The sequence below is a fragment of the Pseudomonas sp. R43(2017) genome, from assembly GCF_002112345.1.
Taxonomy (GTDB): domain Bacteria; phylum Pseudomonadota; class Gammaproteobacteria; order Pseudomonadales; family Pseudomonadaceae; genus Aquipseudomonas; species Aquipseudomonas kribbensis.
The window spans coordinates 57,672-114,003 of sequence record NZ_NEHJ01000008.1; the positions used below are offsets into that span (position 1 = coordinate 57,672).

Consider the following 56,332-nt stretch of genomic DNA (forward strand, 5'->3'; position numbering starts at 1 on the left):
TTCCTGCTTCAGGCGTTCGCTGGCAGTGACCATGCCGTTGGCATCGATCTGGTTGACCCAGAAGTCTGCGTTCACGTCGGTAAAGCGCCCGAGTTTCATTTCAATCGTGCCCTCGACGGGGAACTGACCGAATTGCTCCTGACCATCGCTGACCGCGACCTTCGCCGGGGTCTCGCCGAGTGTCTGCTGCCAGGCCTTGTGCATCAGCACGCTGTATTCGCCGCTGGCGGTGAGTTTGTTGGCGACGTCGTTCAGCGCTGTGGTGCGCTTGCTGTCATCGCCCAGGCGCTGGGCACCGGCGGCCCAGTCTTCCGGCGCGGCGCGGCTGACGATGGCCGGCACGGCGTTCTGGCGTACCAGAATCATTTCGACCTGATACAGGTCATCGGCAAATGCCGAAGGGGCGACCAGCGTCAACAACAAGGTCAGTGAGCGAAACAGGCGCATGCGGCGTCCTTCAAACAGTTTTCGGGATGAGGCGCTCGAACAGCGCCTCTACAGTATTAAAGCGCTCTTCCGGGCGCTCCATCGGCACCTGGAACTTGAACATCGTGGCGCCTTCGAATTTGTAGCGTTTTGGCTGACTCTGGATCAGTTTGATCAGGGTCATCGGGTCGACCGGCGTCTGCGCCGCGAACTCGATGCGTCCGCCTTGCGGGCCGCCATCGACTTTCTTGATGCCCAGCTGCTCGGCCTGCAATTTCAGCGCCGTGATGCGCACCAGATTCTTGGTCGGTTCCGGCAGCAGGCCGAAGCGGTCGATCATCTCCACTTGCAGATCCTTCAGGCCTTCCTCGTCGGTGGCCGAAGCGATGCGCTTGTACAGGATCAGGCGTGCGTGCACATCCGGCAGATAATCTTCCGGAATCAGCGCCGGTACCCGCAGGTTGACTTCCGGGCCACCGCCGAGCGGTTGATCGAGGTTCGGCTGTTCGCCCTTGCGGATCGACTTCACCGCGCGCTCGAGCATTTCCATGTACAGCGTGAAGCCGACTGCCTGAATCTGCCCGCTCTGGCCATCGCCCAGCAGTTCGCCGGCGCCACGGATTTCCAGGTCGTTGGTGGCCAGCACGAAGCCCGCACCCAGATCCTGAGTATTGGCAATCGCCTCCAGGCGTTTTTCCGCATCGCCGGTGATCTGCTGGCGTGGCGGAGTCAGCAGGTACGCGTAGGCCTGGTGGTGACTGCGGCCAACGCGTCCACGCAACTGGTGCAATTGCGCCAGGCCGAACTTGTCGGCGCGCTCGATGATGATGGTGTTGGCGCTCGGCACGTCAATGCCGGTCTCGATGATGGTCGATGCGATCAGCACGTTGAAGCGCTTGTGGTAGAAGTCGCTCATCACCTGTTCGAGTTCGCGTTCGCGCATCTGCCCGTGGCCGATGCCGATTCGTGCTTCCGGCACCAGTTCGGCCAGTTCGGCGGCGCATTTCTCGATGGTCTTCACGTCGTTGTGCAGGTAATAGACCTGACCGCCACGCAGCAGCTCACGCAACAAGGCCTCTTTGACCGTGCTCTTGTTCTGCTCCATGACGAAGGTGCGCACCGACAGTCGTCGCGCCGGCGGCGTGGCGATGATCGACAAGTCGCGCATGCCCGACACCGCCATGTTCAGCGTGCGCGGAATCGGCGTGGCGGTAAGCGTGAGGATGTCGACTTCGCTGCGCAGAGCCTTGAGCTGCTCCTTCTGACGGACACCGAAGCGGTGCTCTTCGTCGATGATCACCAGTCCGAGGTTTTTGATCTTGACGTCGTCCTGCAGCAGCTTGTGGGTGCCGATGACGATGTCGATGTTGCCTTCGGCCAGTTCGGCCACCGCGGCGTTCACTTCCTTGGCCGACTTGAAGCGGCTCATCACTTCCACGGTCACCGGCCAGTCGGCGAAGCGGTCGCGGAAGCTGTTGTAGTGCTGCTGGGCGAGCAAGGTGGTCGGCACCAGGATCGCCACTTGTTTGCCGCCATGCACCGCGATGAACGCGGCGCGCATGGCCACTTCGGTCTTGCCGAAACCGACGTCGCCACAGACCAGTCGATCCATCGGTTTCGGCGCGAGCATGTCTTCGCGCACTGCTTCGATGGTGGATTGCTGGTCCGGGGTTTCCTCGAACGGGAAGCCGGCGCTGAAGGTTGCGTAATCGGCTTTCGGATCGGCAAACGCATAACCTTCGCGGGCGGCGCGGCGGGCATAGATGTCGAGCAGCTCGGCAGCCACGTCGCGTACCTGTTCGGCAGCCTTGCGCTTGGCTTTCTGCCAGGTCTCGGAGCCGAGGCGGTGCAGCGGGGCCAGTGCGTCGTCGCTGCCGGTGTAGCGGGCGATCAGGTGCAGGTTGGCCACCGGCACGTAGAGCTTGGCGTTCTCGGCGTACTCAAGGGTCAGGAATTCGGCAGCCTGATTGTCGATTTCCAGAATTGTCAGGCCGAGATAGCGGCCGACACCGTGGTCGATGTGCACCACCGGCGCGCCTTCGCGCAGCTCGGTGAGGTTCTTGATCACGGCATCGTTGTTGGCGTCGGCGCGTTTTTCGCGACGACGACGCTGCATCACGCGCTGGCCGAACAACGGGCTTTCCGCAACCAGTGCCAGCGCCGGGTCATCCAGCATCAGGCCTTCGTCGAGCGGGGCGATGGTGATCGCCAGGCGATCCTTGCTCGCGACGAAGTCCGGCCAGCTGTCGACGGTTTTCGGTCGCAGCTTCAGACGGTCCAGCAGTTCCAGCAGCACTTCGCGTCGGCCTGCGGATTCGGCGGTGAACAGCACGCGCCCCGGGAACTCGTCGAGGAATGCCGAGAGCGCGGCCAGCGGTTGCGTGGCCTTGGCTTCGATCGCCAGATTCGGCAAGGCCTGCGCCGGGAAGCGCTCGCGGCCGACGCCGGTTTCCACGTCCTGCTGGCTGGCGACCACGCGCGGCCAGTTCTTCAGGCGGGCGAAGCAGTCTTCCACCGGCAGGAACAGTTCGGCGGGCGGCAATAAAGGACGCGATGGATCGACGCGGCGCTCTTCATAACGATTGCGCACATCGTTCCAGAAATTTTCCGCCGCTTGCTCGATGCCCGGCAGCGAGAACACTTGAGTGTCCTGGGGCAGGTAATCGAACAGGGTCGAGGTTTCTTCGAAGAACAGCGGCAGGTAGTACTCGATGCCGGCCGGCGTAATACCGCTGCTCAGGTCCTGAAAGATCGGGCAGCGGCGGAAGTCGACATCAAAACGCTCGCGAAAGCGTGCCTTGAAGCGGGTGACCGCTTCTTTCTGCAGCGGGAACTCCTTGGCCGGCAGCAGCTTGACCGAATCGACCTTGTCGATGGAGCGCTGGTTTTCCGGGTCGAAGGTGCGCAGGGTTTCGATTTCGTCGTCGAACAGGTCGATGCGATACGGCAGTTTGCTGCCCATCGGGAACAGGTCGATCAGTGCGCCACGTACGGTGAACTCACCGTGTTCGTACACCGTATCGACGTAGCGATAGCCGCTGGCTTCGAGCCGCGAGCGCATTTGCTCGACGTCGAGTTTCTGCCCGACATCCAGCACCAGGCTGCTGCCGAGCAGGAATTTGGTCGGCGCCAGGCGATGCAGGGCGGTGGTGATCGGCACCACCAGCACGCCATGCTCCAGCTCCGGCAGTCTATAAAGGCTGGCGATGCGCTGGGAGATGATGTCCTGGTGCGGCGAGAACAGGTCGTAGGGCAGGGTTTCCCAGTCGGGGAAATGCAGCACCGGCAAATCCGGGGCGAAGAAACTCAGCTCCTGCTCCAGCCGTTCGGCACTCTGGCTGTCGGCGGTCAGCAGTAACGTGAAGCGCTTGGCAGCGCTGGCAGCCTCGGCAATCGCCAGGCTCAGAGCGGCACCGGGGAGGTTGCCCCAGTGCTGTTTACCTGCCGCGGCAGGGAGAAGCGGTAGACGCAGAACAGGCACGGAAGGTTGAGCTCCAGGCGTTGCGACAAAGTCGGTAATTGTAGCGGCGTCCGGTGCCGCCTGTCAGTTGCAGACTGTGTCTATCTGCACGGTTTCGGCGAAATGTAGTGGTAACCATAAAAACCAGCACTTTTTTGACGATTATGTAGTGCCGAAAGTGGGTGGTGTTACGGAGGGTTACAGACATCGTCTAACAGTCGTCGAAAAACCGGCTGCGCTGGAAGCCCCGGTTTTACTGGGCTGGCGCAGAGCGTTATTTTTTTGGAGCGAATTTTGTTACCGATTGCGCGACAAGCGCGCATTGCTACGAGAGGTTCTCGGCGGCATAATGTAGCCCCTTTTTTCTGCCCCTACATGTGGAAGGTTCCCGTGACTCAGAAGCCCGACCAGTGTCTTGGTGAATGGATCGACCGTGAAGCACTCGCAGAAGCGATGATTCCGCTTATCGGTCAGCTCTACCGCAATAACAACGTGGTGAGCTCGATCTATGGCCGCAGCCTGATCAACCAGTCTGTCATCGCGATTCTCAAAGCTCACCGCTTTGCTCGCCATCGTTCTTCCGACGATAGCGAACTCTCCGTCCACGAAACATTCCCTCTGCTGAAAGCCATGAGCGAGCTCAAGCTCGGCGCGGCTTCGGTGGATCTGGGCAAGTTGGCGTTCAAATTCCGCGCTGAAGGCAATGGCCGCACAGCCGAACAATTCGTTCGCGAAGAGTTGGCCGATGTTGTGGGTCAGCAAAACGCCTCTGCGCGCAAAGGCACTGATGTCGTGCTGTACGGCTTCGGTCGTATCGGTCGTCTGCTGGCGCGCATCCTGATCGAAAAAACCGGTGGTGGCGACGGCTTGCGCCTGCGCGCCATCGTCGTGCGCAAAGGCGCCGAGAACGATCTGGTCAAGCGTGCCAGCCTGCTGCGTCGTGACTCGGTACACGGCCCGTTCGATGGCACTATCACCATCGACGAAGAAAACAACACCATCACCGCCAACGGCAACCTGATCCAGGTGATCTACGCCAAAAGCCCGAGCGAAGTCGACTACACCCAGTACGGCATCGAAAACGCGCTGATCGTAGACAATACCGGTGTATGGCGTGATGCCGACGGTCTGGGCCAGCACCTGGCCTGCCCGGGCGCTGCTCGCGTGATTCTCACCGCACCGGGTAAGGGCGCGCTGAAGAACATCGTTCACGGCATCAACCACGGCGACATTACTGCTGATGACAAGATCATCTCGGCGGCGTCCTGCACCACCAACGCCATCGTACCGGTGCTCAAGGCCGTCAACGACCAGTACGGCATCGTCAACGGGCACGTCGAAACCGTTCACTCGTTCACCAACGACCAGAACCTGATCGACAACTTCCACAAGGGCAGCCGTCGTGGCCGCGCCGCGCCGCTGAACATGGTTATCACCGAGACCGGTGCCGCCACTGCCGCTGCCAAGGCGCTGCCAGTGCTCAAGGGCAAGCTGACCGGCAACGCGATTCGCGTACCTACGCCGAACGTGTCGATGGCCATCCTGAACCTGAACCTGGAAAAGGCCACCACTCGCGAAGAAATCAACGAGTACCTGCGCCAGATGGCCATGCACTCGGATCTGCACAAGCAGATCGATTACGTCAGCTCGCAGGAAGTGGTTTCCACTGACTTCGTGGGCTCGCGTCACGCCGGTGTCGTGGATGCCGAGGCAACCATCACCCAGGACAACCGCGTTGTTCTGTACGTCTGGTACGACAACGAGTTCGGTTACAGCTGCCAGGTGGTTCGCGTGATGGAAGACATGGCCGGTGTAAACCCGCCAGCATTCCCGCGCTAAGCCTTAGCTGCAAATGAAAACGCCCCGACATTGTCGGGGCGTTTTTGTTTGTGCGCGATTTGGGTTAGCGAGGGATAGCGGCTTGTGCCGTGCGCAGTTCGTGCTTGTTGCCACGGAACAGCACCAAGGTCGCGACCAGGCCCAATACGGCTGCACCACTGAGCCAGATCCCCGGTGCCGCCTTGTTGTCCAGCACATGGATCAAATAAGTACAGGCGGCTGGCGTAAATCCACCGAAAGTCGCCGTGGCCAGGCTGTAAGCCAGCGAGAAACCGGTCGTACGCACCTCCACCGGCATGATTTCGGTCAGCGCCACCACCATCGCGCCGTTGTACGAACCGTACAGGAACGACAACCACAACTCGACGATCAGCAGATGGCTGAAACTCGGGTTCGCCACCAGCCAGGACAGCGCCGGGTAGGCGGTCAGGATTGCCAGAATCGTCGCTCCCAGTAGCAGGGGTTTGCGGCCGATCTTGTCGGAAAGTGCCCCCATCACCGGCAGCCAGAAGAAGTTCGACAGGCCGATGCACACCGTTACCAGCAACGCATCGAAGTCCGACAGGTGCAGTTCCGCCTTGCCGAAGGTCGGGGTGTAGGCGGTGATCAGGTAGAACGACACGGTGGTCATCACCACCAGCGCCATGCCGGCGAGGACGATGCCGAAATTCTGACCGATCGAGCGGACGATTTCCTGCAGGGTAGGGCGATGTTTGCGCGCCTGGAATTCCGGGGTTTCCTCCAGCGAGCGACGAATGACGAAGATCACCGGAACGATCATGCAGCCGATCAGGAACGGCACGCGCCAGCCCCAGTCGCCCATCTGGTCCGGGCTCAGCCAGTGGTTGAGGCCGACACCGAGCAGGCCGGCGAACACCACGGCCGCTTGCTGGCTGGCGGACTGCCAGCTGACGAAGAATCCCTTGCGCCCCGGCGTGGCGATTTCCGCCAGATACACCGACACACCGCCCAGTTCCACGCCGGCCGAGAAGCCTTGCAGCAACCGGCCGAACAGCACGATCAGCGGCGCAGCGACGCCAAGGGTGGCGTAGCCCGGCACGCAGGCGATCAGCACGGTGCCGGCCGCCATCAGTGCGAGGGTAATGATCAACCCCTGACGACGACCATGGCGGTCAATGTAGGCGCCAAGGAAGATCGCCCCCAGCGGGCGCATCAGGAAACCTGCGCCGAAGGTGGCGAGCGAAAGCATCAGGGAGGCGAAAGCGCTATCGGTAGGAAAGAAGGTCTTGGCGATGGCCGTGGCGTAGAAGCCGTAGACCATGAAGTCGAACATCTCGAGAAAATTGCCGCTGACAACGCGAAAAATCGCTTTGCCTTTGCCCGTGGAGGAGGACATGTTCAGGTACTCACTTTTTTGATTTTGTATGAAAGCGGTGCAGCCGTTTGGGAGCGAGCGGGCTCTGTGGCCATAATGGCCGGCGCGGTTTTGCTCGGAGATGAAGAATTGTTAACTGGACGGTTTGTGGTTTTCGTGGGTCTGCTCGGCGTTTTGTCCGGATGCGGCAATGGCGACTCCATGGAGAGCTTCGGTGGCCCGACCATGGGCAGCACGTATTCGATCAAGTACGTGCGTCGGGCCAATCTGCCGGCGCCGCAGGATGTCCGCGTCGAAGTGGAGAAGATCCTTGCCGACGTGGATCAGCAAATGTCCACCTACCGCGCCGACTCCGATATTTCGCGTTTCAACGCATTACCCGCCGATCGCTGTCAGACCATGCCTGCATCAATCCTTGAACTGGTGCGGATTGGCGAGCAGCTGTCACAACAAAGCGAAGGTTCCTACGACCTGACCGTAGAGCCGCTGCTCAATCTCTGGGGTTTCGGTCCACAAGGGCGTGTAGAGAAAGTACCGAGCGCCGATGCGCTGGCCGAGGTGGAGAAACGGGTGGGTTACCGGCATTTGCGTATCGATGGCGATCAGTTGTGCAAGGACGCGGCGGTCGAGGTCGATTTCAACAGCATCGCTGCCGGTTACACGGTCGATACCATTGCGGCGCGGCTCGATGCCATGGGCATTCATAATTACCTCGCCGAGGCCACGGGCGAGCTCAAGGCGTCCGGCAGGAAGCTCGATGGCTCGCCCTGGCGCATAGCACTGGAGGAGCCGCGTGACGATCAGCAGGTGGCAGAGCGCGTCATTAATGTCGATGGCTATGGACTCTCCACGTCCGGCGACTACCGCAACTATTTTCAACAGGACGGAAGGCGTTATTCCCACACCTTCGATGCCCGCACCGGAGCGCCCGTCGTACACGACCTGGCGTCAGTCACGGTGATTCATCCTTCAGCCTTGATGGCTGATGGACTATCGACGCTGTTGCTGATTCTCGGCCCGGAAAAGGCCTGGGACTATGCCGAAAAACACGACATTGGTGCATTCTTTGTGATTCGTGCCGATACAGGTTTCGTCACCCGCACCAGTCCGGCGTTCGAACGGCTCAGTGGCGCAAAAAATTGACCCGGAACAATGCGAAAGCTGGCGTTGTAGTGCAGGCAAAAGTAGCCTACGACGCGACCAAGGGTTAATGTGCGCGGCGTTGACGCTTCTATAGACTGTGTCCGGGTTTTCAACTGGCCCCCAATTGTTCCTTCGCGCCGTCGTTCGGCGTGATTTAGCCGCCGGTGCTGCTGGCACCGCGGCCTGTTCTGAGGAGTACGCATGGCTGTCTACAACTACGACGTGGTGGTGCTGGGTTCCGGCCCGGCGGGAGAAGGCGCGGCAATGAACGCCGCCAAAGCAGGGCGCAAGGTGGCGATGGTCGACAGCCGTCGCCAGGTCGGCGGTAACTGCACCCACCTGGGCACCATCCCGTCCAAGGCCCTGCGTCACTCGGTGCGGCAGATCATGCAGTTCAACACCAACCCGATGTTCCGTGCGATCGGTGAGCCGCGCTGGTTCTCCTTCCCGGACGTGTTGAAAAGCGCCGAGAAAGTCATCTCCAAGCAAGTCGCCTCGCGTACCGGCTACTACGCCCGTAACCGCGTCGACGTGTTCTTCGGCACCGGCAGCTTCGCCGACGAGCAGACCATCGAAGTGGTCTGCGCCAACGGCGTGGTCGAGAAACTGGTGGCCAAGCACATCATCATCGCCACCGGTTCGCGTCCTTATCGCCCGGCGGACATCGATTTCCACCACCCGCGTATCTACGATAGCGACACCATCCTCAGCCTCGGCCACACCCCGCGCAAACTGATCGTTTACGGCGCCGGCGTGATCGGTTGCGAATATGCATCGATCTTCAGTGGTCTGGGTGTACTGGTCGAGCTGGTGGACAACCGCGGTCAGTTGCTGAGCTTCCTCGACTCGGAAATCTCCCAGGCGTTGAGCTACCACTTCAGCAACAACAACATCACCGTGCGCCACAACGAAGACTACGACCGTGTCGAAGGCGTGGACAATGGCGTGATCCTGCACCTGAAGTCCGGCAAGAAGATCAAGGCAGACGCCTTGCTCTGGTGCAACGGCCGTACCGGCAACACTGACCAGTTGGGCCTGGAAAACATCGGGATCAAGGTCAACAGCCGCGGCCAGATCGAAGTCGACGAGAACTACCGCACCTGCGTGCAGAACATTTATGGCGCCGGCGACGTGATCGGCTGGCCAAGCCTGGCCAGTGCCGCCCACGACCAGGGTCGTTCGGCAGCCGGCAGCATCGTCGACAATGGCAGCTGGCGTTTCGTGAATGACGTGCCGACCGGCATCTACACCATTCCCGAGATCAGCTCGATCGGCAAGAACGAGCAGGAGCTGACTCAGGCCAAGGTGCCGTACGAAGTGGGCAAGGCGTTCTTCAAGAGCATGGCGCGGGCGCAGATCGCCGGCGAGCCGCAAGGCATGCTGAAGATCCTGTTCCACCGCGAAACCCTGCAGGTGCTGGGCGTTCACTGCTTCGGTTATCAGGCGTCGGAGATCGTGCACATCGGTCAGGCGATCATGAACCAGCCGGGTGAGCTCAATACCCTGAAGTATTTCGTCAACACCACGTTCAACTACCCGACCATGGCCGAAGCCTATCGGGTAGCGGCGTACGACGGCCTCAACCGGCTTTTTTGAGCGGCTCCGGCCGGTGGCCTGAGCCGGCCGGGGAGACCGATTTCAGCAATTCCCGAGGGTGGCAGTGGCCAAACCGGGAAAGTCTGTAATCAGGCTGTCAACGCCGAAGTCGGCGAGTCTGCGCATCAGCGCAGGCTCGTTGACGGTCCACACCGACACATGCAGCCCCTGACGCTGCGCTTTTTGCAGGCGTTCCGGCGTACACAGCGTCCAGTTCAAGGCCAGAATTTCACAGCCGTAGCTTGCCGCGACCTTGAGCGGGTCGAGCCAGGCATACTCGGCCACCAGGCCCCGTGACACGTCCGGCACCAGATCCAGTGCAGCCTTCAATACTTCCCGCGAACTCGAGGTGATCGTCACCTTGTCGAGCAGCCCGTGCCTGACCGCCATTTCACGGATGGCCAGAACGGTCGTCGCGGCGCGGGTGCGCGAAGCGCTTTTGACTTCGAGCTGCCAGTGATCGAAATCACATTTCTCGAACAACTCTTCCAGTGTCGGAATCGGGCACGGCTTGATCCAGCCGGGGCCGCCCTTGCGGGCGTCGTAGGTCACCAGATCGGCGGCGGTGTGCTCGACCACCTTGCCGCGGCGCTCGGTGGTGCGTTTGAGGGTCGGGTCGTGGATGACCATCAGCTCACCGTCCTTGGACAGGTGCAGATCCAGTTCACAGCGGCGTACGCCGTGCTTGAGACATTCCTGAAAACTGGTCAGGGTGTTTTCCGGTGCTTCGCCCTTGGCGCCGCGGTGGCCGTAGATAAGGGTCACGGTTCTTCCTTAATTAAATGCCTGATTCGTTCTGTTCGCGGGCCAGGCGTCGTTCCTGGGCCTGCTTTTGCAAGATATAGCGGGCGAGCAGCTGGCGCTGGGCATCGGTCAAGTGTTCGAACTCGGTGCCGATGTCGTAGCCGTCGCCCTTGCGGTCGCAATGGGTGACCCGGGCGCGCAGCAGCAGGCCGTGGGCTTGTGGCATCAACACCATTTTTACCGACAGGCGCGAGCCGGCGGCTATCGGTGTCGGGTTCTGGAAGTCGACACCGCCCTCGGAAATGATCACCGGTTGCGGCTCGCCGATCTGTCCCAGTGCGGTCAGGGCGATGACCTGGCTGAGCAGGTCGATGCGTTTGTTCTGGGATTTCAGGAATGCCGCGATGGCACGGTCGCGTTCGTTGATCTGTCGCAACAGGTGCTGCGATTCGAATTCGCTCAGGTGCAGTTCACTGAGCACGTTGAATAACGGGGAAGCATCCTGCAACACTTCCTGGCCTGCGGCTTCGGCAGCGGACAGGGGCCGAATTTCCAGTGCGATCGAATCCTCGATACGGTAGTATTCGCGGCGATCTTCTTCATCTAATGTCGACATGGCGAACCCATGGTAGCGGCGGTGGTCTGAGTGTAAAGCTGGTTATCGACCCCCGCCACAAGGACGTTCCTTTTCCCTCCGAACAAGCCCCGACATGTTCAGACCTCTCTTCGTATTTATCGGCACGCGTTACACCCGAGCAAAGCGTCGCAATCATTTTGTGTCGTTCATTTCCCTGACTTCGATGATCGGGCTCGCCCTTGGCGTGGTCGTGATGATCGTGGTGCTGTCGGTGATGAACGGCTTCGATCATGAGATGCGCACCCGCGTGCTGGGCATGGTGCCCCACGCGACCATCGAATCCGGTGAAGCCATCAGCGACTGGCCGAGCCTGGCCGCCAAGGTCAAGCAGAACCCGCAGGTGGCGGCCGTCGCGCCGTTCACCCAGATGCAGGGGTTGCTGACCAACAACGGCCAGGTGTCCAAGGTGTTGCTTAATGCCATCGATCCGGCGCTGGAACGCAACGTCTCGATCATCGACAACTTCATGAAGCAGGGCAAACTCGACGATCTGACGCCGGGCAGCTTCGGCATCGTGATCGGCGACAAGGCCGCGACCAAGCTCGGCGTGGGCATCGGTGACAAGATCACCTTCGTCGCGCCGGAGGTCAGCGTGACCCCGGCCGGGATGTTCCCGCGCATGAAACGCTTTACCGTGGTCGGCATCTTCCATGTCGGCGCCGGTGAACTGGACGGTTATCTGGGCGTCACCAACCTGCAGGATCTGGCGAAGATGCACCGCTGGAAGCCTGATCAGGTGCAAGGCCTGCGCCTGAAGTTCGACGATCTGTTCCAGGCACCGCGTGAAGCGTGGAACATCGCCCAGCGCCTCGGCGAAGACCATTATTACGCCCGCGACTGGACCCGCACCCACGGCAACCTGTATCAGGCGATCCGCATGGAAAAAGCCATGATCGGCCTGCTGTTGCTGCTGATCGTCGCCGTTGCCGCGTTCAACATCATTTCCACGCTGGTGATGGTGGTGAACGACAAGAAAGGCGACATCGCCATCCTGCGCACGCTGGGCGCCACGCCGGGCACGATCATGCGCACGTTCATGGTGCAGGGCACGGTGATCGGCGTGGTCGGTACGGCCATCGGCGCCGTGGTCGGCATCCTGGCGGCGCTCAATGTCAGCGCGGCGATTTCGGCACTCGAAGGCTTGATCGGACACAAGTTCCTCAATGCCGACGTGTATTTCATCGATTACCTGCCATCGCAGGTGCAGAGCCAGGATGTGATCATGGTCTGCGCTGCTGCGTTGGTCCTGAGTTTCCTCGCCACCCTGTATCCAGCCTGGCGTGCCGCACGCACCCAGCCGGCGGAGGCGCTACGTTATGAGTGAGTCGGGCATGAGTGAAAAAGCAATCCTGAGCTGCCGCAACCTGGGCAAGTCCTACGAGGAAGGCCCGGAGTCGGTGGAAGTGCTGGCCAACCTGCAACTGGAGTTGCACCCGGGCGAACGCGTGGCGATCGTCGGAAAGTCCGGTTCTGGCAAAAGTACCTTGCTCAACTTGCTGGGCGGCCTCGATACGCCGACCAAGGGCAGCGTCTGGCTCGACGGTGAAGAGCTGTCGGCGCTGAGCGAGAAGAAGCGCGGCCTGCTGCGTAACCGTGCCCTTGGCTTCGTGTACCAGTTCCACCACCTGCTGCCGGAATTCACCGCGCTGGAAAACGTCTGCATGCCGCTGCTGATTGGCAAGACCGCAATCCCCGAGGCGCGTCAGCGGGCCACGGCGTTGCTGGAGCGAGTGGGTCTGGGCCATCGTCTGGAACACAAACCGGCCGAGCTGTCCGGCGGCGAGCGCCAGCGCGTGGCCATCGCCCGTGCACTGGTGAACAACCCGGGCCTGGTGATGCTCGACGAGCCGACCGGCAACCTCGACTCCCACACCGCCGAAGGCATTCAGGACCTGATGCTGGAACTCAGCACCTCGATGCGCACGGCGTTTCTGGTGGTGACTCACGACATGAACCTGGCTCGCCAGATGGACCGCGTCCTGCAACTGCAGGAAGGTTGCCTGACCCCCATCTGACGGCTTGAAACCCGATGCCTGAAAAGGCGTCGGGTCTTTTATTTTTATACGGTGCCCCAGCGAATGTTCAGACCGTTATCGATCTTTATCGGCACGCGCTATACCCGCGCCAAGCGCCGCAATCGCTTTGTTTCGTTCATTTCGATGACCTCGATGATCGGTCTCGCCCTCGGCGTGCTGGCGATGATCGTAGTGCTGTCGGTGATGAACGGCTTCCAGCGTGAAATGAGTTCGCGCATCCTCGGCATGGTGCCTCACGCGACCATCGTCGGCGTCAAGCCGATCGATGACTGGCAGCCAGTGGCCGCCGCTGCATTGAAGAATCCTGAAGTGACCGCCGCCGTGCCGTTCACCGAGATGGAAGGCATGCTGTCCTACAAGGGCATGATGCAGCCGATCCAGATCAGTGGCGTCGATCCGGCTCAGGAAGGCAAGGTGTCGATCGTTGCCCAGCACATTGTTCAGGGCCGTCTCGATGCGTTGAAGCCGGGCGAATTCGGCGTGGTGCTGGGTGAAATCACCGCCCGGCGCTTCCGCTTGAACGTCGGCGACAAGATCACCCTGATCGTGCCGGAGGTCAGCACTGCACCCGGCGGCATCACCCCGCGCATGCAGCGTCTGAATGTGGTCGGCATCTTCAAGGTCGGCGCCGAACTCGATGGTTCCATGGGCCTGATCCATGTGGCCGACGCCGCGACCATGCAGCACTGGGAGCCGAATCAGGTGCAGAGCGTGCGTCTGGCGGTGAAGGACTTGTATGCCGCGCCGAAGGTTTCGTCGGACATCGCCACCGGCCTTGGCACTGACTTCAAGGCTGACGACTGGACCCACACCCAGGGCAGCCTGTTCAGCGCGATGAAAATGGAAAAGACCATGATCGGTCTGTTGCTGCTGATGATCGTCGCGGTGGCGGCGTTCAATATCATCGCAACCCTGATCATGGTGGTGAACGACAAAGGCGCGGACATTGCGATCCTGCGCACCATCGGCGCCACGCCACGGCAGATCATGGCGATCTTCATGGTCCAGGGCACGGTGATCGGCATCGTCGGCACCATCATTGGTGGCGTGCTGGGCGTGATTGCTGCGCTGAACGTCAGTGAGATGGTGGGCTGGGTCGAGCGAGTGACCGGGCAGCACATCTTCAGTTCCGACGTGTATTTCGTCAGCAACCTGCCTTCGGAATTGCAGGGCGGTGACGTGCTGCTGATCTGCTCGGCGGGCTTCATTCTCAGCTTCCTGGCCACGGTTTACCCGGCCTGGCGGGCGGCGAAGATCGAGCCGGCGCACGCGTTGCGTTACTCGTAAGTTCACCCATTGAGGCCGGCATTGCCGGCCTCAATCGTTTTGCGGCAACTCAATCACAAACCGCGTCCAGCCCTGAGCCGATTCGCAATGAATCTGCCCGCCGTGGGCCCTGATGATCGACTGAGTGATCGCCAGCCCCAATCCCGCATGTTCGCTGCTGCCTTCCTGGCGTGCCGGATCAGCCCGGTAAAAACGGTCGAACAAACGCGGCAACAACTCCGAAGAAATCCCCTCGCCACTGTTCTCGACGGTCACTCTCAAGGATTTCGCCTGCTCGGCTATCTGCACGCGCACATCGCCCGTTGCAGGGGTAAAGCGCAGCGCGTTATCCAGCAGATTCGACAGCGCCCGGCGCAGCATCGCGCGGTCACCCTCAAACCGACCCTCACCTTCACGGCTCAGGCTGACCTGAGCGTCTTCGGCCAGCGGTGCGAAAAACTCCAGCAACGCATCGGCTTCTTCCGCCAGTTCCAGGGTTTCGCGCTTGGGCGCCAGCAATCCGTGGTCAGCCTTGGCCAGATAAAGCATGTCGTTCACCAGTTGCGCCATCCATTGCAGCTCTTCGAGGTTGCTGTGCAGAGCCTCGCGATAGTCTTCGAGTGGGCGAGGGCGGGTGAGAGTGACCTGTGTGTGGGTCAGCAGGTTCGACAGCGGGGTGCGCAGTTCATGGGCGATGTCGGCGGAGAACGCCGAAAGTCGCTGAAAGGAGTCATCGAGACGTCCGAGCATGGCGTTGAAACTGTGGGCCAGTTCCGTGAGTTCCGCAGGCATCTGCGCTTCCGGCAGTCGGGCATTCAGCGATTGGGCGGAAATCCCGCGTGCCACGGCGCTCATGCGACGCAACGGACGCAAACCGCTGCGTGCCGCCCAGGCGCCCAACAGTGCGGTCGCCAGCGCCGAAAGACCGACGGTCAGCCAGATCAGATGCTGCATGCGTTGCAGGAAGTGCTGGTGGTGGGTGATGTCCAGCAACAAGGTCAATTGCTGTGAGTCGGGTTGTTCCGGAGAGAGCGGGGCGTTGAGCAGGCGATAGTCCGTGCCGTTGTCGTTAATGGTGGCCAGGCCGGGCTGCTGCGGCAGGTTTGCCGGCATTTGCAGGGAGCGGCCGAACCAGCGCTGACCCTCGGGGCTGCTTATGCGTAATGAGACATCGCCCTGTTGGCTCAACTCATCGGTGATATGTGCGGCATCGCTGCCACTCAGCAACGTCTGACGCACATTGATCAGCTTGCTTTCGAGCAATTGTTGATCGAGTTCAATGAAGTGCGCCTCACTGGCCCGATTGAAAACCACGCCCGCCACCAGCGAAACCGTCGCGGTGCACGCGGCGAACAGCAACGCCAGCCGACTGCCGAGTGACAGGCGGCGCATCAGACGGGACGCTCTTCAAGCACGTAACCCATGCCACGCACGGTGTGGATCAGTTTGTCGGGAAAGTCATCGTCGATTTTCAGGCGCAGGCGGCGGATCGCCACTTCGATCACATTGGTATCGCTGTCGAAGTTCATGTCCCAGACCTGCGAGGCGATCAGGGATTTGGGCAGCACTTCGCCCTGGCGGCGCAGGAGCATTTCCAGCAGGGCAAACTCTTTCGCCGTGAGGTCGATGCGCTGGCCGCTGCGTTCGACGCGGCGGCGAATCAGGTCCAGGCGCAGGTCGGCCAGTTGCAGGCAGGTTTCCTGCGGCGCGGTGCTGCCGCGGCGCAGCAGACTACGCACTCGGGCCAGCAGTTCGGAGAAAGCGAACGGCTTGACCAGATAATCGTCGGCACCGAGTTCGAGGCCGTGAACCCGGTCTTCCACGGTGTCTTTGGCGGTCAGAAAAAGGATCGGCGTTTCCAGCCCGGCACTGCGTACCGCTTGCAGAATCTGCCAGCCATTGCGCCCGGGCAGCATCACGTCGAGGATCAGCAGGGCGTAGTCACCGCTCAATGCCAGTTGTTGCCCGGTGTTGCCGTCCGCCACCAGTTCAGTGTTGAAACCGGCCTCGGTCAGGCCCTGGCGCAGGTAGTGGCCGGTTTTCGGTTGGTCTTCGACGATCAGCAGTTTCATGGGCAACTCGGGGTTGTAGGATCGAAAGCTTTATACCGTGGGACATTGTCACAAGCGCCAACCTGACAAAGTTGTAATCTACCTGTCAGGTAGCTGCCAGCGCGGGCGGGCTAGAGTTTCCCACAGGCTGAACCTTTTCTTGTTGGAGTATGACTATGTTTTTGCGCAACCCTCTGGCCGTCGCCGCCTGTTTGCTGGCGTTGAGTTCATCCGTCTGGGCCGATCCTGCGCACACGTATGACTTCGGCCAGCCGGCCCCGGCCGCCAAGGCCAGCCGCAGCATTGAAGTGGTGATGGGCGACATGTCGTTCGATCCGAAGGCCATCGATATCAAGGCCGGTGAGACCATTCGTTTTGTTTTGGTGAATAAAGGCCAGTTGCTGCACGAATTCAACCTCGGCGATGCAGCGATGCATGCCAAACATCAGCAGGAAATGTTGCAGATGCAGCAAAGCGGCATGCTGACGCCGACCGGCATGAAAGAAATGTCCCACGACATGGCGGGGATGGATCATGCGTCGATGGGGCACGTCATGAAGCACGACGACCCTAACAGCGTACTGGTCGAACCGGGCAAGACCGCCGAGCTGACCTGGACCTTCAGCAAGGCGACCAGCCTGGAGTTTGCCTGCAACATTCCCGGGCATTACCAGGCCGGAATGGTCGGCAAACTGACTGTCAGTCAGTAAGCACTCAAAGGCGGGAGCAAAGGCTGATAGAATCCGCTGATTCTTCAGTCAGGTTTCCGCCATGCATCCCGCAGCCGAACATTCGCCGCTGGGCAAGTCCAGCGAATACATCGCCACTTACACACCGTCCCTGCTGTTCCCGATTCCGCGCACCGCGAAGTGGGCCGAACTGGGTCTGACCGCCGAGACCCTGCCGTATAAAGGTGTGGATTTCTGGAACTGCTTCGAACTGTCGTGGCTGCTGCCGTCGGGCAAACCGGTGGTGGCGATTGGCGAATTCAGCATTCCGGCGGACTCGCCGAACATCATCGAATCCAAGTCGTTCAAGCTGTACCTGAACTCGTTGAACCAGACCCCGTTCGCCGATACGGCGAGCCTGGAAGCGACGCTGGTCAAGGACTTGTCCGCCGCTGCCGGCAAACCGGTGGGCGTACGGGTTCGCAGCCTGAAAGAGGTTGAAGCCGAAGGCGTGGTCGCGTTGCCGGGCGTGTGTATCGACGAACTGGATATCAGCGTCAGCAACTACGAGCATCCGCGTCCTGAACTGCTGCGCTGCGACGATTCGCGCGTGGTGGAGGAGAGCGTGCACAGCCATCTGCTCAAGTCCAATTGCCCGGTGACCAGCCAGCCGGACTGGGGCAGCGTGGTGGTGGAATACCGTGGTGCGGCGCTGGATCACGCCAGTCTGCTGGAATACATCGTCAGCTTCCGCCAGCATTCGGACTTCCATGAGCAATGTGTCGAGCGGATTTTCCTCGACCTGCAGCGTTTGCTGAAACCGGAAAAACTCACGGTGTTTGCACGTTATGTGCGCCGTGGCGGGCTGGATATCAACCCGTACCGCAGCACGGAAAGCGCGCAGTTGCCGAACCATCGTCTGGTTCGTCAGTAACCCGCAACGCGGACATGAAAAAGCCCTGCCATCACTGGCAGGGCTTTTTTGCATTTGCGGGTTTCAGATTCCCATGCTGACCAGGGAATTCACGATGTTGCGCAGGGTGCCGGCGATAGTGGGGTGTTCGAGTTCGAAGCGTTCGACGGCCAGGTTCACGCCGTCGGCGAGATTGGAATCCTGTGTCTTGGTTTCCAGCTCAAGCTCCAGTTCGATCTGTTGCATCAGTGCGTGCAGGTCCGCGCGCTCGGCTTCCGACAGCGGCGGATTCTGATCCAGTTGCTCGCGCAGGGTATTGAGCTGTTCTTGCAGTTCGCGGGCGGGCATGGTGTTTTCCTTTTATCGAGAGGCACTGGCATAGACCGCAGCCGGGCGCCAAAGGTCTATGGCTCTCCTTAAGACTAATCCACTCTGCTGCAACCTGCATGATCCCGGTCAGGGCTTTTCGCCTTTGAGACGGCGCAGGCTGATGTCGGCCAGACAGGTGTCGAGCTCGCCCAGATGATCGATCACCGAGTGCACGCCCAGGCCGAATAGCTGCACGGTGGCCTTGCCGCGCAGTTGTTCGCGTTCTTTCTGGCTGAGGGCCTGCCACTCACTCGGGGCCAGGCCGCAGAGTGAGCCGCAGGACGCCAGGCCAATCGTCCACAGCCCGGCATTCAGGCCTGATTGCAGCAGGCGCGGTTCGCCACTGACCAGCACGCAGCCGTCCAGGCGATCGACATTCAGCGTCATCAGGGCTTGCCAGCAGGCATTCGGTGCCGGCCAGGGATTGTGTGTTGCCGAATATTGCGAAGGTTTGATCCAGCCCGGCAGTCCGGATGCAAGCACCTGGGTGAGGGCAGGGGGCAAATCATCGAGCCAGGCGCAGGGGATCAGTTGGCGCTGCAAGCTGTGCAGGCTGTCGAGCGCGCCCGGCGTGGCGTCGGCGTGCTCCGTGCCGGGGCTGGCGTGATGACGGGCGCGGGCGCCGAAGTCCACCAGACAACCGCTGAGCCCGAACAGCACGGCTGTCAGGTTGGGGGCTGAAAGGGGCAAGGCTTCGGCTTGAGGCATGGAAAACGTCCCTGAAATAGAAGTCAGGCTAAGCATGGCCGGTGACAGTTGGATGACAAGTGCGTGACGATGCGTCCTACAGAGGTGTTCACGCCGGAAATGCCTAAAACCTTGTTTCCGTCTTATACTGCACCTCTTATGACCGTGGCCCGCATGCCGCGTATGTACAATCCAAGGAGTTTTTCTATGCGCTGGAGCAACCCTCTCGCTCAGCTTTGTGTATGCGCCAGCGTGATGCTGGTTCCGTTCGTTGCCCAGGCGGCAACGGAAGAAGACCCTTGGGAAAGCGTCAACCGTCCGATCTTCCAGTTCAACGACTTCGTCGACACCTATGCGCTGAAACCTCTGGCGCAGGGCTATGAATATGTAACGCCGCAATTCCTGGAAGACGGCATTCACAACATGTTCCGCAACGTCGGTGACATCACCAACCTGGCGAACAACATCCTGCAGGCCAAACCGGCCGCTGCCGGTGTCGACACCGCGCGTCTGATCTTCAATACCACCTTCGGCCTGCTGGGCTTCTTCGATGTGGGCACCAAGATGGGCCTGCAGCGCAGTGACGAAGACTTTGGCCAGACCCTCGGCTACTGGGGCGTCAGCAGCGGTCCGTACGTGATGCTGCCGTTGCTCGGCCCGAGCACCCTGCGTGATGCGCCATCCAAGTACGTGGATACCTACACCGCACCGTACCGCTACATGAACGACATCCCGGCGCGTAACACCATATACGGCCTGAACATCGTCGACACCCGCGCCAGCCTGCTGTCCAGCGAGAAGCTGATCAGCGGCGACAAGTACACCTTCATCCGCAATGCCTACCTGCAGAACCGCGAGTTCAAGGTCAAGGACGGTCACGTCGAAGACGATTTCTGATTTCGACTTGTGAACCCCGAAAAGGCGACCGAAAGGTCGCCTTTTTTTGTCCGCGCGTCCTTCCATTGAGTTACGGTTTCGAACGTTCTTATAACTCTCTGTGATTTGACAAACAAAGTCGTCAAGTGACGATCCGCGCATGCTTGAAACGCTCGAAGGATGGGAGTACCGTCTGCGCCTTAGAAGGGCACCTCTGGTGCATCCGTGTGCGGGGCAAACGCTCCGAAGCGGTGCAGCAGAGAGGCTAGAAAGCGAATCCAGTAGTCTGCGCCGGGCCTTTGCCCCGCCTGCTACGCCAACCTAATTCTGGCGCCGTTTGCCCACATGCCAAAAACCAGTGCCACGCTGCTGATAATCGATGATGACGAAGTAGTGCGCGCGAGCCTCGCGGCCTATTTGGAAGACAGTGGTTTCAGCGTCTTGCAGGCCAGTAACGGCCAGCAGGGTCTCCAGGTATTCGAGCAAGACAAGCCCGACTTGGTCATCTGCGATCTGCGCATGCCGCAGATGGGCGGTCTCGAACTCATTCGTCAGGTCACCGAGCGGTCACCACAGACGCCTGTGATCGTGGTTTCCGGTGCCGGCGTGATGAACGACGCGGTCGAGGCCCTGCGCCTGGGCGCGGCGGATTACCTGATCAAGCCTCTCGAAGATCTGGCCGTGCTCGAGCACTCCGTGCGCCGGGCCCTGGATCGTGCGCGTCTGCTGCTGGAAAACCAGCGTTACCGCGAGAAGCTGGAAAAGGCCAACCGTGAGCTCGAAGCCAGCCTGAACCTGCTCCAGGAAGACCAGAACGCCGGTCGCCAGGTGCAGATGAACATGCTGCCGGAAAGCCCCTGGACCATCGACGCGTTCAAGTTCGCCCACCAGATCATCCCGTCGTTGTACCTGTCGGGTGATTTTGTCGACTATTTCCGGGTGGACGAGCGGCGGGTCGCGTTTTACCTGGCGGATGTGTCGGGCCATGGCGCCTCTTCGGCCTTCGTCACGGTGCTGCTGAAGTTCATGACCACGCGCCTGTTGTTCGAGTCCAAGCGCAACGGCACCTTGCCGGAATTCAAGCCTTCGGAAGTCCTTGGTCATATCAACCGGGGGCTGATCAGTTGTAAGCTGGGTAAACACGTCACAATGGTCGGTGGAGTCATCGACGAGGAGACCGGTTTGTTGACCTATAGCATCGGCGGCCATCTGCCGTTGCCTGTGTTGTACACACCTGACAGTGTTCGCTACCTCGAGGGGCGCGGTCTGCCGGTGGGGCTTTTCAACGAAGCCACCTACGAAGACCACGTGCTCGAGCTGCCACCGACGTTCAGCCTGACGCTGATGTCCGATGGCATTCTGGATCTTTTGCCAGAACCCACACTCAAAGAGAAAGAAGCTGCCTTGCCCCAACGGGTCAAGTCGGCGGGCGGCAGCCTGGATGGCCTGCGGCAGGTTTTTGGATTGGCCACGCTAGGGGAGATGCCGGATGATATCGCCTTGTTGGTGTTGAGCAGGAATCTTTAATGAGTACCGGTAGAATCCAGTTCGCCGAGCAGGATGGCACCTTCGTCCTGAAGTTCGTCGGTGAAGTTCGCCTGACCCTGTGTTCGGCGTTGGATGCGACTATTGAAAAGATCTTCACCGCGCTGAATTTCAACGCGATCGTGATCGATCTGACCGAAACCCGCAGCATCGACAGCACCACGCTGGGCCTGCTGGCCAAGCTGTCGATCCTGTCGCGGCAGAAGGTCGGCCTGCTGCCGACCGTGGTCACCACCCATGACGACATCACCCGTCTGTTGCAATCGATGGGTTTCGAGCAGGTGTTCAATATCGTCAACCATCCCGTGCCTTGCCCGGAATGCCTCGATGACCTGCCGGATCAGGATCAGTCGGAGGAAGTCGTGCGGATCAAGGTGCTGGAAGCGCACAAGATTCTCATGGGCCTGAACGATTCCAACCGCGAAGCCTTCCATGATCTGGTGAATGCCCTCGAAAGGCATTGATTCCCCGGCCATCAGGCACAAAAAAGGGCGAACCTGTGAGGGTTCGCCCTTTTTGCGTTTGCCGTCAGCCCATTACAGCTTGGCTTGCAGCAGCGCCTCGAGTTTTTCCTGGTCGCGGGCAAACTGACGGATGCCTTCGGCCAGTTTCTCGGTGGCCATCGCGTCTTCGTTGGACAACCAGCGGAACTGCGATTCGTTGAGGCTCAGGCGTGCTTCGCCGGCGTGACCCGGGGCCAGTTTGCGCTCCAGTTTGCCAGTGTCTGCCGCCAGCTTGTCGATCAGGTCCGGGCTGATGGTCAGGCGGTCGCAGCCGGCCAGTTGCTCGATCTGATTGAGGTTGCGGAAGCTCGCGCCCATGACCACGGTCTTGTAGTCATTGGCCTTGTAGTAGTTGTAGATGCGCGTCACGGACTGTACGCCCGGATCATCGGCGCCGGTGTAGTCGTTGCCGTTGGCCTTTTTGTACCAGTCGTAGATGCGACCCACGAACGGCGAAATCAGGAACACGCCGGCATCGGCGCAAGCAGCGGCCTGGGCGAAGGAGAACAGCAGGGTCAGGTTGGTCTGGATACCTTCCTTCTCCAGCACTTCGGCGGCACGGATGCCTTCCCAGGTGGAAGCGATCTTGATCAGCACGCGGTCGCGGCCGACGCCGGCCTTGTCGTACAGCTCGATCAGGCGGTGCGCACGCTTGAGCATCGCGTCCTTGTCGAACGACAGGCGGGCATCCACTTCGGTGGAGATGCGGCCCGGGATCACGTTGAGGATTTCCTGACCCACCGCGACGCCGAAACGGTCGCTGGCCAGGCCGACATCGCCCTTGCAATCGCGAACGGCGGCGTTCAGCAGCTCGGCATAGGCCGGAATGGCCGCTGCCTTGAGCAGCAGGGAAGGGTTAGTGGTGGCGTCGACCGGCTTGACCCGGGCAATCGCTTCGAAGTCGCCGGTGTCGGCAACCACGGTGGTGAACTGTTTGAGTTGTTCCAGCTTGGAAGTCATGAGCGTGCTCTGTCCTATGGGTCTGACGACATTACCCGAGCGCTGACAGGCACTCAAGGGCATGTGGATGTATCGATAGCCCCGCAGGCAACAACCTGAAAACGGCTGTTTGAAAGGGCGGGGCGCGGTATCGATAGATACGATGCCAAATCGCGGCACAGGTTCAAAGCAACTGACTGATGAATATGAACGCTACTCGGACTCCAGTTGCGTCCTCGCGGCCGCTTCCGCCGGTTTCGGTTGCCCGCCTGCGGTCTGCAAACCGAAGTTCTTTTCGCGGTCATCGCTGCCCGCATCATTGTTTTTCCACTCGTAGATCGACGTCAGTGGGATCTGCAGCCGTTTCACATCGGCAATGAACGCCGCGACCTTGGTGGCCTGTCCGTCGGGACCGCCGTTGGAGGCGAGCGCCGAAACTCCCCATTCACTGATGACGCCCGGCAGGTGGAAATTCTGCTGGATGAAGGTCTGCGCATTGCCGATCTGCGTCGCCGTCATGCCATAGGGATGGTAGGAAATGGCGCTCAGGCATTTGGGATACGCACCAAGAATGCTGTTCAGCGCCACGGTCGAGGCCGACCCGGCGCTCGGTGGCCGGGCGAAGCCGAAACCGATCACGGGAGTGGTGGTGGGATTGTCTTGCAGCGCCTTGCACATCGAGCTCATGAACGGTGCAAAGGTGGTGCTGAAATTGCCCGTGGGCCAGTACGTGTTCAGATCCGGTTCATTCCAGATTTCAATCGCGACCAGTTGAGAGCCATAGGTCTGCTCCAGGCTGTTCACTGCACTGGCAAAAGCCGCGCCCGCCGTGGCCGGGTCTGTCGACAGCGGTTTGATGGCGCGCACCGTCATCAGCACCGGTAACCCGGCGGATCCGGCGGCGGCAAACGCATCGCCGAGCTGTTTCTGATAGGTCTTGTCGCCCAGGCTGTCGCTCCACGCGCCCAGACGCACGAAGCTGAAGCCGGCAGCCTTGATTTGCGCGGCATCGGAAGCCGAAAAACTCTGGACCTTGACCTGGATGCCGACCGTTCGGTGGGGCAATGCGGGGAACAACTCGCTGGCATCAACCTGAGCCGTTGTGCCGAACAACAAAAGGGAAAGGGCGCCGAGACGTTTGAGATGTGCTGCTTTCATGTCTGCTCTCCTGATGAGAAATGACATCTAGCCAATGTTTATCTCGTTACTTTCATGCGATGCCGAAAAGGCCGAAAAGTGCACGAATGTTATTTTTTGTCGGAAAACTTTCGGCGAAAGAAGCGCCGAAAATCACAGTTATTTTTAGTCCGGTAATTCTGGTTGGGTGACTTTTGGACCCCGTGGTACTTAATGCACCGGTACTAACAGGCGAAACTGTTTCCGAGTGCAGGAAAGTCCTGTGGATTCATTTAAGTCCACGGGGCATGTTGGCCGAATGACATTACACGGGAAAGTAAACCTTGTTCAAAAAGATCCTTGTCGTCTGCGTCGGCAATATCTGCAGAAGTCCGACAGCAGAACTGTTGCTGCGTAACGCACTGGCGCCCTCGACCATCACGGTCGCCTCCGCAGGCTTGTCTGCCAGGGTTGGCGAGTCCATGGAGGCAACGGCCCGCAAGGTGCTGGAAGACCGTGGGCAGTGCGCCGAAGGCTTCAAGGCGCGGCAACTGACAGCGGACATCGTCAATGAATCAGACCTGATTCTGGTCATGGAAAAAGAGCATGTAAAACAAGTACTGAAGATTGCCTCTCACGCCAGGGGCAAAGTGTTTCTTCTCGGCAAGTGGCAGAACGAACGAGAAATACAGGACCCGTATCGTCAAGGGCAGGCCGCATTTATTCATGCCCATGCATTGATTGAAGATGCTGTTGGCTCATGGGCACAGCGCCTCGGGCATTGATGAATATTCTTCAGAACAGTGAATGGTAAGAAAGACTTATGCAGTTACCGTCAGTAGTCGGCACCCGTGACAACGATCAAGACAGTATTGATCTTCTCGGCATATTCGGCAGTTTGATCGATCAGAAATGGTTGATCGGTGCCTTCACCGGCGCGTTCATGATGACCGGCGTCGCCTATGCGATTCTGGCCACACCGGTGTATCTGGCCAACGCGCTGGTGCAGGTCGAGCCGAAAAAGAACGACATGCTCGGCTTCTCCGATCTCAACAGCATGCTGGGCGGTCAGTCGCCGTCCGTGACCGAGATCGGCATCATCAAATCCCGTGCGGTGATCGGCAAGACCGTCGACGATCTGCGCCTGGACATCGACGTCACTCCCAATACTTTCCCGGTGATCGGCGGTTTTCTCTCCCGCCGCTATCGCGGTGAAACCGAACTCAGCGTCGCGCCGCCACGTTTCGGGCTGAGCAGCTACGCGTGGGGCGGTGAGCGTCTGGAGTTCGCCCGGCTTGATCTGCCTAAAGAACTGCTGGGCAAGAAACTCAGCCTGATCGCCGGCGAGCAGCAGCGCTTCCAGTTGTTCGACGACAACGACAATCTGCTGGCAGAAGGAACTGCCGGTGAAGCCTTCGCACAGGATGGCGTAGAAGGGCAGATCACGCAGCTGCTGGCCAACCCCGGCACCCGATTCGAAGTCGTGCGCTACCCACGAATCGTGACCATTCAGGGCTATCAGGACGCGCTGGATATTTCCGAGCAGGGCAAGGAGTCGGGGATTATCCGTCTGGCCCTGGCCAGCACCGACGCCGCCGAAGCGGTGAAGATCCTCAACAAGATCGCCTCGCTGTACGTGGACCAGAACGTACGCCGCACCTCGGCCGAAGCCGCGCAGAGTCTGGCCTTCCTGCAAAGCCAGTTGCCGCAGGTCAAACGCGATCTGGCCAAGGCCAGTGATGCGCTCAATGCCTACCAGACGCGCGGCAAGACCGTGAACATCTCCCTGGAAACCCAATCGGTGCTCGGCCAGTCCGTCGCCCTCGAAACGCGGATTTCCGAGCTGAAAATGCAGCAGGCGGAAATGGATCGCAAGTTCACCAGACAGCATCCGGCCTATCGGGCACTGATGACCCAGATCGGTGAATTGACCCAGCAACAGAAGTCGCTGGAAGGCAAGGTTGGCGACCTGCCGGCCACGCAACAGGAACTGCTCAACCTGACCCGCGATGTCGAAGTGGCTTCGCAGATCTACACCCAGTTGCTGAACAAGTCCCAGGAACTGGACATCATCCGCGCCGGCGCCGTGGGCAACGTGCGTCTGGTGGACTCGGCGGATGTCGACCTGACCAGTCCGGTCAAGCCGAAAAAAGCCCTGATCGTGCTGATTGCGACCTTTCTCGGCGCTTTCGTCGGCGTGGCGCTGGTGCTGTTGCGCAAATCCCTGAGCAAGGGCCTGGAAGGGCCGGAGGGCATCGAGCAGCTCGGCTTGCCGGTCTACGCATCGATTCCTTACAGCGCCCTGCAACAGGAAGAGGACACCAAAAAAGTCCGTGCCAAAGTCACGGCGGACACACCGGCCTATCTGCTGGCGCTGCGCAATCCGACGGACCTGTCCATCGAATCGATCCGCAGCCTGCGCACCTGCCTTCACTTTGCGGCGCTGGATTCGACCAACAACCGCATCATGATCTCCGGCCCGAGCCCGCAGGTCGGCAAGACGTTCGTGTCTTCCAACCTCGCGGCGGTCATGGCCCAGAGCGGCCAGCGTGTGGTGCTGATCGATGCCGACATGCGCAAGGGGCATCTGCACAAAACGCTGAACACACCGATCACCAACGGTTTGTCGGACCTGCTGGTCAAGCGCTGCACCCTGGAGCAGGCGATCAACAAGGTCGAAGTCGACAACCTGCATTTCATCAGCCGTGGCCAGGTGCCGCCCAATCCTTCCGAACTGCTGATGCACGCCAATTTCCGCGAACTGCTGGCGCAACTCAGCGAGCGCTACGACGTGGTGATCATCGATACGCCACCGCTGTTGGCGGTGACGGACGCGGCGATTGTCGGCCGTGAAGCGGGCATCAGCCTGATCGTCGCGCGCTTCGGGGTGAACCCGGCCAAAGAAGTCGAACTGACGATTCGCCGCTTCGCCCAGAACGGCATCGAGTTGAAAGGCGCGGTGTTCAACGGCGTCGAGAAGCGAGCGGCCAGTTACTACGGCAACGGCGGCTACGGCTATTACAACTACGAATACGCGTCCGACAAATCCTGAGTTTCAGCGATTGTTCTTACAGGCAACAAAGTGGGTGGGTTGTGAAAAAAATACTGCACGTGGCTGAAACGATAAAAGGTGGCGTCGCGACGGTGATCCGCACGATTTCGGCGTCCCCGGAAGATGAGCAAGCCAACTACGAGCTGGTGTATCTGGTGCCGCAGGATCAGGAAAAGGAACTGCACGGCATCGCCCCGCAGCAGATCCGCACTTTCGAGCGAACCGGGCGCAATGTGCCGTCGTTGCTGCGTTTTGCCTGGCGACTGATGCAAGTGATGCTCAAGGAAAAACCTGATGTGGTGCACCTGCACAGCACGTTTTCCGGGGTGATCGGCCGTTGCGTGTGCGTGCTTTTGCGGCCGTGGCGCAAACCGAAAATCGTCTACTGCCCGCATGCCTTTTCGTTCCTGATGGAAAGCTCGCCGATCAAGCAGAAAGTCTATGCGTGGATCGAGCGTGTGCTGCAGAAGGTCACCGACACGATCATCTGCGTCAGCCAATACGAGATGGACAAAGCCGCAGCGTTCGGCATCGAGCGCAAGCGCATGCGGCTGATCTACAACGGCATTCATCCCAAGGATGAGGAGCGTAAAGCCGAGGATCCGCAGCCGATTCATCTGCTCTTCGTCGGTCGGCTCGACTACCAGAAAGGCTTCGACGTGCTGCTCAAGGCCTACGCCAAGACCGGGCGCAACGACCTGAAACTGACGGTGGTCGGCAGTGCGGTCAACGAGGCAACGGTCGAGTGCCCACCAATGGATGGCGTTCAGTACCTGCCGTGGGTCACGCCGGCCGAGGTCAACGCCCTGTATCAGCAGGCCGATGCGCTGATCGTCCCGAGTCGCTGGGAAGGTTTTGCCATGGTGCCGCTGGAAGGCATGGCGCTGGGCTTGCCGGTGATCGCCAGCGACTGCACGTCGCTGCCGGAACTGGTTACCCACGGGGTCTCCGGCTACGTGTTCCCCACCGGTGACCACCACGCGCTGGCCGACCGCCTGAAGCTGATCCAAAAACCCGCGTTGTCAGCCCTCGGCATCGAAGGCCGGCGCATCGTCCGCGAGCGCTTCAGCGCCGCGTTGATGATCCGCCAGACCTACGACGTGTATTCCGCTCCCTCTTATTAAGTAGAACGCCGCTCATGAACGTAACGATTTTGCATGGCTACAGTGCCTCCAATTCCGGTGATGGTCTGCTGGTCGACCTGGCCATCGCGCTGGTGCAACGCAACTTTGGCGAAGACACCGCGATCAGCGTCGTGGCCTCCGATCCGGATTCCTTCAAATACCTGCCGCACCCGCGCTTTGACGCGCCGGTCATGGCAGCCAAGGGCCTGGGCCGGGTCAAGCAGGCGGTATTCCTCAATCAGTCCTACGCCGGGCTGGCGGATCTGTTGAAGAAAGCCGATCTGATTGTCGGCGTCGGCGGCGGCTACATGCGCTCCAAAAGCGCCTTCGAACACATCAAGCTGAAACTGGGCCACGCCAAGCAACTGGAAACGGCGATCCTCAGCAAAGTCCCGTCGGTGTACCTGCCGCAGAGCATCGGGCCGTTCCACGGTGACAGCGACAGGATCGTCGGCCACTACGCCAGCGCCGATGCGGTGTTCGTGCGCGATAACCGTTCCTCGGCGTTGTTCGATGCCTGCGAAAATGTCTACCGCGCACCGGACCTCGCGGTGCAGGCCCTGGCCGGCAAGATCCTGCAGCAACCCAAGTTCACCCGCTGCGCCTCGACGCCGGCCACGGTGTGCGTGGTGTTGCGCAAACCGCCGGCCTGGAGCAAGGAAAAGAAGCTCGCCTACGTGGCCAACCTGAAGGTGCTGCTGCAGCGTTTGAAGAACAAAAGCAAAGTGGTCTGCGCGGTGCAGAGCGCTGTGCGTGGTAACGATGACGGTGCGTTCTATCGCGAACTGGGCATCACTGAAGACCTGCTGTCGTTGAAGGCCACGATTGCCAAATATCAGCCGGACCTGGTGATTTCCGTGCGCCTGCACGGGGCGATTGAATCGCTGCTCTCCGGGGTGCCCGCGTATCACATCAGCTACGAGCGCAAGGGCTTTGGCGCCTATCAGGACATGGGCGTCGAGGACTGGGTGATCAACGGCGGCGACATTGATGTCGACACCATCATCGACACGGTCTACGCACCGAATGCGCTGTCGGATTTCGGCAAGCGCCTGACCGACACCTGCCGTGAAATCGAAGCCAAAACCGTGGCCATGGACGACATCATCAAGGGCGTCATTCGATGATATTCCGCTTGTTGCTGCGCGGCGGAGCACTGGGCGCGAAGTTCCTGCTGGTGCTCGCCATCACCCATTACCTCGGTTACGAGGCGCTGGGCTTTTACGGCGTGGTGGTCGCGGCGTCGTTGATCGCCTCGAAGTTCTACAGCGTCGGCTTCAGCTCCGAGATCAATCGGCTGATCAGTGTCGGCGGCAGTTCGAAGCGTGTGGTCGACAAGGTTCTGCTGCTGTACCTGGCCGTAGGGTTGCTGTTGTCAGTGCTGACGGTGCTGATCTATTCGCTGTTCCAGCAGGTCGAAGCGACGGCAGCATTGATCGCCTGCGTGACGCTGGTTCTGCTGACCGAGCACCTGTCCTTCGAGATCAACTCGTTCGTGTTTTCCGCGCAGAAAGCCACGGCGGGGGCGCTGCTGTTCTTCATCAAGACCGGCTTTTGGGCGCTGCTGGCCGTAGGCGGAATGATGCTCGGCTGGGTGTCGGGGATCGCCAGCGTGCTGTGGCTGTGGGTCATTGCCAACGTGTTGGTGATCGTCGCCGGTTACCTGATCGTGGTGAACGTCCATCGCGGGCGCGAAGAGGGGACGCTGGCGACGGCGACCGTGTGGAAAGCCGGGTTGCCGTTCTACCTGGGCACCGGCCTGATCGCCGTGAGTCAGTACGCCGAGCGCTTTCTGATCATTGATCTGGAGCCCTACGCCAGCCTCGGTAAATACGTGTACGCCTGGTCAGCGGCCAACACCTTGCAGGCGCTGTCCTATGCGGTGGTGGCGGTGGTCGGCATCCCGGTGCTCGCCAAGCGTTATCAGGCCGATCAACAAGCGTTCACGGTCAGGCAATTGTTCGTGAACAAATGGGTCGCGCGTTCGCTGGTGGTTTCAGCGGCAGTCGCGGTGGCGATTTATCTGTTCTTCAATATCGTGCTCGATTACGTCGGTGCAGCGGTGCCGCGCCCGGACAATGGGATTCTTGGCGTGCTGATCTTTTCCTTCGCCCTGCGCGCCATCGGCGACATCGTCTGGGGTGGTTTGATCGCTTCGAAAAACAGCCGGGTCTCCCTCGCCAGTTCGGCCCTTTGCCTGCTGATTTCGGTGCCGGTCAGCTATGTGCTGATCAAGCACTATTCGATTTATGGCGCGGCCTGGGGCAACGTCTTCGGGATCATTGTGCAACTCGGCGTGATTGCGCTGCTGACCCGTGCCACGCGTGCGAAAAAGGCTGTCGTGTCATGGGCCTGAAACTGCCGTGCATCGAGTTTCGCGGCAGGAAACTCGATTCGTCGCTGTCGTTCCTGATCCTGTTCACCGGCCTGTTTCTGTCGGTGGCCATGCCGCTGCTGATCCCCCGCGATCCCGGCCCGGATGCGATGACGTTGTGGTCGTCTTATGCCCGGGCCGACAACTGCAATTTCTGGAACCCGTTCTCGCCGGATCGCTCGTCCTACGAGTGTTCGGCGTTCCTGCTGCGGCCCACCGGGATCAACCTGACCAACGCCTGGGCCTACGGGATGTTCTGCAATTTCTTCCTCACGGCGATTCCGGTGGTGGTGTTCCGGCGCATGCCGCTGGCGATCTTCGGGACCCTGTGTCTGTGGGGCGTGGTGCGCTCGTTCTTCCTGGAGAACCTGACCAAGGAAATCATCGTGTCGGTGGCGGTGCTGAGCATTCTGTTCAGCTCGCTGACGCGCAAATATCGCGGCGGGTTTTTCCTGTCGGCAGTGATCTACGGCGTACTGATCCGGCCCTACTGGATCCTGTTTTCGCTGTCCTGGGTCGGTGTCTGCATGATGAAGAAGTACGTGTCGCGCATGACCTTCTTCGTGATGCTGTTCCTGTTCTACCTGGCGGTGGCCATGGCCATCCAGCTGGCGCTGGGCTTTCCGGTGTCGTCGATTCGCGCCAGCAACAACGAACTGCGCACAGCGGGCGAGGAGGGTTCCAAGTCGCTGATCGTCTCGTGGCTCAGTGGCAGCGACTTTGTTTCACAGGCGCTGGACTCGATGATCATCTTCTTCAGGCTGTCGTTCCCGGTTGAGCTGATCCTGCTGTCCGGGCCGGGTCAGGTGATCTTCGTGGCGCTGATGATCATGACCGCGCTGCTGCTGTTCAAAGTCATCACCTCGACCGATTACAAAGGCGCGCCGATCCAGACCAAACCCAAGGAACTGATCGCGATTCCCCTGGCGTTTCTGCTGGTTCAAGGCTTGTTTGAACCGGACTTCGGCTCGTTCGCCCGACACTTCTCGATGGTGGTGCCGGTGTTGTTCGTGGGCCTGGGGTTGATGCTGCGAGCGAACAAACCGGTGCGGGTCGAATCAAGAATTCTGAATTGAGGCGGGTGCTTTATGTCGAGCAAGAAAAAGTCCCTGGAGATCGAAACCCTGCGCGGGCTCGCTTGCCTGTCGCTGGTGCTCTATCACGTGATCGGCCCTTTGGGCGGCGGTTTGAAGATCGATATCGGCTCGCCGTTCCGGGTGATCGCCGATTCCATGGTGTATGTGCGCATGCCGCTGTTCACTTTCATTTCCGGCTACATCTATTCCATCTACAAGATTCGCGGCAATGACTTTTCGGCGTTCTTCACCGGCAAGGTGCGGCGGCTGATCGTGCCGCTGTTTTGCGTGGGTGTGCCGTTCTCCGTGTTGCAAGCGGTGGGGCCGGGCGTGAACAAGGATGTCGGTGTGATCGATGCGCTGTTGTCGTTCTATGTGCCGGTGAACCACTTCTGGTTCCTGCAGGCGGTGTTCATCATTTTCATGTTTGTCGGCCTGCTGGAGTGGCGTGGATTGCTGCGCTCGGCGACACGTCTGTACCTGCTGTTCGCGTTTTCTGCAGCGGTGTTTCTGTTGCCGCCGTTCAAGTTCGATGCGTTCGGCATCAACGGGGCGACCTATCTTTTGCCGTTTTTTGTGGCGGGCATGATTGGCCAGGAAAATGTCAGTGCGTTGAAGCAACGGTTCAAAGTCGTCGGCCCGTTGGTGTTCGTGCTGATTTCCCTGACGCTGTTGTACATCGCGTCGCTGGACCGCGAGCTGATCATCGATCGCCGCAGCCTGATCGGCCTGACGGTAGGTTGCGTATCCTGCTTCGCGCTGCTGTCGAGTGACATGCGTTCGAAGGCGCTGACCTGGCTCGGTGGTTACTCTTACGCGATTTTCCTGTTTCATGTGTTGTTCGCCGCCACCTCGCGCTCGGTGCTCGGGCGCTTGGGCATCAAGGACGAAAGCGTTCTGGTGTTCTGCGGCGTGGCGTGCGGGTTGCTCGGGCCGGTGCTGCTGTCGACGATCTTCAGCCGGTTCAACTTCACGTCGGTGCTGTTTCTGGGTGAGCGTGCGGCGACGAAAAAAACGGCGGGGAACGTCTCCCCGGCGCCGGTTTCGGCTAAAGGAAGTGCTTGATGGTTGCAGTGGATGACGCAGCGCCGGTCGCGGCGTCGGTGGTTGAAGTCGGCGATGCCCGCGAGCGGTTTGCCCAGTGGCGCGAGGGCAAGGCCGGGAAGGTGTTGTCGGTCTCGGTGATCGGCGACAGTTACAGCGCCGGGCAGGATTTCTATCTGAACAAACTGGTGCAACGGCTGGTTGGCGAGGTCGGTTTTGCCGGCCCCGGTTATGTCGGCTTCAACCATGGCGCGGCGCTGGGTGGCAGCCATTTCAAGTACACCCGCAGCAGCGAGAAATACTTCGGCGGCGACTGGAAGGTGTCGAACCTCGGCGTGGCCAGTCCTGACAGCCGTACCGTGACGGGAAGTCCCGGTGCATGGCTGCAGGTCGATGCGCATCCGAGCGAAGCGATAAACACCGCCGTCACCCAGGCCAGGTTACTTTATCTGGGCAACGGCGAATCCAGTGAACTGCGCTATCGCTGGGCACCCTCGCAATCCTGGCAGCCGATGAAGTTGAGCGGCGTCGGTGTTCAGGAAGTCCCATTGTCAGGTACATCCACCGCGACGGACTGGTCGTTCAGGCTGGAAGTGGTGAAAGGCGCGCCAACCCTGTTCGGCCTGTGGATGAGCAACGAGCAGGCCGGTTTACGCGTGTCGAAACTGGCGGCGTCGGGCGCCGCATCCGGCGATTTCTATCATGCCGATGGTCAATGGCAGACGCAGTGGAAATCGGTGGTGTCGAAGATCCCTGCGGATATCTACCTGATCATGCTCGGCGGTAACGATCAGGGTTTCGGCGTGAAGCCCGAGCAGTACCTGAAGAATGTTCAGGGGCTGGTCGGGATGATCCGCGAGATTCAGCCGGCAGCGAGCGTCAACCTGATCATGCGTCAGGACACCACACGCTCCAGCGCCTATCCAATGTCGGCTTACGCGCAGGTGCTCGAACCCTGGGCCCGCGAGCAGCATCTGGGCTACGCCGATCTGCAATGTGCGTTCGGTACGGACGTCAAACGTTATGCGGCGGCGATGATCGGTCCGGACAAAATACATCCGGTGCCGGCCACGGGAGGGAAGGTGATTGCCGATTACTTCTATCGGATGATCGTCGGCGGCAACCACGGGACTTCATGCGGCGCCGCCTCGGAATAGGAACTCAACCCTTGTCGAAGGTTTCGACGTGACCCAGAAGCTCTGCGGTCTTCTGCGGCATCAACTGCGTCACACAACGGGTTTCCACATTGATGATGATTGCCGGCTCGTTGCAGCAGAGGCGCACGCGGAATCGCCAGTCGCCGAGAATCACCTTCAGGCCGTCGCGGTCATCGACTTCCAGCGCCTGCTCACCATAGATCCTTTTCAGGTGGGCGAGCAGGGGATAGGGATCGCGCAGCGGCCGGCGAATGTCCCCGGACGATGGAAACATGCCGATCCGCTCCACCAGCAGGATGGTCCCGAGCCAGGATTCGTTGGCGCTGGGCAACGGCTGATGACGAGACAACCAGCTCATCACCCCGAGGTTGTCCACCTCCCGTTCAATGTCTGTCGAATGTTGTGCAATGTTCATGGTTGCCTCGCCGGATGTACGTGGGGCGCCTTTCAGCGGCCCTTGAGGTAGACGTTGTCGTAGCAGAAGTTGGTCGCCTGCAGGTAACCCTCGGCGTCACCGCAGTCGAATCGCAGACCCTTGAACTTGTAGGCCAGCACGCAACCGTTCTGCGCCTGTTTCATCAGGGCGTCGGTGATCTGGATTTCCCCGCCCTTGCCGGGCTCGGTGTCGGCGATCAGGTCGAAGATGTCGGGCGTCAGAATGTAGCGGCCGATGATCGCCAGGTTCGACGGAGCGTCCTGCGGTGCGGGTTTCTCCACCATGTGGTTGACCCGGTAAATGCCCTCGGAAATCGCCTCGCCGGCGATCACGCCGTACTTGTGGGTCTGGTCCCGCGGGACTTCCTGGATGGCGACGATCGAGCAGCGGAATTTCTTGTAGAGCTCGATCATCTGCGTGAGTACGCCGTCACCTTCCAGGTTCAGGCACAGGTCGTCGGCCAGGACCACGGCGAAGGGCTCGTCGCCGATCAATGGGCGACCGCTGAGGATCGCGTGGCCCAGACCTTTCATTTCCACCTGACGGGTGTAGGAGAAGGTGCAGGTATCGATCAACTCGCGAGTGCCGGCCAGGAACTTCTCTTTTTCGGTGCCGCGAATCTGGTGTTCGAGTTCGTAGCTGATGTCGAAGTGGTCTTCCAGTGCGCGCTTGCCCCGACCGGTGACGATCGCCATGTGCTGCAGGCCGGCGTCCCGTGCTTCTTCAACGGCGTATTCGATCAACGGCTTGTTGACGATCGGCAGCATCTCTTTCGGCATGGCTTTGGTGGCCGGCAAGAAACGCGTGCCGTAGCCGGCAGCGGGGAACAAACATTTACGAATCATAGAAGTTTCCTGGACATTCATGGCATACAGCCATCGGTTACATTGCAATAAGGAAAAGTTGCAAGTTGATGAAGCTGTACTTTAATACCTGAGTCAGGTTATGAGTGACAACGTTAGCTTGGTTTAAAAGGGGGTAATGTTATTAGATGTCGGCTTGATAAATAACAGTTATTTTTAGTCGGTATCTGTTGATAGTGGTGAAAGTGCGGGAGTGCTAATAAGTACCGGGCAATACAGTTTGGCCTTTAAAAATATTTTTGGCCAGCGATGGAACTGTTTTTGTTTTGGGTTGTTGTCGCCCTGTTTGTGTGAAGCAAGACACACATTAAACAAGTTGGGCTTGACACGCTAGTTGGCACTTTTCCCACTATGGACCGCGCTATGAAGATTCTGGTAACGGGTGGCGCCGGGTATATCGGCTCGCACACCACACTCGCATTGCTTGAAGCTGGTTATGAAGTTGTCGTTCTGGATAATCTTTGCAACAGCAGCGACGCGGCACTGCACGCCGTGGAAGGCATTTGCGGCAAAAGTGCGCTGATGATTCGCGGCGATGTGTGCGACCGGGCGTTGCTGGACCGGATATTCCAGCAGCATTCAATTGACGCCGTCCTGCATTTTGCCGGGCTTAAAGCGGTCGGCGAGAGCGTGCGTAAGCCGCTCGAATATTACGAAACCAACGTCAGCGGCAGCATCACGCTGTGCCAGGCGATGGCGGCGGCGGGGGTCTTCCGGCTGGTGTTCAGCTCTTCTGCCACGGTGTACGGCGAGCCTGAGCAGATGCCGATCCGCGAGGATTTTCCTACCGGCATTCCGACCAATCCCTACGGCCAATCCAAGCTGATCGTCGAAAACGTGCTGCGCGACCTGAGCCAGGCCGAGCCGCGCTGGAGCATCGCGCTGCTGCGTTACTTCAACCCGATCGGCGCCCATGACAGCGGCCACATGGGCGAAGACCCGAGCGGCATCCCCAATAACCTGCTGCCGTACATCAGCCAGGTAGCGGTCGGCAGCCTGCAGGAGTTGTCGGTCTTCGGCGACGATTACCCCACGGCAGACGGCACCGGCGTGCGCGATTACATCCACGTCGTCGATCTGGCGGACGGGCACCTGAAGGCCTTGCAGGCCATCGACGGGCGCACCGGCATTCATACCTGGAACCTCGGCACCGGCGACGGTTACAGCGTGATGCAAGTGTTGCGAGCCTTCGAAAAGGCGTGCGGCAAGCCAGTGCCGTTTCGGGTGATGCCACGGCGTTCGGGGGATATTGCCGAGAGTTGGGCCGATGCTTCCAAAGCGCAAAAAGAACTGGGCTGGAAAGCCACGCGCAACTTGCAGGATATGGTTACCGATACCTGGCGCTGGCAGTCGAATCATCCCAACGGCTATCTGGAATGATGGCCTTTTAGTCCAATGTTATTTTCGGTCAGGTTGTTAGATATCGTCGGGAAATTACACTGGCAATGCCTTTTGCAAGTCCGTAGATATAAACCTGCCGTTCGACTTTTATCAGTTGCGTAGGACTGTGAAAGAACAACGGATCTTGTTCGCGCTTTTTGCGACTTGAACTCTACCACCTCTAACGAAACACCCGATGTAACGGTGCGATGTTAGAAAGGAGTTGATATGAAAAAAGTGATGGCGATTGCCTTGTTGACGATGTTGAGCAACTGGGCATCCGCAGCTGAAGCGCCGCTTACAGCGGTAACCAATGTATCGGGCAGTGTCGCGGCTTCTACAGCGCCTGCTGCCAGTACTGCAATGGTTGCCAGTGCCGTAGCGGCGTCCAACAGTGGTGGAAGTGCCAACGGCGGTACAACGGGTACCACCGGTACCACGGGTACAACCGGCACGCACAACTAACTGAAGTAACTGTTGGTGCAGTACAAGGTCGCCCGACGAAAGTCGGGTGACTTTGTTTTGGATTCGCCCTTGAATAGCGTAGTGCCATTATGACTCGTAGTTTTTCTCTTTTAATGCTGGCAAGTCTCGCTCTGCAAGGTTGCATGTTTTCCCCCGGTCAACACTTGAGCACCTTTGGCATCACTCGCCAGGGCGCCAGTGAAAGCAGCCGGGTCGAGTTGATTCCGATCACCCCCAAGCTGATCTCCATGAACCGTGCCACGCAAAAGCGTGAGTCAGTGCCCACGGAATTGCTGGCGACGCCGGCCGAGTACCGCATCGGCAACAACGACGTGCTGTACATCACCGTGTGGGATCACCCCGAGCTGACCGCGCCGTCGGGCGCGCAGCAACAGATCGACGCCAACGGCCGTCTGGTGCGCTCCGACGGCACGCTGTATTACCCGTACATCAAGGAAGTCCAGGCCGCCGGCCGGACCATCCAGCAACTGCGCGACGACATCGAACAAAGGCTGTCGGCGTTCATCGCCGAGCCGCAAGTGGACGTCGCCGTGTTGCGTTTCGCCAGTCAGAAAGTCGTGGTCACCGGCGCAGTCGCCAAGGCTGGCCCGCAAGCGATTTCCACCAACCCGCTGAGCGTGGTCGAAGCCCTCGGTTCGGCGGGCATCGACACCAACAATGCCGACCTGTCCGGCTTGTTGCTGACGCGTAACGGGCGGGTCTATCCGCTGAATCTGGATACCCTCAACCAGCAGGATTCCGAGTTGCAGAACGTCTACCTCCAGGGTGGCGACAAACTGTATCTGCCGTACAACGACAACAAGCGCATCTACGTGATGGGCGAGGTCAACCAGCCGCGCGCCCTGAGCTTCAAGACGGCGACGATGAACCTGTCCGACGTGCTCGGCTCGGTCGGCGGCCTGAGCCAGACCACCGCCAACGGCAATGCCGTGTATGTCATTCGCGGGGTGGAAAACCTCGATGTCGAGCCGGCCAAAATCTATCAACTGGAAGCCGAATCACCCACCGCCATGGTCCTCGCCACGCACTTCGAAGTGCGCCCCCAGGACGTCGTTTATGTAGGGCCTGCCAACGTGACTCGCTGGAACCGTCTGATCAGCCAGTTGGTGCCGTCGGCATCGATTGTCGGCACCGGCGCTTCCGCTGCGAAGAACTGGAGCGAATTCACCAACAACAGCAAATAAGGCTCGCCGACTTTGAAAACCTTGAATGTTGGCGTCTGCCTGATGGCGGCCTTGTTGCTGTGTGGCTGTAATCCGCTGATGGTTGCGTCGGTGACCAACCTCAAGTCGGCGGTGGTCGGCCCGGATGATATCGACGTGACGCCGGCCCAGGTGGCCGAGGTCAATTATCCGCAACTCAAACTCACCACGCCGTCCGGTTCCGGTGTGCTGGCGCTGGTGCGCAAGCGCGATGACCTGCAGTTCTGGGTGGCGTCCGGCAAGCAGGTCCTGCTGCTGCGTGACGGCCTCGCGGTGCGCAGCATCGGCCTGGGCGCGGAAGGCGATCTGGACGGCACGCGGCTGTCCGATGCGTCGCCGTTCAAGCGTGGTCTGCAACACGTTACCGATGGCCAGACCAGCCAGCGCTGGATCGACCTCTACAAGGGCCAGGAAGTCGGGCTGATCGTCAACAGCCGCTTCACCCGCAAATCCGTGGAAACCCTGAAGATTCTGAACAAGGAATACGCCGTGCTGCGTGTCGATGAACGTATCGACGTCCCGGCCATCGGCCTGCGGGCGACCAACCGGTATTGGGTCGACCCGGTGGACGGTTTCATTGTGCAGAGCGAGCAGCAACTGACCTCGCAACTGCGAGTGAAGATCGTGCAACTGACCCCAGATCGCAGGCATCTGCCATGAAGCGCTTGAGGGTTCTGTCGGCGGGTTTGATGTTGCTCGCCGGCGCAAGTCAGGCGGCGGTCATCGTCAGCGGCGATGTGGCCAACCCGGGGCCGGTAGCGTTGCCGCCGGGCGGCCGTTTGACCGATGTGATCAGCGAGGCTGTGCCTAACGCCGAGGGTTACTGGCTGGCCGGTGTGCTGCTGCGTCAGTCATTGCTGGAAGAGCAGACCCGGCTCAAGGTCGGCGTGCTGTTCGACCTGGACGTGTTGCAGCGCATGGCCGATCTGTTCGATCGACCGAGCCGCAAAGCCCTGGCGGTGCGCATGGCCGAGGACGTGCGGCAGATGCCGGTCACCGGGCGCCAGATCGCGGACCTGGACCCGGTGGCGCTGGAAGTCGGCTTCGCCCGCAACATTCGTTTGGATGACGGCGATCGCCTGATCTACCCGCAGCGGGTCGATGAAGTGGAAGTGCTCGGCGCGGTCGCCGGGACCTGCCGGCTGCCTTACCAGCCATTGCTCGAGGCCCGTGAATACCTGAGCGGTTGCGTGTTGCTGGAGGACGATGCCGACGCCGATTACCTGTGGCTGATCCAGCCCAACGGGGTTTCGCGGCGCGTTGGCATTGCCCACTGGAATCGTGAGAGCGGGCAGTTTCCCGTTGCCGGCAGCAAGATTCTGGTGCCGTTGAAAAACGATGATCTGGATCCGCCTATCCCTGAACTGAATCAGCAGTTGGCCGAATTTATTGCCACGCAGTTGGCTGAGGTGGTTCGTTGAATTTGCGTTTTGCAGCTGTGTTGTTATTGCCGTGCGGCCTGGTCCATGCCGAGCCGCGTATTACCCAGGGCGATTTCGGTGGCACCGGTCTGTTGCAGACGCCCACCGCACGCATGTCCCCGGCCGGCGAGTTGAGCGTCAACGCCAACCGCACCGAGCCTTACAGCCGCTACAGCGTTTCGTTGCAGCCGCTGGACTGGCTCGAAGGCTCGTTTCGCTACACCGCGATTACCAACCGTCCCTACGGCCCGGAATCCATGAGCGGCAACCAGAGCTATAAGGACAAGGCGGTCGACGTCAAAGTCCGGCTCTGGGAGGAAACCCATTGGGCGCCCGACGTCGCTCTGGGCTTCCGAGACGTCGGCGGTACGGGTTTGTTCGCCAGTGAATTCCTGGTGGCCAACAAGCGCTATGACAACCTGGATTTCAGCGCCGGCATCGCCTGGGGCTACATCGGTAATCGCGGCGACATCGACAACCCGTTCGGCTATCTCGATGATCGCTTCAAGACGCGCCCGTCCCTGAAAGGCACCGGTGACGTCAACGCCGGTTCGTACTTTCGCGGCCAGCCGTCGTTCTTCGGCGGCGTGAGTTACCAGACGCCCTGGGATCGCTTGAGCCTGAAACTCGAATACGAAGGCAACGATTACAAGCACGAACCCAAGGACAACGTGATCAAGCAGGACTCGCCGATCAACCTTGGCGCGGTGTTCAAGGTGACCGACTCCCTCGACGTGAGCGCCGCGTGGGAGCGGGGCAACACGGCGATGTTCGGCGTCACGTTCCACACCAATTTCGTCAGCCGCAAGGCCCCGGCCAAGACCTTCGATCCACCGCCGGAGCCACTGCCGGCGAAGGCACCGACTACGTCGATGGATCAGGTTGACTGGGCCAACGTATCGCAACGTCTGCAACAGAATGCCGGTTATCGGGTCGAGCGCATCGCCCAGCGCGATTCCGAGTTGATCGTGTATGGCGAGCAGCAGCGCTACTTCCATTCCTCCAAAGCGGTGGGCCGTGCGAGCCGGGTGCTGGACAACAGCGTCAACGACGACATCGACTGGTTCACCCTGGTGAACAAGCGCTACGACCTGCCGCTGGAAGAAACCAGTGTGCCGCGCCAGACCTTCCGCGAAGTGATCAACAACGAGGAACCGCTGCAAACGTTGCACCGCACCACCGAGGTCAACCCGGCGATGCCGCACAACGAGAAGACGCTCTACACCCAGCCGCTGCAACACTTCAGCTATGGCGCCGGCCTGGGCTTCAAGCAGAACGTCGGGGGCCCGGATGGCTTGCTCTATCAATTCAGTGCGGATCTGGACGCGGAGTTCCGCTTCAATCGCAACACCTGGTGGAGCGGCATGCTCAGCCAGAACCTGACGAACAACTTCGACAAGTTCAAATACGACGCACCCAGCGGCTTGCCGCGTGTGCGTACGGATCTGCGTCAGTACCTCACCACGTCCGACACCACCATGCCGTTATTTCAGGTCAGCCATGCCGAGCAACTGGACAAGGATCTGTACGGCATGGTCTACGGCGGTTATCTGGAGTCGATGTTCGCCGGTGTCGGCGGCGAGGTGCTGTTCCGTCCGACCGGCGAGCGCTGGGCGATCGGTGCGGATCTGAACTACGTGCGTCAGCGTGAATTCGATCAGGGTTTCGGCCTGCGGGACTACTCGGTGCTGACCGGTCATATTACCGGTTACACGGATCTGCCTTACGAAACACTGGCGGCTGTCAGCGTCGGGCGTTATCTGGCGGGTGACTTTGGCGGCACGCTGGATATCTCCCGGGAGTTTTCCAATGGCGTGCGCTTCGGTGCCTGGGCGACCATCACCACGGCGGGCAGTACGGAATACGGAGAAGGTAGTTTCGACAAGGGCATTTATCTGTCGATTCCGTTCGACGAGATGATGAGCATGTCGACCATGCGCCGGGCCAACCTGGTCTGGGCGCCGCTGACCCGTGACGGTGGTGCGAGGCTCAGCCGCAGCTTCCAGCTGCACTCGATGACCGATAGCCGTGAGGACGACATGTTCTATCGCAACTTCGGGAAGATTACCGAGTAAGTCCGGGAGACCGGGAAGCCAAAAACGGGAGCCCTTAGGCTCCCGTTTTGGTTTGGGGTGGATGGCCGTCTTGATCCATCCAGCACTACCGACGGAACGGACGTGTTCCGGGTGAGGAGATTGGCAAGTCCGAGCCCGTTGCTGAACGACCCGACGCTTTCGCGGGCAAGCCCGCTCCCACAGGAATCCGGGAAGTGCTGCAAATTGCGGCATCATCCAAAAACTGTGGGAGCGGGCTTGCCCGCGAAGGCGTCTGGCCTGTCGACATCCATATTGACTGATTCACCGAAATCGCCAGCCAATCCAGCCGCCAAATCCCGCCCACAAAAAAGGGGACTTTCGTCCCCTTGCGGTCCTGCCTTGTGAAGCGCTGCGTCTCAGTAAATATCCTTCGACAACAGGGTAAACGGCGTCTTCACCAGAATCTTCACATCCAGCCACAGCGACCAGTTGTTGATGTACTTGAGGTCGATTTCGACACGTTTTTCCATCTTGTCGAGAGTGTCGGTCTCGCCACGGCAGCCGCTGATCTGTGCCAGGCCAGTGATGCCCGGTTTGATTCGGTGGCGCGCCATGTAGGCGAGGATCTTGCCCGAGTAATAGTTGTTGTGTGCCACGGCGTGCGGACGCGGTCCAACCAGTGCCATGTGGCCTTGCAGTACGTTGAACAGTTGCGGCAGTTCATCCAGCGAAGTGCGGCGGATAAAGCGCCCGACGGCGGTGATGCGCGAATCGTTGCGGCTGGCCTGTTTGACGTCACGGTCATCGTGGACGCGCATCGAGCGGAACTTCCAGACCTGAATCACCTTGCCGTTCCAGCCATGGCGATCCTGCTTGAAGAACACCGGACCCGGCGAGCTGAGCTTCACCGCCAGGGAGATCAGCAGCAGTACCGGGCTCAACAGGATGATCGCCAGCAGCGCGACGCTTTTCTCCATCAGGCTCTTGCTCAGGGCGGCGGTCGGGCGGCTGGTCAGCGGGCTTTCATTGAGGTAGATCGCCGGCAGGCCGTCCACGACTTTTACCGAGTGATTGAGCAGCGTCAGGCTGTTCAGGTCCGGCACCCAGACCACGTCGACGTTGGCATCCAGCAGATCGACATACATCGCTTCGATCTTCGCCGCTTCGGACAGCGACAGCGTGATGTAGAGACGGCGGATATCGTGGCGTTTGATCAGCTCCAGGAGGTTTTCCTGGTCGCCGACGACCCGTGGAGCATCGGCGTCCAGAGCGGGCAGGGTGCCGTTGCTGACCAGTCCCACCAGCGGCAGGTTTTCGTGTTCGCTAAGTTTCTTCGCCAGGCCCAGAGCCAGTTCGCCGGTGCCGACGATCAGGGTCTTGTGCTCGCTTTTGCGGGAGCGCTGGTAGTACTTCGAAAACGCATGCAGCGGCGCATACAGCAGCGCCTGACCCAAGAAGCCGTACACCGCCCAGTCAAGAATCACCTGGCGGGAAAACAGCTCATCGGCCTTGCAGATGAACGCGATGAAGGTCAGCCCGGCCATGGTCATCGACCAGCCCATCAGCAGCCGTCCGAGGCCGGTCAGGTAGTTGTCGCGCTTTCGGTAGGCGCCGCTGAACGTGTAGGCCGGAACCGAAGCCAGCACGGCCAGCATGGTGCACATCCGGTAATAGAACTCGACCGTTCCCGTGTGCTGCTCAGCCAATACAAATAACAGTGAAACAATAAAGCACTGTGCCAGCGCCCATTGGCCCCAGAAGGTAAGTCCCTTGAGGCCGGTGTTTCGGTTGATACGTAGAGTGAGATCCATATGCGATATCCCCAAAAGACTTCCATTCAGGTTTCGACAGTTGAAATCCGAGTTGTTAAGCAGAGTTGTTTTTGTTTTAGGTGCCCATGTTCTGAGGTAACAACATCGGTATGCCGAACTGTCGTCAATCAATAGACTAAGTTATTGGGGAAGAAGCTGTCTGACGAGTTCTAACAAGATGGCAAAGTGCCAAGCAATTGATTGGGGAAATAATCGAACGTTAGAAAAGGTCAAAGGGCAAAGGGTGAACAAACAATAATCTGTTTGCTATCGTAGGAAGGGTGAGGAGGGAAGCATTACTGAAAAGGAGGTTCAAACAAGCAAAGTGCTTTTTTATTTTTGTTATTGCACTTGCTTCAGTTTCTGGATGTGGAGGCTGTGCTCAGGCAACAACTTCCTGGATCAGGCAATAACCACGATTGCGCACGGCACGAAACAGCCGTTCACCATTGCTGGCACTTTTGAACTTGTCTTGAAGACGGCTCAGGCACATTTCCAGTCCGCGATATTGTTCCGGTTCCCGGCCGATGCTGAGGATCAGATCGTCGCGACTGACAACGCGTTCTTCGTGGTGCAGCATCTTTCTGACCAGTGCGGTTTCGAGGCCGGTGAGGCTGATCTCGACACCTTCCTTGACGAGTGCACCCTGGTCATTGTCCAGATGCCAGGCCTCTGTGCAGGGAACATTGCCTTCAATGGAGCCGGTGTCTTCTATTGCAGGTGAGTTCTGGAGCGAGTTTACCGATTGTGCCGCCAGCCACTCGGACTCAAGGGTGGCCAATATGCGCTGTGTATCGTGTTCAATACTGCGAGCGACGCTTTTCCTTGTGCCGCGTGGGTAAGTGAACTCCATGAGCGTGGGAGTGGAAGAGGGCGAAGCAACACCTTCAACAAACATTTGTGCCTGGGACGTACCGAACGAATTGAAACGCTCACTGGAGAGAATGCTCTCGAGTTCACGTTGCGACGCGGAGTTATTGGTCACGACAACAAAATATTTTCGTGGGAGGGTTGTACTGGTTTCCATGTCTCTCTCCTGAATAACGCACCAAATTTGGCTAAAAGGTAATCGGCAGACGAGTTATAACGCGCTCGGAAATAATCGACAGGCAGGGTCTGGGCCCGATTTTGGCCCGCGACAAGTTCCACTGGGTCTGCTTTTAGAGTAATGATTTATTGTTATGTTTAAGTGTTGCAGCGCTCATTCAATTGACAGCTTTTTATTAGGCAGGTGTTGCGAGTAAAGCGATGAGACTTTGGATTGTTGTAGCGTTGCATCAGACGTTCCCTCGTATGCTGCAAATGGTGATTTCCCTGACTCAGGCGGTCGAGATCAACCCCCTCATCAGACGGTAGCCATACCCGCGAATGCTCTGTATGGCGTTCGTACCGTACACGTCCTTGATTTTCCCACGCAAGCGGCTGATGGATTTTTCCAGCGCGCGAGGGTCGTAGAAATGCGTGTTGAGCCCCATGATGCCGGCGATTTCGTCATGGCTGAGAATGTGATTGCTGGTTTGCGAAAACGCTTCCAGGATCTTCATCTCGGCAAAGGAAATGTCCAGTTTCTTGCTGGTGTCAGAGAGGCAGATACGGGTCGGGTCCAGTATCAGATCAATGTCACGCAGCCATTCTTCACTGCTGAAGAACTCACTCAGCAACTCGCCGCCCTCATCGGAAAGGGTATTGAGCTTGATACAGAAGTCTGCCCCGGCAAGATGGTATTTGATCTTGTTGTGGGCGCCGCGACCGGTAATCACCGCACAAATGATCGGCTTCAAGTTCTCGGTGCGCAGGTTCTCCACCAGCGCCAGATTGTCTTCCAGTGCTTGCGGAGTATCGATGACGATGAAAATGGCGCGATAGGCGCCGTGATATTCGTTTGGCTGATATGAACTAGTGAAAGAGTCGGCTTCCAGCGCCAGACCGGTCTGCACATGTTTGGCGATTAGCGCTCTGAAGTGTTCGGCCACAGCACGGGTACGCGCCAGGGCAAGAACACCTGGCGCGTCGTTTGTCTGGTGCGAGCTTCTAGTCGCTAAGTTCCCTGTAAGCATCATGCCTTGACTCGAAAAAGTGCGGACATCGGGATGTTAAAGCACCGGTTCTCATCTGTGACTGACAATTGGTAACATTCGCGCGATTTTTAGACGTGGCTCCCGAGTTTTTTAACAATAATTAAGCTTTTCAAGCTTTTAGTTGATTTTCTCGGGGTGCTGAACTAACGAAACGAACGTCGTTAGATGGTGGCGATGTGCAATGGTGCCACTATTTTGTAATTATGGCGACCGGTTTTTATGTCCTATGGCCAGTATGGTTCGTCGCCAGAATCAGGGGAGTGTGAGGTGGGTCACATTTTAGGGGCGCAAGGTTATTTTTGCCACTAAGTGAACAAGTTCACAGACAGACGATTATTAACATGGCTTGAGTGTGTCTTTTGATAAGACATATTCTCCGTCACCAAATCGGGCAATGACTGTAGATCTGCCAATTGTTTAATTGCAGATACTCAATGCCTGAATGCAGTTGACCGGGCGCTCTTGAAGAGCGTTCTGACGGAGGATTAATGGATTTACTGACCTTGTTCAAGGTGTTGGTTTTAGGTGCGGTAGAAGGTCTCACCGAGTTCTTGCCCATCTCCAGTACGGGCCACCAGATTATCGTTGCCGACTTGCTCGACTTCGGTGGCGAACGCGCGATGGCGTTCAACATCATTATTCAACTGGGCGCCATTCTTGCCGTCGTCTGGGAGTTTCGCCCGAAGATCTTCGAGATCGTCAAAGGCCTGCCGACCCAGCGCAATGCACAACGTTTCACCCTTAATCTGTTGATCGCATTTTTCCCGGCAGTGATTCTCGGCGTGTTATTCGCCGACGCCATTCATCATTACCTGTTCAACCCGATCACCGTGGCGGTCGCACTGGTGGTGGGCGGTATCGTGATGTTGTGGGCCGAAAAACGAAATCATGTGGTGAGTGTCGAGCACGTCGACGACATGGCCTGGTCCGACGCGCTGAAGATCGGTTTCGTACAGTGCCTGGCGATGATTCCCGGCACCTCGCGCTCCGGCTCCACCATCATCGGCGGCCTGCTGTTCGGCCTGTCGCGTAAAGCCGCCACGGAGTTCTCGTTCTTCCTGGCAATGCCGACCATGGTCGGCGCGGCGGTGTATTCCGGCTACAAGTACCGCGACCTGTTTCAGGCAGGCGACCTGCCGGTCTTCGCCTTGGGCTTCGTCACCGCATTCGTCTTCGCGATGATCGCCGTACGAGGCTTGCTCAAGTTCATTGCGAACCACAGCTACGCCGCGTTCGCCTGGTACCGGATTGCGTTTGGCTTGTTGATCCTGGCGACGTGGTTGTTTGGCTGGGTGAACTGGACGGAAGCGGCGGCCTGATCACTGACTGCTGATCAGCGCGGCGACGGCGAGGTCGCTCAACGCTGTATCAGGCGATTCCCGACGAAAACGCTGCAAGGCTGACGTGAAATACGCGGCTTGCAGCATGCCGTCGCTGGCGAGGAAATAACGTGCCGCTTCCATTTCCTCTACCGAATACACACGTTTTTTCAGTTCGGAAATGTCCGACATCCCGTCGACTGTGACCATCGTCGTCGTGAAAACCAGAAAACCAGACATCTGGGTAGATTGAAAAGGGCCATCTCCCCCCTCACCGCACCCCTTCAAAAAATCACAGGATGCATAGGCGCTTGCATAGAGAGTCGAGAGTAAAGCGAGGAGGGTGAAACGCTTGAATAAAACACAGCTGAACGCGGGCATAACCAAAAGACATCCTGTCGGTACAACAAAACACCGGGCAACGCTCATTCGTTGCCCGCACGCTCAACGCATCAATCAACGACCCGCCAGCAACTCCGCCGCCTGATCCAGCAACGCCAGCGGATCCTTGGCCTTGTGAATATCCACCGACAACAACTGCCGAAACTTGCGCGCCCCCGGGAAACCGGTGCCCAGGCCCAGCACATGGCGCGTGATGTGATGCATCGCCCCGCCAGTCGCCAGATGCTCGGCAATATAAGGCCGTAGTTGCGCCAACGCCTCGGCCCGGGTAATCACCGGCGCCGAACTGCCGAACAACTGCTGATCCACCTCGGCCAGCAGATACGGATTGTGATAAGCCTCACGGCCCAGCATCACCCCGTCAAAGGTCTGCAAATGCTCATGGCAGGCCTCCATCGTCTTGATCCCGCCGTTCAGAATGATCTCCAGTTCCGGAAAGTCCGCCTTCAACCGCGCCGCCACGTCATAACGCAGCGGTGGAATGTCACGGTTCTCCTTCGGCGACAACCCCTCCAGAATCGCAATCCGCGCATGCACGGTAAAACTGGTACACCCGGCATCCCGCACCGTGCCGACGAAATCGCACAGCTCCTCATAACTGTCCCGCCCGTTGATCCCGATCCGATGCTTCACCGTCACCGGAATCGACACCGCATCACGCATCGCCTTCACACAATCCGCCACCAACTGCGGATGCCCCATCAGGCACGCACCGATCATATTGTTCTGCACCCGATCACTCGGGCAGCCAACGTTCAGATTCACCTCGTCATAACCGTGCTCCTGCGCCATGCGCGCACAGGCGGCCAGGTCCAGCGGGACGCTACCGCCCAACTGCAAGGCCAGCGGGTGCTCGGCTTCGGTGTGACGGAGGAAACGCTCGTGATCGCCGTTGAGCAGCGCGCCGGTGGTGACCATTTCGGTGTAGAGCAGGGCGTTCTTCGACAGCAGGCGTAGGAAGTACCGGCAGTGACGGTCAGTCCAATCCATCATCGGCGCGACGGAGAAACGGCGGGAGAGTGGGGCGGGTGTAGCGGTGATTGGGGGCATTGGGGGTACGGAATCGGTGTGGCTGGGAGGTGGGGGAGTTTATCAGGAATGGCGGGGTGGGGCTTGGGAGGCATCTGAGAGGTTTTCTGACAGGTGCAGCAGCTTGAAAAAGGGGGCTGATAGATGAGTCCCCATTTCTGTTTTATGGAAAAACACCTTCTCTGCTTGCGACAAGCCCAGTGATCGATTCGAATAGCCCGCTCGAAATACTTCCCTGTCAGGACGACCTCAATGCCCGGCAACACGCTTGAAAAGAGGCTCCATAACGAGCTCCGGCTGTTCGTCATACCGCTGTGCGGAGACCTCGTCTATGCCGCCGTGAAAATGATGGTCTACGGCTTCAGCGATGCAGTGCTGTTCTCCGGCTTTCTTTTTGGTTGCATCCTCTCTGCCGTGTTGGGAATTCCCTTTTTGCTCCGACCGCCGTTGCCCAGAGTCTCGGGTGCGGCATGTGCTGAGCGGGTTGATTCAAAGCCTGCTGGTCAGCCTTTCCTACCGGGGACCGCTCTGGCAACTGCTGTTGATATCAGTTGTCGGCGGTGTCGCATTGGGCGGGTTGTATACCCTGGCCCTCGGCACCATAGAAAAAATCCCTGCCTCAAACCAGGACGGTGCAGCACGTGGCTGGGGGGCGATTGTTGCCATCCCGTTGTCGGGAGGGCTGGCATTGAATGGGCAAGGTGGGACAGATTTATTTGTTTTGTTTGGGGTAAATTAATCTGTCAAATTTTCTATAAATAAATCTGTCCCCGAATGGTACTACCAAGGCACTGGTGCACAAGCTGACGCGAGCGAGTTATCACATCCTGAAGGAGAAACAGCCTTTTGATGCCAGACGCTGTTTCGCCTGAGGGGCGAATCAGGTGATGGTTGGCCAACCAAAAAGGGACTGGGCTCGAACCACTAAATCCGAGTGGCGACCGACCATCACCGCCTGAGTGTGTTGTAACCGGGTCGTCTGCCAGGTGAGCCAGCTGGGACTGGACGTGTGTTTTGCACGAGCCACAGTTCTGTGACACGTTTTGGACGCATTGGCGGCACCAACGTTTCTCTGGGGCAGTTAACTGACAGAGCGGTGCTGGTCGTATCGCTACCGCTTGATCCAAATGGGTGTCTGGCACGACTCGTTCGTAGCCAATGAAGAGAAAACGGGATCGACGGGTTCAACCGATCAGGTTGAGTTGAAGAGCAAACCCTACAGTTGAGAACTGCAGGGCGCGGTGGCTTTTAACCTTGACTTGAGACTGGCTAATGGGTACCCCCATTGTTTCTTCTGCATTGTTTCTGCGAGTTGTTTAAATATCTCCAAGGATCAGCCGGGGGAAACTAAAGATGAGCCGTGTTACGTTTCCAGGAAAGTTAAAAAGGGGATAATTAATGTGGAGTGAGACAGGCGTTGCACTTCTACTATGTCAAGGATAATATCCCCGCAGGGGATAGCCCGGTGGAGAATTTTCACAACAAAAGCATAAGATTTCGAAAGCAAAAAATCTCTCTTTGGGGGTAAAGCTAAACTTTGAAAGAATTGAAATGAGGGTGCTTTGGGTATGATAAGTCACTATTGCAGGTTGGAAATGTAATAGGTTCATTCATCTCATGTTTGTCTAGTAATTAAAGTCTATAAGAATAGCCAGTAATCATAAGTTGTGAATTTCATAATAAGGTGCAGCTATCTAAAATCTACTTCCAAGTCCGACTGGTAATTGCTGAAGCAATAAAAAAGCTACTTATAGAGTGTCGACTTATAGAATTCATAAAGGCAGGATGACGTTTTGACAGGTAGGGCTAACATGGATCAAATCGCTCATTTTTTTGGTGATGCATACCGAAACCAAGAAAAACGTACCGCCAGTTACGACTTTATTGAAAATTTCATTGCTGCCGCTCACACCGATTGGTCCAGACCACCTAATACATCGTTAATTTTAAGAGATTTCTTAATTGTAATCTCAGAACTAACTTTGCAAGAGCTGGCTTTTCTTGTTGTTCATTCTGGATATATACCAGAAAGCTATGAGGCCGATTCAAGCGCAGAGACTCTCTACTCAAAGCTGATTGAGGCTGTTGTGATGGAGTGGGCAAAGCGAATAGGATTTTCAAATAGCGTTCTTCCAACGCAAAAATCCAGCATGGAAGATGTGTCAATTCTTGATGATACCAATGTCATTGTCTGTGACGCAAAGTCTTTCCGTTTAGGTCGAAGTCAAGCTGCCCCTAATGTAAAAGATGTACTCAAGCATGCAGATATTGATAAATGGTTGAGTGCTCACACAAACAAAAACAGACTTGGCGGATTAGTTGTACTTCCATCTCAGCATGACTGGAAAAGTGGCAGCGATTTCTATCAATATACTACAGATAAATTATCTCCAACTGCCTGCCTTTACTATGAGCACTTGGCATTTTTTCTTATATCCGGCATGCGGTCTGGAAATTTAATTGACTTATACGAAAGCTACTCGGAAATCTTCCCAAGAAAAATTACAAAAACAGAAAATAATCGTGCTGTCTATTATACATCTGTAGAGGATAAGTTGCTTTCAGGTCAAGCTGATTTGTGGGGGCAGTACTTGCCAACTGCAAAAAAAATAATCGCCGAAAAAGTTTATCATTGCGTACACAGCTTAGAGAGCCATATTGTTTTGATTAGAAAGGATATCGAAGAACGATATTTGAATGAAGTAGATATTGAAGTGCTTAGAAGAAAAGTTATTGAGTCCGAGTTCCAGCAGGCAACTCGAAATTTATCTAAGCAGCACAGTAGAATTAATGGGTTTAGGACGGCGGCTAAGGGTTATCATGAAGAATGATAACCCGGCGCTATCCGCGTGGGTTGGAAAGAGAATAAAACTATTTCGCAGCTCTCGCGGAATTACACAGGAGCAGCTTGCGGAATACTCCGGGCTTCACAGAACATATATAGGAGCATGCGAACGCGGCGAAAAAAACATTACAATTATGAACTTATCGGTCATCTGCAATCACCTTCACATCAGTTTAAAGACTTTTTTTGATGACGAAATTTATTAAATTAGTTGTTGTTGTTTCGGCTGAATAATTCTCTTGCGTGCCACTTCGCAAAGCTCTGGGTTGCTTTCCATCAAAATAAAATTGCGTCCCAGTTTATTTGCAGCAACACCAGTAGTACCACTTCCAGCGAACGGATCAATTACTGTCTGCCCTGGAATTGTAACCAAATCAATAAGCGCTTCCATCAACCTGACTGGCTTTTGAGCTGGGTGAAGGCCACCTTCGCCCGGTGCCATTCCACATTCAAAAACATTATCTTTAGTACCGAAATATTGCTCAAACTTGTCTTGATTGTATGCGCCTAATTGATGCTCCAATACGTTATCAGCAATCGTTATCCGATAAGGTTTGAACGCCCATATAATGGGTTCGAAAGTTGGCTTCAAGTTTCCAACGCGCCAACCCTCCCAAAACTCTGAAGACTCATTATTACTCCTGCGATCAAATACAATGCTAAGACGCTGCGCACGATGAACAGCTTTTGGTCGAGTCCATCCAAGAAGGTCTCTAAAATTGAAACCTGCATCCTCTAAAGCAGAGATAGCTCGATGAGAAAACCTACGACCTGCAAATATCATAACTGAGCCACCGGGCTTCAAGACCCGTAACCATTCAGCAGCCCATGTTGCACACCATTCCTGATACTCATAGGGAATTTTTTTGTCTGCTTCAGACCAACCATTTATAGGTTTACCCCGCTTTTTAAAAACAGCGCCAGCTTTTCCTTGAGCCGGGCTTGCCCCTCCATAAGCACTATTTGAATTAGCATGTAGAACATCCCAGTCATCCAACCCTATTCCGTAAGGAATATCACTTAAAATCAGATGAACTGAATTGGATGGCAGGTTTTTGATTAGCTCAACACTATCACCACACTGAATTGTGTTGTGTGGAATATCTACAAAGCCGTGTGGATCAGTAGCAATGCTCATTAGCGCTCCGCTCTAAATTTGAATGGTTTATTTTATCATTTTTTTTTCAAATATGCCACTTATAACATGCATATAACTTTTAACTTTACCATAAAACCCATGGCAATATTTTCTAAAATAGTAGGCAGGAGAATACTGGTGCGTAAACTCTAAAACTACTCGACTAAATGTCGTAATGAGCTGAAGAACGACGGAGACTGGCCTTCAAGACAAAAGATATCCGTAAACATGGATTAATGGTAAGCCTCGGAAAGGGCTTTTGAAAAAAAGTTAATATGAGCCGTAGAACGCATTGCAGGAAGATAAGCCTATTGCGGTAGGTTGTATTTTCAGCTCATTCATTGCAAAAGCATAAAAACTATAAATCTCTAATGAGATTGGATTATTAGAAAACAAATACTCAGAAAATTTTCTGGTATTTTTCTAAAATACTTTTTGCTTTTTCGTGCTTCTTCCCTTGCGCGGCCGGTTTCTGATTCGGAAATCATCTCTGTAAGAACCACGCTTAAAGAAGCATTAAGACTCTGCCTTTCTTTGAACTATCCACTTAATTTTACCTACCTATAATCCGTCTACGGAATGCGTAAAGAACGGTCACGGGACAGGTCTATGGTTCCTTTTGGTAATCGCGCTAGAGGATTCATCCATGATCAAACCAACCCCAAACCCACCCGAAACCGATCCAGTTTCCCCCTACAAATTCCCCGATTCCCGAACCCTGAACGAAGCCGCCGAACGCGCCCTCGACCATTACCTCACCCCGCAACAACGCATCATGGGCAGTCACACCGTACATGACCCCATGTTCCTGGCCAACCCTGCCTACACCAGCGAATCCCTGTTGGCCAACGCCAGCGAGTCCCTCGATTCCGCCAGTGAAATGCTCAGTAATTTCGCCGCGATCCTGGAACCCGCTCACCGCAAAACGGCGCTGGGTATCGCGCAGGTGGTGATGGTCGCGGGGCTAGCGGTGAATCAGGCGCTGGATCACGTCGAGCCGAAGTCGTAAATGCAAACACCTCCCGTGGCGAATGCCGCCACGGGAGGGCAGTGTTTCTTCAGAATTCTTCAACATGGACGACAACTTACGCATTCCATTCCGCGTTTTGAGTTGTCCATGAAAAAACTAGTTGTCGTGATGTTCGCCGTCCTGTTTCTCGCAGGCTGTGCCAATCAGAAGTTCAAACCCGAATACCGCACCCAGATCCACACGGTGAAAGTCCTTCCGGTGACCTGGAGTTTCAAGGAAATGACCTACATGGGCCGCGAGCAGGCCTGGGGCGCTGCAATCGGGGCCGGTGTCGGCGCGGGTGTCGGGATGGCGTCCCATGCCGGGAAACTGGGCACGGCGGCGCTCAGTGGGGCCGGGTTTGCGGCGGGGTTGAAGGCCGGGGATCTGGCGTCGATGTCCACGGTCGAGGCGATTCAATACAACATGACGAGTGCTGATATCGACCTGGGCAAGTTGGTGAAGAAGGGTTTCGAAGATCAACTGGCGGCGACCGGCCGTTTCAAGGTGGTTGCCGAGAATGAGCCGGCGGATGCGGAGATCAAGTTGACCGTGGTCAATTGGGGTTTTGCGCTGACTCAGGGTTTCAGCAGCGTGGTGTATCCGACGATTGTGGTGAACGGTTCGTTGAAGCGCGGCGAGGAGTTGATCTGGCAGCGCAATGAGCCGATTACCGCGTTCAACGGCGCCAACACCTATGGTTACGAGCCGCTGCGTTATCGCACCGAGCCAGAGCTGGTCCGTGAGGCGTTGACCGGTGTTTCGCAGATTGTTGGCACTTATCTGGTCAAGGATCTGAACGAGTAATCGCCGCTCTGCCTGAACCCGCGCTGTCGATGGCGAAAGTTTCATGTTGTCGGCACGCGGGGGCGCCTAGGATGCAGCGATAAGATCGTTTCATCAAAGGGGAGCCGTGCCATGAGTGCCAATGTCGTCAAAGTGCTGTTGATCGCTGCAGCTGTCTCGGTATTGAGTGCCTGTTCGGGCTCCGGTGGGTTGACCACCACCAGTTGTTTTTCTTCGGATTGCCAGTCGCCGGAAGGGCGCGCCAGCGCCAATACGCTGAAGTTCGGCGGCACCGGTATTGGTGCCAGCCTCAACCAGTACAGCTCCGGCATGTTGCATGACGATTGAATAGAAAAGGGCGCCCATCGCGGGCGACCTTTTTCGTATGGCCTAGATCGCGCCGATGCGCTCGACAACTTTCTGCAATGCCGGTCGCTTGGCCAGCCACTCATCCCTGGTAATCCCCAGCAGCACCACATCAATACGCTCGCCGTCCTTGAGGATGTTCTGCCGTCTGACACCCTCCAGCTCAAATCCGAACTTCTGATGCATTTTCACTACGGCCGGATTGCTCGCCAGCACTTCGCAATTGAGCTTTTCCAGCCCCGCTTCGGCAAACGCGTAATCCAGCATCCAGAACTCGACCACGCTGCCCAGGCCTTTGCCTTGCAGTTGAACGTCGAGGTAAAACGCCCAATCAGCCGTCTTCTGTACGGTGTTGATTGCATTGAGTGAAACAACGCCAACCGCGCGCTCATCCTTGAGCACGACAAACACTTGCTGGCGCGAATTGCCTTTGAGGGACGTCAGCCAGTTTGCATGTTCCTGGTCGCTGATTTCGTGGGAGGTGTACATGTACTTGCGCACGTCTTCCTGGTTTCGAAGGGTGCGGACGTGGGCCTGGATGGCGGGGCTGGCCTCGGTGAGGGGGACAAACTGCATGGTGCTTTCCTTGTCTCGCAGGCGCCTGAACTGAGCCCGCGGGGTCTATCGTTGAGGTTTCAGGTTGTGTTCCCGGGCAGGCGCGCGGGAGAGGGGGGATTTGGGGGTATCGTTTTTTCCAGAGCAATCACGAAATAAACACCAAATGTTTCAAGGGCTTATTGAACTGTGTCAGTGTTTTGCTCATAAAAAAGGGCACCTATGGAGGCGCCCTTGTGTGTTTTACGTGGTTCGTCCTGAAAGACTCACTGCGGCCCTGCCAGCCACTCGCCAATAACCTTCTGATATTTCCCGGTGACCTTGCTCAGGTGCAGCCACTGATCGACATACAGCTTCCAGCTCACGTCATCACGGGGCAGCAGGTAAGCCTTTTCCCCGTACTGCATGAACTGCTCCGGGTTGACCGCGCACAAACCGGGTTTCTGTTTCTGTTGATACCGCGCCTCGGAAGCGTCGGTGATCATCACGTCGGCCTTGTTGTCGAGCAGCTGCTGGAAAATCGTCACGTTGTCGTGCAGGGCCAGTTGCGCCTTGGGCAGGAAGGCGTGGACAAAGGCTTCGTTGGTGCCGCCGGCGGGTTCGACCAGGCGCACGCTCGGCTGGTTGATCTGCTCGATGGTCTGGTACTTGGACTGGTCGGCGCAACGCACCATCGGGATCTTGCCGTCGACGTCGAGGGTGTTGCTGAAGTAGGCCTTTTTCTGTCGCTCCAGCGTCACCGAAATCCCGCCCATGCCGATGTCGCATTTGCCGGCCTGCATGTCGGGCATCAGGGTTTTCCAGGTGGTCTGCACCCACTCGATCTTGACCCCAAGACTGTCGGCCAGCGATTGCGCCATGGCGATGTCGATGCCTTCGAAACTGCCGTCTTCGCGTTTGAAGGTGTAGGGCTTGTAGTCGCCGGTGGTGCAGACACGCAACTGGCCTTGTTGCTGGATGGTGTCCAGATGCGAGACTGGCTCTTGTGCATGGGCGGCGCTCGCCATGGCCAGCAGGCTGCAAAAGATCATCGTGCTTTTTTGAATTGTCATTGTGATCGGGCTTGTGCAGTGGGAGTGCGGGCCAGTGTAGTGAAAGGGTTTGCCGGGTGTCATCTCGCGTCCGGCCCGAGCGTTCCCAGCCACGCCACCAGCGCTACGATCAGCAACGCCATCCCGAGCTCCACGGCAACA

At 58.1% G+C, this 56,332-nt stretch carries 54 protein-coding genes (2 of these 54 only partly in view); 32 read left to right on the forward strand and 22 right to left on the reverse strand.

Annotated features, from left to right (window positions below; genetic code table 11):
* On the reverse strand, positions 1–447 hold the 5' portion of the coding sequence (locus tag CAG02_RS21810) for a CsiV family protein (protein ID WP_085713145.1). 120 nt of this gene lie to the left of the window's left edge; the window shows 447 of its 567 coding nt (coding positions 1–447); the start codon lies at positions 445–447; its stop codon lies off the left edge, out of view.
* A gap of 10 nt (positions 448–457) precedes the next feature.
* Entirely contained in the window at positions 458–3,907 is a 3,450-nt protein-coding gene (gene mfd, locus CAG02_RS21815; RefSeq protein ID WP_085713146.1) for a transcription-repair coupling factor, read from the reverse strand.
* Between the two features lie 354 nt (positions 3,908–4,261).
* On the opposite strand from mfd, the gene CAG02_RS21820 reads away from it, so the two are divergent.
* On the forward strand, positions 4,262–5,725 hold the full coding sequence (locus CAG02_RS21820) for a glyceraldehyde-3-phosphate dehydrogenase (protein ID WP_085713147.1): 1,464 nt from the start codon (positions 4,262–4,264) through the stop codon (positions 5,723–5,725).
* 64 nt (positions 5,726–5,789) lie between these two features.
* Here CAG02_RS21820 and CAG02_RS21825 read toward each other — a convergent pair whose 3' ends face one another.
* Entirely contained in the window at positions 5,790–7,082 is a 1,293-nt protein-coding gene (locus tag CAG02_RS21825) for an MFS transporter (RefSeq protein ID WP_085713148.1), read from the reverse strand.
* A 75-nt stretch (positions 7,083–7,157) separates the two neighbouring features.
* On the opposite strand from CAG02_RS21825, the gene CAG02_RS21830 reads away from it, so the two are divergent.
* Positions 7,158–8,204 carry an FAD:protein FMN transferase gene (locus tag CAG02_RS21830; protein ID WP_085713149.1) on the forward strand — a complete coding sequence of 349 codons (1,047 nt, stop codon included), beginning with the start codon at positions 7,158–7,160 and terminating at the stop codon, positions 8,202–8,204.
* A 201-nt stretch (positions 8,205–8,405) separates the two neighbouring features.
* Positions 8,406–9,800: a Si-specific NAD(P)(+) transhydrogenase gene (sthA, locus tag CAG02_RS21835; protein ID WP_085713150.1), complete on the forward strand. Its 1,395-nt coding sequence runs from the start codon at positions 8,406–8,408 to the stop codon at positions 9,798–9,800.
* Between the two features lie 42 nt (positions 9,801–9,842).
* Here sthA and CAG02_RS21840 read toward each other — a convergent pair whose 3' ends face one another.
* On the reverse strand, positions 9,843–10,565 hold the full coding sequence (locus CAG02_RS21840; protein ID WP_085713151.1) for a glycerophosphodiester phosphodiesterase: 723 nt from the start codon (positions 10,563–10,565) through the stop codon (positions 9,843–9,845).
* 13 nt (positions 10,566–10,578) lie between these two features.
* Entirely contained in the window at positions 10,579–11,160 is a 582-nt protein-coding gene (locus CAG02_RS21845; RefSeq protein ID WP_085713152.1) for a PilZ domain-containing protein, read from the reverse strand.
* Positions 11,161–11,254: 94 nt separating this feature from the next.
* Between CAG02_RS21845 and CAG02_RS21850 the strand changes: the two genes are divergently transcribed.
* The 3 genes from CAG02_RS21850 (at position 11,255) to CAG02_RS21860 (ending at position 14,504) form a co-directional block, all read left to right on the forward strand.
* Positions 11,255–12,505: a lipoprotein-releasing ABC transporter permease subunit gene (locus CAG02_RS21850; protein WP_085713153.1), complete on the forward strand. Its 1,251-nt coding sequence runs from the start codon at positions 11,255–11,257 to the stop codon at positions 12,503–12,505.
* 7 nt (positions 12,506–12,512) lie between these two features.
* Positions 12,513–13,196: a lipoprotein-releasing ABC transporter ATP-binding protein LolD gene (gene lolD / locus CAG02_RS21855; RefSeq protein WP_167443782.1), complete on the forward strand. Its 684-nt coding sequence runs from the start codon at positions 12,513–12,515 to the stop codon at positions 13,194–13,196.
* Between the two features lie 63 nt (positions 13,197–13,259).
* Positions 13,260–14,504 carry a lipoprotein-releasing ABC transporter permease subunit gene (locus CAG02_RS21860; protein ID WP_085713155.1) on the forward strand — a complete coding sequence of 415 codons (1,245 nt, stop codon included), beginning with the start codon at positions 13,260–13,262 and terminating at the stop codon, positions 14,502–14,504.
* Positions 14,505–14,534: 30 nt separating this feature from the next.
* Here the strand turns inward: CAG02_RS21860 and CAG02_RS21865 are convergent, their stop codons facing one another.
* Together CAG02_RS21865 and CAG02_RS21870 are read right to left on the reverse strand one after the other, a co-directional pair.
* Positions 14,535–15,875 (reverse strand): heavy metal sensor histidine kinase, encoded by a 1,341-nt coding sequence (locus tag CAG02_RS21865; RefSeq protein WP_085713156.1) that lies wholly within the window; start codon positions 15,873–15,875, stop codon positions 14,535–14,537.
* Positions 15,875–16,555, reverse strand: coding sequence for a heavy metal response regulator transcription factor (locus tag CAG02_RS21870; protein WP_085713157.1), 681 nt, complete (start codon positions 16,553–16,555; stop codon positions 15,875–15,877). The genes CAG02_RS21865 and CAG02_RS21870 overlap by 1 nt, the downstream gene beginning before the upstream one ends.
* Positions 16,556–16,710: 155 nt before the next feature.
* Between CAG02_RS21870 and CAG02_RS21875 the strand changes: the two genes are divergently transcribed.
* A complete protein-coding gene (locus tag CAG02_RS21875) occupies positions 16,711–17,244 on the forward strand; it encodes a plastocyanin/azurin family copper-binding protein (protein ID WP_085713158.1) in 534 nt (177 codons plus the stop codon).
* 61 nt (positions 17,245–17,305) lie between these two features.
* Positions 17,306–18,136: an NADPH-dependent 7-cyano-7-deazaguanine reductase QueF gene (queF, locus tag CAG02_RS21880; protein ID WP_085713159.1), complete on the forward strand. Its 831-nt coding sequence runs from the start codon at positions 17,306–17,308 to the stop codon at positions 18,134–18,136.
* A 63-nt stretch (positions 18,137–18,199) separates the two neighbouring features.
* Here the strand turns inward: queF and CAG02_RS21885 are convergent, their stop codons facing one another.
* Together CAG02_RS21885 and CAG02_RS21890 are read right to left on the reverse strand one after the other, a co-directional pair.
* Positions 18,200–18,463 (reverse strand): DUF4404 family protein, encoded by a 264-nt coding sequence (locus CAG02_RS21885; RefSeq protein WP_085713160.1) that lies wholly within the window; start codon positions 18,461–18,463, stop codon positions 18,200–18,202.
* A 108-nt stretch (positions 18,464–18,571) separates the two neighbouring features.
* Positions 18,572–19,192: a phosphatase gene (locus tag CAG02_RS21890; RefSeq protein ID WP_085713161.1), complete on the reverse strand. Its 621-nt coding sequence runs from the start codon at positions 19,190–19,192 to the stop codon at positions 18,572–18,574.
* A gap of 186 nt (positions 19,193–19,378) precedes the next feature.
* Between CAG02_RS21890 and CAG02_RS21895 the strand changes: the two genes are divergently transcribed.
* From CAG02_RS21895 to rssC, 3 genes are all read left to right on the forward strand, one after another.
* On the forward strand, positions 19,379–20,068 hold the full coding sequence (locus tag CAG02_RS21895) for a VacJ family lipoprotein (RefSeq protein ID WP_085713162.1): 690 nt from the start codon (positions 19,379–19,381) through the stop codon (positions 20,066–20,068).
* A 324-nt stretch (positions 20,069–20,392) separates the two neighbouring features.
* Positions 20,393–21,574 carry a two-component system response regulator RssB gene (gene rssB / locus CAG02_RS21900; RefSeq protein ID WP_085713163.1) on the forward strand — a complete coding sequence of 394 codons (1,182 nt, stop codon included), beginning with the start codon at positions 20,393–20,395 and terminating at the stop codon, positions 21,572–21,574.
* Positions 21,574–22,056: an anti-sigma factor antagonist RssC gene (gene rssC, locus CAG02_RS21905; protein ID WP_042560140.1), complete on the forward strand. Its 483-nt coding sequence runs from the start codon at positions 21,574–21,576 to the stop codon at positions 22,054–22,056. The genes rssB and rssC overlap by 1 nt, the downstream gene beginning before the upstream one ends.
* Positions 22,057–22,128: 72 nt before the next feature.
* Here the strand turns inward: rssC and tal are convergent, their stop codons facing one another.
* Positions 22,129–23,055, reverse strand: a complete 927-nt coding sequence (tal, locus tag CAG02_RS21910; protein WP_085713164.1) for a transaldolase — start codon at positions 23,053–23,055, stop codon at positions 22,129–22,131.
* A gap of 192 nt (positions 23,056–23,247) precedes the next feature.
* Positions 23,248–24,192 carry a glycosyl hydrolase family 5 gene (locus tag CAG02_RS21915; protein ID WP_085713165.1) on the reverse strand — a complete coding sequence of 315 codons (945 nt, stop codon included), beginning with the start codon at positions 24,190–24,192 and terminating at the stop codon, positions 23,248–23,250.
* A gap of 302 nt (positions 24,193–24,494) precedes the next feature.
* Between CAG02_RS21915 and CAG02_RS21920 the strand changes: the two genes are divergently transcribed.
* From CAG02_RS21920 to CAG02_RS21955, 8 genes are read left to right on the forward strand one after another with little or no spacing between them, the layout of a single operon-like run.
* On the forward strand, positions 24,495–24,935 hold the full coding sequence (locus tag CAG02_RS21920; RefSeq protein WP_085713166.1) for a low molecular weight protein-tyrosine-phosphatase: 441 nt from the start codon (positions 24,495–24,497) through the stop codon (positions 24,933–24,935).
* A gap of 38 nt (positions 24,936–24,973) precedes the next feature.
* Positions 24,974–27,202, forward strand: coding sequence for a polysaccharide biosynthesis tyrosine autokinase (locus tag CAG02_RS21925; protein WP_085713167.1), 2,229 nt, complete (start codon positions 24,974–24,976; stop codon positions 27,200–27,202).
* A 41-nt stretch (positions 27,203–27,243) separates the two neighbouring features.
* Positions 27,244–28,326 (forward strand): glycosyltransferase, encoded by a 1,083-nt coding sequence (locus tag CAG02_RS21930; RefSeq protein WP_085713168.1) that lies wholly within the window; start codon positions 27,244–27,246, stop codon positions 28,324–28,326.
* 14 nt (positions 28,327–28,340) lie between these two features.
* Entirely contained in the window at positions 28,341–29,453 is a 1,113-nt protein-coding gene (locus tag CAG02_RS21935; protein ID WP_085713169.1) for a polysaccharide pyruvyl transferase family protein, read from the forward strand.
* A complete protein-coding gene (locus CAG02_RS21940; protein ID WP_085713170.1) occupies positions 29,450–30,682 on the forward strand; it encodes a phosphoribosylaminoimidazole carboxylase in 1,233 nt (410 codons plus the stop codon). Before CAG02_RS21935 ends, CAG02_RS21940 begins: the two co-directional genes overlap by 4 nt.
* Positions 30,673–31,776 carry a hypothetical protein gene (locus CAG02_RS21945; protein WP_085713171.1) on the forward strand — a complete coding sequence of 368 codons (1,104 nt, stop codon included), beginning with the start codon at positions 30,673–30,675 and terminating at the stop codon, positions 31,774–31,776. The genes CAG02_RS21940 and CAG02_RS21945 overlap by 10 nt, the downstream gene beginning before the upstream one ends.
* A gap of 12 nt (positions 31,777–31,788) precedes the next feature.
* Positions 31,789–32,841 (forward strand): acyltransferase family protein, encoded by a 1,053-nt coding sequence (locus tag CAG02_RS21950; protein WP_085713172.1) that lies wholly within the window; start codon positions 31,789–31,791, stop codon positions 32,839–32,841.
* Positions 32,841–33,977, forward strand: coding sequence for an SGNH/GDSL hydrolase family protein (locus CAG02_RS21955; RefSeq protein ID WP_085713173.1), 1,137 nt, complete (start codon positions 32,841–32,843; stop codon positions 33,975–33,977). The genes CAG02_RS21950 and CAG02_RS21955 overlap by 1 nt, the downstream gene beginning before the upstream one ends.
* A gap of 4 nt (positions 33,978–33,981) precedes the next feature.
* On the opposite strand, the gene CAG02_RS21960 is transcribed toward CAG02_RS21955, so the two are convergent.
* Positions 33,982–34,392 (reverse strand): mannose-1-phosphate guanylyltransferase, encoded by a 411-nt coding sequence (locus CAG02_RS21960; protein ID WP_085713174.1) that lies wholly within the window; start codon positions 34,390–34,392, stop codon positions 33,982–33,984.
* Between the two features lie 32 nt (positions 34,393–34,424).
* On the reverse strand, positions 34,425–35,258 hold the full coding sequence (gene galU, locus CAG02_RS21965; RefSeq protein ID WP_007951629.1) for a UTP--glucose-1-phosphate uridylyltransferase GalU: 834 nt from the start codon (positions 35,256–35,258) through the stop codon (positions 34,425–34,427).
* Positions 35,259–35,639: 381 nt separating this feature from the next.
* On the opposite strand from galU, the gene galE reads away from it, so the two are divergent.
* The 6 genes from galE to CAG02_RS21995 all read left to right on the forward strand — a co-directional run bounded on the left by galE (position 35,640) and on the right by CAG02_RS21995 (position 41,840).
* Positions 35,640–36,656, forward strand: a complete 1,017-nt coding sequence (gene galE / locus CAG02_RS21970; RefSeq protein WP_085713175.1) for a UDP-glucose 4-epimerase GalE — start codon at positions 35,640–35,642, stop codon at positions 36,654–36,656.
* 228 nt (positions 36,657–36,884) lie between these two features.
* Positions 36,885–37,121, forward strand: a complete 237-nt coding sequence (locus CAG02_RS21975; protein WP_003226528.1) for a hypothetical protein — start codon at positions 36,885–36,887, stop codon at positions 37,119–37,121.
* 89 nt (positions 37,122–37,210) lie between these two features.
* Positions 37,211–38,326 (forward strand): polysaccharide export protein, encoded by a 1,116-nt coding sequence (locus CAG02_RS21980; RefSeq protein WP_114884344.1) that lies wholly within the window; start codon positions 37,211–37,213, stop codon positions 38,324–38,326.
* A 12-nt stretch (positions 38,327–38,338) separates the two neighbouring features.
* Positions 38,339–39,004, forward strand: a complete 666-nt coding sequence (locus CAG02_RS21985) for a YjbF family lipoprotein (RefSeq protein WP_139831917.1) — start codon at positions 38,339–38,341, stop codon at positions 39,002–39,004.
* Complete coding sequence (locus CAG02_RS21990; RefSeq protein WP_085713178.1) at positions 39,001–39,765, forward strand: capsule biosynthesis GfcC family protein; 765 nt, start codon at positions 39,001–39,003, stop codon at positions 39,763–39,765. The genes CAG02_RS21985 and CAG02_RS21990 overlap by 4 nt, the downstream gene beginning before the upstream one ends.
* Positions 39,762–41,840, forward strand: a complete 2,079-nt coding sequence (locus CAG02_RS21995) for a YjbH domain-containing protein (protein WP_085713179.1) — start codon at positions 39,762–39,764, stop codon at positions 41,838–41,840. The genes CAG02_RS21990 and CAG02_RS21995 overlap by 4 nt, the downstream gene beginning before the upstream one ends.
* 377 nt (positions 41,841–42,217) lie before the next feature.
* Here the strand turns inward: CAG02_RS21995 and CAG02_RS22000 are convergent, their stop codons facing one another.
* The 3 genes from CAG02_RS22000 to CAG02_RS22010 form a co-directional block, all read right to left on the reverse strand.
* On the reverse strand, positions 42,218–43,612 hold the full coding sequence (locus tag CAG02_RS22000) for an undecaprenyl-phosphate glucose phosphotransferase (RefSeq protein ID WP_085713180.1): 1,395 nt from the start codon (positions 43,610–43,612) through the stop codon (positions 42,218–42,220).
* Between the two features lie 382 nt (positions 43,613–43,994).
* Positions 43,995–44,639 carry a helix-turn-helix domain-containing protein gene (locus tag CAG02_RS22005; RefSeq protein WP_085713181.1) on the reverse strand — a complete coding sequence of 215 codons (645 nt, stop codon included), beginning with the start codon at positions 44,637–44,639 and terminating at the stop codon, positions 43,995–43,997.
* 292 nt (positions 44,640–44,931) lie between these two features.
* Entirely contained in the window at positions 44,932–45,672 is a 741-nt protein-coding gene (locus CAG02_RS22010) for a winged helix-turn-helix domain-containing protein (protein ID WP_085713182.1), read from the reverse strand.
* Between the two features lie 506 nt (positions 45,673–46,178).
* Between CAG02_RS22010 and CAG02_RS22015 the strand changes: the two genes are divergently transcribed.
* A complete protein-coding gene (locus CAG02_RS22015; RefSeq protein WP_085713183.1) occupies positions 46,179–47,009 on the forward strand; it encodes an undecaprenyl-diphosphate phosphatase in 831 nt (276 codons plus the stop codon).
* Here CAG02_RS22015 and CAG02_RS22020 read toward each other — a convergent pair whose 3' ends face one another.
* Together CAG02_RS22020 and dusA are read right to left on the reverse strand one after the other, a co-directional pair.
* A complete protein-coding gene (locus CAG02_RS22020) occupies positions 47,010–47,390 on the reverse strand; it encodes a DUF2388 domain-containing protein (RefSeq protein WP_256576966.1) in 381 nt (126 codons plus the stop codon). It abuts the gene before it with no gap.
* Positions 47,391–47,465: 75 nt separating this feature from the next.
* On the reverse strand, positions 47,466–48,461 hold the full coding sequence (gene dusA, locus CAG02_RS22025) for a tRNA dihydrouridine(20/20a) synthase DusA (protein ID WP_085713185.1): 996 nt from the start codon (positions 48,459–48,461) through the stop codon (positions 47,466–47,468).
* 451 nt (positions 48,462–48,912) lie between these two features.
* Between dusA and CAG02_RS22030 the strand changes: the two genes are divergently transcribed.
* The 3 genes from CAG02_RS22030 (at position 48,913) to CAG02_RS22035 (ending at position 51,491) form a co-directional block, all read left to right on the forward strand.
* Positions 48,913–49,179, forward strand: a complete 267-nt coding sequence (locus tag CAG02_RS22030) for a hypothetical protein (RefSeq protein ID WP_139831935.1) — start codon at positions 48,913–48,915, stop codon at positions 49,177–49,179.
* A gap of 1,072 nt (positions 49,180–50,251) precedes the next feature.
* Positions 50,252–51,271: a HindIII family type II restriction endonuclease gene (locus tag CAG02_RS29655; protein WP_139831907.1), complete on the forward strand. Its 1,020-nt coding sequence runs from the start codon at positions 50,252–50,254 to the stop codon at positions 51,269–51,271.
* Positions 51,261–51,491, forward strand: coding sequence for a helix-turn-helix domain-containing protein (locus CAG02_RS22035; RefSeq protein WP_085712590.1), 231 nt, complete (start codon positions 51,261–51,263; stop codon positions 51,489–51,491). Before CAG02_RS29655 ends, CAG02_RS22035 begins: the two co-directional genes overlap by 11 nt.
* Here CAG02_RS22035 and CAG02_RS22040 read toward each other — a convergent pair.
* Entirely contained in the window at positions 51,488–52,423 is a 936-nt protein-coding gene (locus CAG02_RS22040) for a site-specific DNA-methyltransferase (protein WP_085712581.1), read from the reverse strand. The two genes, CAG02_RS22035 and CAG02_RS22040, sit on opposite strands and share 4 nt — an antisense overlap.
* 646 nt (positions 52,424–53,069) lie before the next feature.
* Between CAG02_RS22040 and CAG02_RS22045 the strand changes: the two genes are divergently transcribed.
* From CAG02_RS22045 to CAG02_RS22055, 3 genes are all read left to right on the forward strand, one after another.
* On the forward strand, positions 53,070–53,432 hold the full coding sequence (locus CAG02_RS22045; protein ID WP_085712580.1) for a DUF6124 family protein: 363 nt from the start codon (positions 53,070–53,072) through the stop codon (positions 53,430–53,432).
* A gap of 108 nt (positions 53,433–53,540) precedes the next feature.
* Positions 53,541–54,239 (forward strand): hypothetical protein, encoded by a 699-nt coding sequence (locus CAG02_RS22050; RefSeq protein ID WP_085712579.1) that lies wholly within the window; start codon positions 53,541–53,543, stop codon positions 54,237–54,239.
* Positions 54,240–54,350: 111 nt separating this feature from the next.
* Positions 54,351–54,566 carry a hypothetical protein gene (locus CAG02_RS22055; protein ID WP_085712578.1) on the forward strand — a complete coding sequence of 72 codons (216 nt, stop codon included), beginning with the start codon at positions 54,351–54,353 and terminating at the stop codon, positions 54,564–54,566.
* Between the two features lie 42 nt (positions 54,567–54,608).
* On the opposite strand, the gene pseH is transcribed toward CAG02_RS22055, so the two are convergent.
* The 3 genes from pseH to copD all read right to left on the reverse strand — a co-directional run.
* Positions 54,609–55,160, reverse strand: a complete 552-nt coding sequence (gene pseH / locus CAG02_RS22060; protein ID WP_085712577.1) for a UDP-4-amino-4,6-dideoxy-N-acetyl-beta-L-altrosamine N-acetyltransferase — start codon at positions 55,158–55,160, stop codon at positions 54,609–54,611.
* A gap of 245 nt (positions 55,161–55,405) precedes the next feature.
* On the reverse strand, positions 55,406–56,191 hold the full coding sequence (locus CAG02_RS22065) for a transporter substrate-binding domain-containing protein (RefSeq protein WP_170931631.1): 786 nt from the start codon (positions 56,189–56,191) through the stop codon (positions 55,406–55,408).
* 59 nt (positions 56,192–56,250) lie between these two features.
* Positions 56,251–56,332, reverse strand: the 3' portion of a protein-coding gene (gene copD, locus CAG02_RS22070; protein ID WP_085712575.1) for a copper homeostasis membrane protein CopD. Its footprint extends 782 nt past the window's final position; the window shows 82 of its 864 coding nt (coding positions 783–864); the start codon falls outside the window, past its right edge; the stop codon is at positions 56,251–56,253.

What these genes read in the sequence shown, in the direction of transcription:
- CAG02_RS21850 (WP_085713153.1), top strand. Translation starts at nt 11,255, where the DNA reads ATGTTCAGACCTCTCTTCGTATTTATCGGCACGCGTTACACCCGAGCA.
- CAG02_RS21990 (WP_085713178.1), top strand. Translation starts at nt 39,001, where the DNA reads ATGAAGCGCTTGAGGGTTCTGTCGGCGGGTTTGATGTTGCTCGCCGGC.
- CAG02_RS22020 (WP_256576966.1), bottom strand. Translation starts at nt 47,390, where the DNA reads ATGCCCGCGTTCAGCTGTGTTTTATTCAAGCGTTTCACCCTCCTCGCT.
- CAG02_RS22045 (WP_085712580.1), top strand. Translation starts at nt 53,070, where the DNA reads ATGATCAAACCAACCCCAAACCCACCCGAAACCGATCCAGTTTCCCCC.
- rssC (WP_042560140.1), top strand. Translation starts at nt 21,574, where the DNA reads ATGAGTACCGGTAGAATCCAGTTCGCCGAGCAGGATGGCACCTTCGTC.
- CAG02_RS21845 (WP_085713152.1), bottom strand. Translation starts at nt 11,160, where the DNA reads ATGTCGACATTAGATGAAGAAGATCGCCGCGAATACTACCGTATCGAG.
- CAG02_RS21960 (WP_085713174.1), bottom strand. Translation starts at nt 34,392, where the DNA reads ATGAACATTGCACAACATTCGACAGACATTGAACGGGAGGTGGACAAC.
- CAG02_RS21890 (WP_085713161.1), bottom strand. Translation starts at nt 19,192, where the DNA reads ATGCCTCAAGCCGAAGCCTTGCCCCTTTCAGCCCCCAACCTGACAGCC.
- CAG02_RS21885 (WP_085713160.1), bottom strand. Translation starts at nt 18,463, where the DNA reads ATGCCCGCCCGCGAACTGCAAGAACAGCTCAATACCCTGCGCGAGCAA.
- sthA (WP_085713150.1), top strand. Translation starts at nt 8,406, where the DNA reads ATGGCTGTCTACAACTACGACGTGGTGGTGCTGGGTTCCGGCCCGGCG.
- tal (WP_085713164.1), bottom strand. Translation starts at nt 23,055, where the DNA reads ATGACTTCCAAGCTGGAACAACTCAAACAGTTCACCACCGTGGTTGCC.
- CAG02_RS22065 (WP_170931631.1), bottom strand. Translation starts at nt 56,191, where the DNA reads ATGACAATTCAAAAAAGCACGATGATCTTTTGCAGCCTGCTGGCCATG.
- CAG02_RS21895 (WP_085713162.1), top strand. Translation starts at nt 19,379, where the DNA reads ATGCGCTGGAGCAACCCTCTCGCTCAGCTTTGTGTATGCGCCAGCGTG.
- galE (WP_085713175.1), top strand. Translation starts at nt 35,640, where the DNA reads ATGAAGATTCTGGTAACGGGTGGCGCCGGGTATATCGGCTCGCACACC.
- galU (WP_007951629.1), bottom strand. Translation starts at nt 35,258, where the DNA reads ATGATTCGTAAATGTTTGTTCCCCGCTGCCGGCTACGGCACGCGTTTC.
- CAG02_RS22010 (WP_085713182.1), bottom strand. Translation starts at nt 45,672, where the DNA reads ATGATGCTTACAGGGAACTTAGCGACTAGAAGCTCGCACCAGACAAAC.
- pseH (WP_085712577.1), bottom strand. Translation starts at nt 55,160, where the DNA reads ATGCAGTTTGTCCCCCTCACCGAGGCCAGCCCCGCCATCCAGGCCCAC.
- CAG02_RS22015 (WP_085713183.1), top strand. Translation starts at nt 46,179, where the DNA reads ATGGATTTACTGACCTTGTTCAAGGTGTTGGTTTTAGGTGCGGTAGAA.
- CAG02_RS22050 (WP_085712579.1), top strand. Translation starts at nt 53,541, where the DNA reads ATGAAAAAACTAGTTGTCGTGATGTTCGCCGTCCTGTTTCTCGCAGGC.
- CAG02_RS21940 (WP_085713170.1), top strand. Translation starts at nt 29,450, where the DNA reads ATGATATTCCGCTTGTTGCTGCGCGGCGGAGCACTGGGCGCGAAGTTC.
- rssB (WP_085713163.1), top strand. Translation starts at nt 20,393, where the DNA reads ATGCCAAAAACCAGTGCCACGCTGCTGATAATCGATGATGACGAAGTA.
- CAG02_RS21950 (WP_085713172.1), top strand. Translation starts at nt 31,789, where the DNA reads ATGTCGAGCAAGAAAAAGTCCCTGGAGATCGAAACCCTGCGCGGGCTC.
- CAG02_RS21825 (WP_085713148.1), bottom strand. Translation starts at nt 7,082, where the DNA reads ATGTCCTCCTCCACGGGCAAAGGCAAAGCGATTTTTCGCGTTGTCAGC.
- CAG02_RS21820 (WP_085713147.1), top strand. Translation starts at nt 4,262, where the DNA reads ATGTGGAAGGTTCCCGTGACTCAGAAGCCCGACCAGTGTCTTGGTGAA.
- CAG02_RS21980 (WP_114884344.1), top strand. Translation starts at nt 37,211, where the DNA reads ATGACTCGTAGTTTTTCTCTTTTAATGCTGGCAAGTCTCGCTCTGCAA.
- CAG02_RS22055 (WP_085712578.1), top strand. Translation starts at nt 54,351, where the DNA reads ATGAGTGCCAATGTCGTCAAAGTGCTGTTGATCGCTGCAGCTGTCTCG.
- CAG02_RS29655 (WP_139831907.1), top strand. Translation starts at nt 50,252, where the DNA reads ATGGATCAAATCGCTCATTTTTTTGGTGATGCATACCGAAACCAAGAA.
- CAG02_RS22000 (WP_085713180.1), bottom strand. Translation starts at nt 43,612, where the DNA reads ATGGATCTCACTCTACGTATCAACCGAAACACCGGCCTCAAGGGACTT.
- CAG02_RS21875 (WP_085713158.1), top strand. Translation starts at nt 16,711, where the DNA reads ATGTTTTTGCGCAACCCTCTGGCCGTCGCCGCCTGTTTGCTGGCGTTG.
- CAG02_RS21865 (WP_085713156.1), bottom strand. Translation starts at nt 15,875, where the DNA reads ATGCGCCGCCTGTCACTCGGCAGTCGGCTGGCGTTGCTGTTCGCCGCG.
- CAG02_RS21955 (WP_085713173.1), top strand. Translation starts at nt 32,841, where the DNA reads ATGGTTGCAGTGGATGACGCAGCGCCGGTCGCGGCGTCGGTGGTTGAA.
- CAG02_RS22035 (WP_085712590.1), top strand. Translation starts at nt 51,261, where the DNA reads ATGAAGAATGATAACCCGGCGCTATCCGCGTGGGTTGGAAAGAGAATA.
- dusA (WP_085713185.1), bottom strand. Translation starts at nt 48,461, where the DNA reads ATGCCCCCAATCACCGCTACACCCGCCCCACTCTCCCGCCGTTTCTCC.
- CAG02_RS21975 (WP_003226528.1), top strand. Translation starts at nt 36,885, where the DNA reads ATGAAAAAAGTGATGGCGATTGCCTTGTTGACGATGTTGAGCAACTGG.
- CAG02_RS21915 (WP_085713165.1), bottom strand. Translation starts at nt 24,192, where the DNA reads ATGAAAGCAGCACATCTCAAACGTCTCGGCGCCCTTTCCCTTTTGTTG.
- CAG02_RS22040 (WP_085712581.1), bottom strand. Translation starts at nt 52,423, where the DNA reads ATGAGCATTGCTACTGATCCACACGGCTTTGTAGATATTCCACACAAC.
- CAG02_RS21830 (WP_085713149.1), top strand. Translation starts at nt 7,158, where the DNA reads ATGGCCGGCGCGGTTTTGCTCGGAGATGAAGAATTGTTAACTGGACGG.
- lolD (WP_167443782.1), top strand. Translation starts at nt 12,513, where the DNA reads ATGAGTGAAAAAGCAATCCTGAGCTGCCGCAACCTGGGCAAGTCCTAC.
- CAG02_RS21935 (WP_085713169.1), top strand. Translation starts at nt 28,341, where the DNA reads ATGAACGTAACGATTTTGCATGGCTACAGTGCCTCCAATTCCGGTGAT.
- queF (WP_085713159.1), top strand. Translation starts at nt 17,306, where the DNA reads ATGCATCCCGCAGCCGAACATTCGCCGCTGGGCAAGTCCAGCGAATAC.
- CAG02_RS21860 (WP_085713155.1), top strand. Translation starts at nt 13,260, where the DNA reads ATGTTCAGACCGTTATCGATCTTTATCGGCACGCGCTATACCCGCGCC.
- CAG02_RS21925 (WP_085713167.1), top strand. Translation starts at nt 24,974, where the DNA reads ATGCAGTTACCGTCAGTAGTCGGCACCCGTGACAACGATCAAGACAGT.
- CAG02_RS21945 (WP_085713171.1), top strand. Translation starts at nt 30,673, where the DNA reads ATGGGCCTGAAACTGCCGTGCATCGAGTTTCGCGGCAGGAAACTCGAT.
- CAG02_RS21870 (WP_085713157.1), bottom strand. Translation starts at nt 16,555, where the DNA reads ATGAAACTGCTGATCGTCGAAGACCAACCGAAAACCGGCCACTACCTG.
- CAG02_RS22005 (WP_085713181.1), bottom strand. Translation starts at nt 44,639, where the DNA reads ATGGAAACCAGTACAACCCTCCCACGAAAATATTTTGTTGTCGTGACC.